The 57,671-nt window shown below is 36.9% G+C and carries 47 protein-coding genes and 1 other RNA gene (2 of these 48 cut by a window edge); 25 read left to right on the top strand and 23 right to left on the bottom strand.

Annotated elements, in window-relative coordinates:
• Positions 1–265 carry the 5' end (the start) of a helix-turn-helix domain-containing protein gene (locus O0955_RS13745; RefSeq protein ID WP_269428125.1) on the bottom strand. 593 nt of this gene lie to the left of the window's left edge, so 265 of the gene's 858 nt are visible here — the first part of the coding sequence; its start codon is at positions 263–265; its stop codon lies beyond the left edge, outside the window.
• A gap of 197 nt (positions 266–462) precedes the next feature.
• Between O0955_RS13745 and hxlB the strand changes: the two genes are divergently transcribed.
• The 5 genes from hxlB (at position 463) to O0955_RS13770 (ending at position 5,186) form a co-directional block, all read left to right on the top strand.
• On the top strand, positions 463–1,053 hold the full coding sequence (hxlB, locus tag O0955_RS13750; RefSeq protein ID WP_269428126.1) for a 6-phospho-3-hexuloisomerase: 591 nt from the start codon (positions 463–465) through the stop codon (positions 1,051–1,053).
• A gap of 27 nt (positions 1,054–1,080) precedes the next feature.
• Positions 1,081–1,713 carry a 3-hexulose-6-phosphate synthase gene (gene hxlA, locus O0955_RS13755; RefSeq protein ID WP_269428127.1) on the top strand — a complete coding sequence of 211 codons (633 nt, stop codon included), beginning with the start codon at positions 1,081–1,083 and terminating at the stop codon, positions 1,711–1,713.
• A 433-nt stretch (positions 1,714–2,146) separates the two neighbouring features.
• Positions 2,147–3,646 carry a hypothetical protein gene (locus O0955_RS13760; RefSeq protein WP_269428128.1) on the top strand — a complete coding sequence of 500 codons (1,500 nt, stop codon included), beginning with the start codon at positions 2,147–2,149 and terminating at the stop codon, positions 3,644–3,646.
• Entirely contained in the window at positions 3,636–4,088 is a 453-nt protein-coding gene (locus tag O0955_RS13765) for a hypothetical protein (RefSeq protein WP_269428129.1), read from the top strand. The genes O0955_RS13760 and O0955_RS13765 overlap by 11 nt, the downstream gene beginning before the upstream one ends.
• Before the next feature lie 540 nt (positions 4,089–4,628).
• Complete coding sequence (locus O0955_RS13770) at positions 4,629–5,186, top strand: hypothetical protein (protein ID WP_269428130.1); 558 nt, start codon at positions 4,629–4,631, stop codon at positions 5,184–5,186.
• A gap of 100 nt (positions 5,187–5,286) precedes the next feature.
• Here O0955_RS13770 and ssrA read toward each other — a convergent pair.
• The 3 genes from ssrA to O0955_RS13785 all read right to left on the bottom strand — a co-directional run bounded on the left by ssrA (position 5,287) and on the right by O0955_RS13785 (position 7,477).
• Positions 5,287–5,653: a transfer-messenger RNA gene (gene ssrA, locus O0955_RS13775) on the bottom strand.
• A 170-nt stretch (positions 5,654–5,823) separates the two neighbouring features.
• Entirely contained in the window at positions 5,824–7,023 is a 1,200-nt protein-coding gene (locus tag O0955_RS13780; RefSeq protein ID WP_269428131.1) for a pyridoxal phosphate-dependent aminotransferase, read from the bottom strand.
• A 61-nt stretch (positions 7,024–7,084) separates the two neighbouring features.
• Positions 7,085–7,477: a DUF1573 domain-containing protein gene (locus tag O0955_RS13785; protein WP_269428132.1), complete on the bottom strand. Its 393-nt coding sequence runs from the start codon at positions 7,475–7,477 to the stop codon at positions 7,085–7,087.
• A 170-nt stretch (positions 7,478–7,647) separates the two neighbouring features.
• Here O0955_RS13785 and O0955_RS13790 point away from each other — a divergent pair, with 170 nt between their 5' ends.
• Positions 7,648–10,074 carry an alpha-ketoacid dehydrogenase subunit alpha/beta gene (locus O0955_RS13790; RefSeq protein WP_269428133.1) on the top strand — a complete coding sequence of 809 codons (2,427 nt, stop codon included), beginning with the start codon at positions 7,648–7,650 and terminating at the stop codon, positions 10,072–10,074.
• A gap of 64 nt (positions 10,075–10,138) precedes the next feature.
• Here O0955_RS13790 and O0955_RS13795 read toward each other — a convergent pair whose 3' ends face one another.
• From O0955_RS13795 to O0955_RS13830, 8 genes are all read right to left on the bottom strand, one after another.
• Positions 10,139–10,747 (bottom strand): DUF1684 domain-containing protein, encoded by a 609-nt coding sequence (locus tag O0955_RS13795; protein WP_269428134.1) that lies wholly within the window; start codon positions 10,745–10,747, stop codon positions 10,139–10,141.
• A gap of 334 nt (positions 10,748–11,081) precedes the next feature.
• Positions 11,082–12,179 (bottom strand): chorismate synthase, encoded by a 1,098-nt coding sequence (aroC, locus tag O0955_RS13800; RefSeq protein ID WP_269428135.1) that lies wholly within the window; start codon positions 12,177–12,179, stop codon positions 11,082–11,084.
• Between the two features lie 77 nt (positions 12,180–12,256).
• Positions 12,257–13,525: a 3-phosphoshikimate 1-carboxyvinyltransferase gene (aroA, locus tag O0955_RS13805; protein ID WP_269428136.1), complete on the bottom strand. Its 1,269-nt coding sequence runs from the start codon at positions 13,523–13,525 to the stop codon at positions 12,257–12,259.
• Positions 13,526–13,764: 239 nt separating this feature from the next.
• Positions 13,765–14,904 (bottom strand): chorismate mutase, encoded by a 1,140-nt coding sequence (locus tag O0955_RS13810; RefSeq protein ID WP_269428137.1) that lies wholly within the window; start codon positions 14,902–14,904, stop codon positions 13,765–13,767.
• A 119-nt stretch (positions 14,905–15,023) separates the two neighbouring features.
• On the bottom strand, positions 15,024–15,857 hold the full coding sequence (locus O0955_RS13815; RefSeq protein WP_269428138.1) for a prephenate dehydratase: 834 nt from the start codon (positions 15,855–15,857) through the stop codon (positions 15,024–15,026).
• 339 nt (positions 15,858–16,196) lie between these two features.
• Complete coding sequence (locus tag O0955_RS13820; RefSeq protein WP_269428139.1) at positions 16,197–17,147, bottom strand: sterol desaturase family protein; 951 nt, start codon at positions 17,145–17,147, stop codon at positions 16,197–16,199.
• A gap of 1 nt (position 17,148) precedes the next feature.
• The gene (gene aroB / locus O0955_RS13825) at positions 17,149–18,207 is read right to left on the bottom strand and encodes a 3-dehydroquinate synthase (protein ID WP_269428140.1); all 1,059 of its coding nucleotides are present in this window, start codon (positions 18,205–18,207) and stop codon (positions 17,149–17,151) included.
• Positions 18,207–18,413, bottom strand: a complete 207-nt coding sequence (locus tag O0955_RS13830; RefSeq protein ID WP_269428141.1) for an RNA-binding S4 domain-containing protein — start codon at positions 18,411–18,413, stop codon at positions 18,207–18,209. The genes aroB and O0955_RS13830 overlap by 1 nt, the downstream gene beginning before the upstream one ends.
• 93 nt (positions 18,414–18,506) lie before the next feature.
• On the opposite strand from O0955_RS13830, the gene O0955_RS13835 reads away from it, so the two are divergent.
• The 10 genes from O0955_RS13835 to O0955_RS13880 all read left to right on the top strand — a co-directional run bounded on the left by O0955_RS13835 (position 18,507) and on the right by O0955_RS13880 (position 36,545).
• A complete protein-coding gene (locus tag O0955_RS13835) occupies positions 18,507–19,691 on the top strand; it encodes a proline dehydrogenase family protein (RefSeq protein WP_269428142.1) in 1,185 nt (394 codons plus the stop codon).
• Between the two features lie 580 nt (positions 19,692–20,271).
• Complete coding sequence (locus O0955_RS13840) at positions 20,272–21,159, top strand: AraC family transcriptional regulator (RefSeq protein ID WP_269428143.1); 888 nt, start codon at positions 20,272–20,274, stop codon at positions 21,157–21,159.
• Between the two features lie 328 nt (positions 21,160–21,487).
• Entirely contained in the window at positions 21,488–24,616 is a 3,129-nt protein-coding gene (locus tag O0955_RS13845) for a SusC/RagA family TonB-linked outer membrane protein (protein ID WP_269428144.1), read from the top strand.
• Positions 24,617–24,649: 33 nt separating this feature from the next.
• Positions 24,650–26,173, top strand: coding sequence for a SusD/RagB family nutrient-binding outer membrane lipoprotein (locus O0955_RS13850; RefSeq protein ID WP_269428145.1), 1,524 nt, complete (start codon positions 24,650–24,652; stop codon positions 26,171–26,173).
• Positions 26,174–26,205: 32 nt separating this feature from the next.
• Positions 26,206–27,732 carry a S10 family peptidase gene (locus O0955_RS13855; protein ID WP_269428146.1) on the top strand — a complete coding sequence of 509 codons (1,527 nt, stop codon included), beginning with the start codon at positions 26,206–26,208 and terminating at the stop codon, positions 27,730–27,732.
• An 8-nt stretch (positions 27,733–27,740) separates the two neighbouring features.
• A complete protein-coding gene (locus tag O0955_RS13860) occupies positions 27,741–29,381 on the top strand; it encodes a S10 family peptidase (protein WP_269428147.1) in 1,641 nt (546 codons plus the stop codon).
• Between the two features lie 3 nt (positions 29,382–29,384).
• Positions 29,385–32,285 carry a tetratricopeptide repeat protein gene (locus tag O0955_RS13865; RefSeq protein ID WP_269428148.1) on the top strand — a complete coding sequence of 967 codons (2,901 nt, stop codon included), beginning with the start codon at positions 29,385–29,387 and terminating at the stop codon, positions 32,283–32,285.
• A 20-nt stretch (positions 32,286–32,305) separates the two neighbouring features.
• Positions 32,306–33,736 (top strand): APC family permease, encoded by a 1,431-nt coding sequence (locus O0955_RS13870; RefSeq protein WP_269428149.1) that lies wholly within the window; start codon positions 32,306–32,308, stop codon positions 33,734–33,736.
• Positions 33,736–35,337: an amidohydrolase family protein gene (locus O0955_RS13875; RefSeq protein WP_269428150.1), complete on the top strand. Its 1,602-nt coding sequence runs from the start codon at positions 33,736–33,738 to the stop codon at positions 35,335–35,337. Before O0955_RS13870 ends, O0955_RS13875 begins: the two co-directional genes overlap by 1 nt.
• 20 nt (positions 35,338–35,357) lie before the next feature.
• Positions 35,358–36,545: a proline dehydrogenase family protein gene (locus tag O0955_RS13880; protein ID WP_269428151.1), complete on the top strand. Its 1,188-nt coding sequence runs from the start codon at positions 35,358–35,360 to the stop codon at positions 36,543–36,545.
• A 43-nt stretch (positions 36,546–36,588) separates the two neighbouring features.
• Here O0955_RS13880 and O0955_RS13885 read toward each other — a convergent pair whose 3' ends face one another.
• The 3 genes from O0955_RS13885 to O0955_RS13895 all read right to left on the bottom strand — a co-directional run bounded on the left by O0955_RS13885 (position 36,589) and on the right by O0955_RS13895 (position 38,813).
• Positions 36,589–36,909, bottom strand: a complete 321-nt coding sequence (locus O0955_RS13885; RefSeq protein ID WP_269428152.1) for an Mpo1-like protein — start codon at positions 36,907–36,909, stop codon at positions 36,589–36,591.
• Between the two features lie 9 nt (positions 36,910–36,918).
• A complete protein-coding gene (locus tag O0955_RS13890) occupies positions 36,919–37,554 on the bottom strand; it encodes an HAD family hydrolase (RefSeq protein WP_269428153.1) in 636 nt (211 codons plus the stop codon).
• A gap of 509 nt (positions 37,555–38,063) precedes the next feature.
• The gene (locus tag O0955_RS13895; RefSeq protein WP_269428154.1) at positions 38,064–38,813 is read right to left on the bottom strand and encodes a DeoR/GlpR family DNA-binding transcription regulator; all 750 of its coding nucleotides are present in this window, start codon (positions 38,811–38,813) and stop codon (positions 38,064–38,066) included.
• 81 nt (positions 38,814–38,894) lie between these two features.
• On the opposite strand from O0955_RS13895, the gene O0955_RS13900 reads away from it, so the two are divergent.
• From O0955_RS13900 to O0955_RS13910, 3 genes are all read left to right on the top strand, one after another.
• Complete coding sequence (locus O0955_RS13900) at positions 38,895–39,455, top strand: 5' nucleotidase, NT5C type (RefSeq protein WP_269428155.1); 561 nt, start codon at positions 38,895–38,897, stop codon at positions 39,453–39,455.
• A 116-nt stretch (positions 39,456–39,571) separates the two neighbouring features.
• The gene (locus tag O0955_RS13905) at positions 39,572–40,468 is read left to right on the top strand and encodes a LysR family transcriptional regulator (protein WP_269428156.1); all 897 of its coding nucleotides are present in this window, start codon (positions 39,572–39,574) and stop codon (positions 40,466–40,468) included.
• A 70-nt stretch (positions 40,469–40,538) separates the two neighbouring features.
• Positions 40,539–41,507 carry a YeiH family protein gene (locus O0955_RS13910; protein ID WP_269428157.1) on the top strand — a complete coding sequence of 323 codons (969 nt, stop codon included), beginning with the start codon at positions 40,539–40,541 and terminating at the stop codon, positions 41,505–41,507.
• Between the two features lie 108 nt (positions 41,508–41,615).
• Here the strand turns inward: O0955_RS13910 and O0955_RS13915 are convergent, their stop codons facing one another.
• Positions 41,616–43,094 (bottom strand): hypothetical protein, encoded by a 1,479-nt coding sequence (locus O0955_RS13915; protein ID WP_269428158.1) that lies wholly within the window; start codon positions 43,092–43,094, stop codon positions 41,616–41,618.
• A gap of 299 nt (positions 43,095–43,393) precedes the next feature.
• On the opposite strand from O0955_RS13915, the gene O0955_RS13920 reads away from it, so the two are divergent.
• The 4 genes from O0955_RS13920 (at position 43,394) to O0955_RS13935 (ending at position 45,913) form a co-directional block, all read left to right on the top strand.
• Positions 43,394–43,879, top strand: coding sequence for a hypothetical protein (locus tag O0955_RS13920; RefSeq protein ID WP_269428159.1), 486 nt, complete (start codon positions 43,394–43,396; stop codon positions 43,877–43,879).
• A 104-nt stretch (positions 43,880–43,983) separates the two neighbouring features.
• The gene (locus O0955_RS13925; protein ID WP_269428160.1) at positions 43,984–44,526 is read left to right on the top strand and encodes a hypothetical protein; all 543 of its coding nucleotides are present in this window, start codon (positions 43,984–43,986) and stop codon (positions 44,524–44,526) included.
• Positions 44,526–45,299, top strand: a complete 774-nt coding sequence (locus O0955_RS13930; RefSeq protein WP_269428161.1) for a sensor histidine kinase — start codon at positions 44,526–44,528, stop codon at positions 45,297–45,299. Before O0955_RS13925 ends, O0955_RS13930 begins: the two co-directional genes overlap by 1 nt.
• Positions 45,296–45,913 (top strand): response regulator transcription factor, encoded by a 618-nt coding sequence (locus tag O0955_RS13935; RefSeq protein WP_269428162.1) that lies wholly within the window; start codon positions 45,296–45,298, stop codon positions 45,911–45,913. Before O0955_RS13930 ends, O0955_RS13935 begins: the two co-directional genes overlap by 4 nt.
• 42 nt (positions 45,914–45,955) lie before the next feature.
• Here the strand turns inward: O0955_RS13935 and O0955_RS13940 are convergent, their stop codons facing one another.
• The 4 genes from O0955_RS13940 to O0955_RS13955 all read right to left on the bottom strand — a co-directional run bounded on the left by O0955_RS13940 (position 45,956) and on the right by O0955_RS13955 (position 48,824).
• Complete coding sequence (locus O0955_RS13940; protein ID WP_269428163.1) at positions 45,956–47,440, bottom strand: amino acid permease; 1,485 nt, start codon at positions 47,438–47,440, stop codon at positions 45,956–45,958.
• Between the two features lie 87 nt (positions 47,441–47,527).
• A complete protein-coding gene (locus O0955_RS13945; RefSeq protein WP_269428164.1) occupies positions 47,528–47,947 on the bottom strand; it encodes an arsenate reductase ArsC in 420 nt (139 codons plus the stop codon).
• Positions 47,948–47,962: 15 nt separating this feature from the next.
• Entirely contained in the window at positions 47,963–48,430 is a 468-nt protein-coding gene (locus O0955_RS13950) for a DUF6428 family protein (RefSeq protein ID WP_269428165.1), read from the bottom strand.
• A gap of 64 nt (positions 48,431–48,494) precedes the next feature.
• Positions 48,495–48,824: an ArsR/SmtB family transcription factor gene (locus tag O0955_RS13955; RefSeq protein WP_269428166.1), complete on the bottom strand. Its 330-nt coding sequence runs from the start codon at positions 48,822–48,824 to the stop codon at positions 48,495–48,497.
• 163 nt (positions 48,825–48,987) lie between these two features.
• Between O0955_RS13955 and O0955_RS13960 the strand changes: the two genes are divergently transcribed.
• Entirely contained in the window at positions 48,988–49,935 is a 948-nt protein-coding gene (locus O0955_RS13960; protein ID WP_269428167.1) for a ketopantoate reductase family protein, read from the top strand.
• 60 nt (positions 49,936–49,995) lie between these two features.
• On the top strand, positions 49,996–50,187 hold the full coding sequence (locus tag O0955_RS13965) for a KOW motif-containing protein (protein ID WP_269428168.1): 192 nt from the start codon (positions 49,996–49,998) through the stop codon (positions 50,185–50,187).
• A gap of 82 nt (positions 50,188–50,269) precedes the next feature.
• Here O0955_RS13965 and O0955_RS13970 read toward each other — a convergent pair whose 3' ends face one another.
• The 3 genes in view from O0955_RS13970 to O0955_RS13980 are tightly spaced (at most 54 nt apart) and all read right to left on the bottom strand, a layout consistent with a single transcriptional unit that may run on beyond the window.
• A complete protein-coding gene (locus tag O0955_RS13970; RefSeq protein WP_269428169.1) occupies positions 50,270–52,234 on the bottom strand; it encodes an OmpA family protein in 1,965 nt (654 codons plus the stop codon).
• A 36-nt stretch (positions 52,235–52,270) separates the two neighbouring features.
• Positions 52,271–53,245, bottom strand: a complete 975-nt coding sequence (locus O0955_RS13975) for a PorP/SprF family type IX secretion system membrane protein (RefSeq protein WP_269428170.1) — start codon at positions 53,243–53,245, stop codon at positions 52,271–52,273.
• Positions 53,246–53,299: 54 nt separating this feature from the next.
• Positions 53,300–57,671, bottom strand: partial view of a T9SS type B sorting domain-containing protein gene (locus tag O0955_RS13980; protein ID WP_269428171.1) — the final stretch only. The gene runs 16,670 nt beyond the window's last position; the window shows 4,372 of its 21,042 coding nt (coding positions 16,671–21,042); the start codon falls outside the window, past its right edge; its stop codon occupies positions 53,300–53,302.

Here is a 57,671-nt window from a genome sequence, read left to right on the forward strand (position 1 = left end):
CCCGTTTGAAAGAAATTAACTCTCCATTTTTACCTGCTTTATTTAGTTGATGTACCCGGTAAGGCGGAATTAAATAAATCCAGTCTCCTTTTACTTCCTCCCGGCTGTCTTTTAGTCCATGTAATGGATTTTCGTTTTTTAGCCATACAATTTCAAAAAAATCTTTGCGGTTTGGATCATTAAGATAACTAGGTGGACAATCGCCCAGATTACGGATGTAAATTAAAGATTTTTCAAGCTGAGGAAGTGCATTTATATTCATCATTGTAAAGATAAAAACTCTAAAACAGATGTTGTGGATAATCTGGAAATTATGGTGGACTATTCGGAAATCAGGCTTTTTGAGTATTGTTTTATGACTTTTCAAGAACAAAATTTCCAGATTATCCCATATTATGCGCCAATCGTATAACCTTCTGGTCACTGGTACAAGTTACATTTGATTGCAATAAAAAATTATACATGCAAGTCGTAAATAATTATTCAGCAACATCTAACAGGGAGATTCAATCCAATCTGGAATTGATTTTAAAAGAGCATAATTGGTTAATTAAACAAATTGACTTTGAACAGCTGGATACCCTGGTTAAGGAAGTTATAAAAGCAAACCACATTTTTTTCTGTGCTGCAGGCAGATCAGGATTTGCCATGCGTGCTGCGGCCATGCGCTTTATGCACCTGGGCTTAAAGGTGTATTTTGTAGGCGAAACCACTACTCCAGCCATTCGGAAAGGCGATTTATTAATTGCAGCTTCCGGCTCAGGCACAACAGGATCAATTGTTAAAGCGGCAGAGAAATCTGCCTCAGTAGGTGCAACAGTAATTGCAATTTCTACACAAACAGAATCACCATTGACCAGATTTTCTACTCATTTGGTCGTATTGCCGGCAGCAGAGAAACAAGATTTTGAAAGCAGCCGTTCCGCTCAATATGCAGGAAGCTTATTTGAACAATTTCTCTTATTAATTTTTGATGCAGTTTTTCAAGGGCTTTGGAAATCCTCCGGACAAGCGGCAGAAGAATTATGGAGAAGACATGCAAACCTGGAATAAAATATAAATTATTAACAAATAAATATCATGGCAAAATTACAAGTAGCAATAGATTTATTAACAACAGAAGAGGCTTTGGCTTTAGCAGCAAAAGTAGCACCTTATGTAGACATTATTGAGCTGGGCACGCCCTTAATTAAAAATATGGGATCGACAGTAATTACGGCAATGAAACAGGCGCATCCTGATAAATTAATCTTTGCAGATTTAAAAACAGCTGATGCAGGAGAATTAGAAGCTGATATCGCTTTTAAAGCAGGTGCAGATTTAGTAACAGTTTTGGGGGCAGCAGGTAATGCAACAATTATTGGTGCTGTTAAAGCGGCAAAAGCACATGGAAAAGGAGTAGTGGTGGATACCATTGGATATCCTGATCGTGTAAAACGTGCTCAGGAAGTAATCGGCTTAGGTGTGGAGTTTGTTGAACTTCATGCAGGTTTAGATGAGCAATGGACTGCAGGTTATTCTATCCAGGTATTGATTGATGAAGCCGCAAGAGCAGGTGTTCCGGTATCTGTTGCAGGCGGTGTTAATTTGGATAATGTAACCAGTGTAATTAGAGCAGGAGCGAAGGTGGCGGTTGCAGGTGCAGCAATTTATGGGGCAGAAGACCCTGCAAAAGCAGCAAAAGCACTTCGTGAAGCAATTGATGCAACTTAATAGGAAGAGTTTTAAACGGGGATAATCTTGAATCGTTTATTATTAGGGAAAGAAGGGGCCGATTATGGCCCCTTTTTGTATTAGGATGTTTTTAAATGAGCGCAAAGCCTTTTTACTGGACGTGGGAATCGAATGACAAAGAGAAAATTCAGTCAATTCTTGACAAAATTATTTCTATCCATAAAATGACTAGCAAGAATTCATAGCACAAAAGCTATTGGTTCAGGGTGTTGAAGAATATTTTTGATTATTTCTAAAGAAAACACAGATTGTTCTGAAAAATAGGACAAAACCAATTTTCAATGAAGGCTGATAAAGTACAACTTCACTTATTGTGATAATATCATACATTAATATATATTATATTTTACATTCCGTATATTAGCAGCTCATCACCCCTAAATTTTTTTTAATAAACTAAAATTTACAATTGATGAAAAAACTTAATGCTCTTTTAAAACTACGCTGGATTATCCTATTGTTCAGTGTCTTCCTGGGTGTTCAATCTTGTAAAAAAAACGAGAAAATTGGCATACCTGATCTGACCACGGAACAATTAAAAAGTTGGTTCGACAAACAATCCGCTCTAAATTCTGTATCAAAAAATGTTTTTACCGGCTACACGCCTAACTGGGAAAATATTCATACCACTTTAGTAGATGGCTACCGGGTAACAGAGGTTAATTTCACAAACCCCAATAAGGTTGTCATGCTTCAGGGACAAACATCCGATACGGAACGCGAAAAAGCGCAAAATAATACCACGATTAAACTTTTGCTCTTTAACCAAGCGGGAAGCAGTAATATAACCGCTGCGTATATGATGCTTCAGGGTAGTTTACCTCAGGATGGTAAAGAAGTACATTATAAGGACTTCGGTTCCTTTACCGGAACGCTTTCTTATTATAATATCACGGGTAAATTTGAAAATGGTTATCTCTTAAATTCCGGTAAAATTACCAGGAGCCTTGAAAAATCAGTCCTCTCACCTATTCAGATACTGGAATTAAGAGAGAAGCAAAAAACCATTGGTGCTAAACCAGGAGATAAATTATCACTGTATAATGTAAATGATAATTGTTCCGTTGAGGTTTATGATCTTTACTACGAAAGTTGTACCAGTATACAGGGAATGCCGGAACTTGGTAATGTATGTTCCTGGGTATATGTCGGTTCCACAACCATAATTAACTGTATTCCAGGCAGTGGAGGCGGAGGTGGTACTTCCCCAGATGGGGGTTATCCAAACATTGGTGGCGGCGGTGCTCAACCGACCATACCCCCAGTGTCGGTAGACACGATAATGCAATCTAAATTTTATAAAAATCCAAAAGCAATGTGTGCATTAAATAAATTAATGCAAAACAACTATTACAGGGCAGCTTTAAACAAATTCATAGGAGAAAATAAGCCAATTGACCTGACGTTCAAGCTAGAAAATATAGAACAGCAGCCCGGTTTTCAAACATTAGGTACTACTATACCAAACCCTGTTACCTGGAATGCCAACAATATTGATTTAACTCTGGCAGAAAATTTGATTGACAATTTGTCGAGTATAGAAGTAGCCCTAACATTATTGCATGAAGGGGTTCATGCAGAGGTATTCAGAAAATTAATTACCATACATGGTCCAAGCCAATTAAACAATGCTAATTTCCCCACTTTATTTAACTTATATACACAATACAGGGCAAATGCGGCTTATGACCATGAATATATTGCTAGATTTTATGTAGAAACAATCGCAAGTGCTTTAAAAGAGTACGATAATAACAAATTTGGCATTGATTACTATCAGGCACTTGCCTGGCATGGACTTAAAGGTACAGACGCATATCAGGCCTTGACCGATATACAAAAAAGTGAAATTGAAACCAAAAAAGCAACACTATTATCAAATAGAAGTAAAACTAACTGTAATGATCAATAAACTGAATATATTATTAATTTTTGTTGTATCAAGCTGCATTGCTCAACAAAAACAAAAGTCTGATTTATATTTATATTTTAAGCCTGATTCTTTGACTTATAAGACAACTCAAAAAGAAAATACGGATATTGTCCGTAAAGGAAAAGTCTTTTCGGCTAAGTATGATTATGACATATATACCTGGCAATATTTCACTGAAGGAAACATTAGACATCGGTATAGATTAATGACAATCAACAAACCTGAATTCAGTTTTAAGGATAGCACCTTTGTCAAAAACAAAGCTATGACATTTGCACAAATAAAATCTAATAAGAGTATTTACTTTGATTCGACAGATTCAAAGAGATTCCCTTTTAGAAAAGTGTTTGTAGTAGAATATATTTCATCAAATAAATATAAGCTGGTTGAGGTTAAAACATATATCGGCTCAGACGATTAATTATATTGATATCCTTGGCGGCCCATAGTGAATATTTGCAGTTCATTAAAACGGAAGATATTAAAATGCTAAACAACATCTAAAATTCAAAAGGGATGCCAGTATGAAAAATTGCATTAAGTGTAATCGTTTTATCTGGTGCCCTTTTAAAAGGATATATTCAAACCACCGATAGCTCTTATTAATTAAAAACAAATCGGAATTTATGAAAATATTTCTCATCCTTTTTATTGGACTGTTTCTTATTTCTAATGCATTCGGTTTTCCAAAACCATTTTTTACCCGAGTAATAACAAAGGTGCCAACAGGAGTCGCAGAGAGCTATCAGTTTATAATTGATTCTATTTTAATTAATTTGATGTTTTGCTTATTGCTTTCACTTATTCTAACAGCTATATGGTTTTATAACAAAAAGTCTTTACAGATTAAACATTAACAATCGCAGGATTTAAAGCCAGCCTAAATATAAAGGAACAGAAGCCAATGGCAATAGGGGATATAACAATACCTCAAATTCAACAAACAAAAAGGGATGTTAAAATGAAAAAAATTGCTTTTGTTGTAATACTTCTAGTAGGTACTCAGTTAAAGGGACGTGCTCAAACAGATAGCACCAGAAAGGAAAAAGAACGATTGTTGTACATCGAAATTTTTAAGGAAATGGCTAAGTTTCCACTTGAAAAAATAGATAACAAGTTGGCAATTTTGTCTATGCCGCAGATCTCTACAGATAAGCTAAATTACTACAAGGTTTTTTTTAATGAAAATGGATTAAAAAGTTTTGATAAAGAAAATGAATGGGAATTTATAAATAATATAGATTCCTTAGGCCTTTCTAGACAGAAACCATTTAATTTTCAATGTATAAAGACAGAACTGGCATTAAACAAAATTCACCTTAAGAAAGGAATGACGCTACAATCAATTTTTACACCTTTTGTTTATTCTAAAGATGGGTTAAAAGCATCCTATATGAGTGATGGCTATTTTAAAACGGGTAAGTTTACAAGCGAGCGAACCGGCCTAACCATTTACTTTTATCAATATTTAGACAACGAATGGAAATTAATATATTCAGAACCATTAACTTTATATTGATAAACCCACAATAAGGAAACTTCTCTTTTGTCGGATTCAAACTTATTGTAAATCAGCGACAATCAAATAAAAAGCGGTATAATCTTTACATTATACCGCTTTGTGGAGCCGAAGGGAGTCGAACCCTTGTCCAGTTGTGAGATAAATTATACCTTCTACATGCTTATTTTTCAATTAATTGTCGGGAAGTAAACCGGCTGAAAACCGACCTTGTTTAAATCCTTAGATACTTTATCTCACCTCACGTCGTACCTCCGTTAAGGCCAGCTTTGTTATTTCGATGCCCCAGATTCTAACCTAACAATGCAGCAGTTAGAGGGACAAAAGCTATTTAGTTCTAAACTAAGCAGCTAAGGCGTAAGTATTTTCGCCAACTAAAATGTGAACGTTCACTTTAAGTGCTCTCCGTACAACGCACTGCATGCTAACATAACCTTCGCCACCCTGTCAAATCCAAGAACGGCCCCGGTTTCGGTCTGCAATTCATAAATAATCAATTTGCAAACTCGTTTACAAATATACAATTATTAAGCCAGTTTGACCGGTCAATAATCAAAAAGTATCGATATTCTGCTCAAAATGAAGTTTAGCGTCTGGATTTAAATAGACTTCCAAACGCCAAACATTTAAATGCCAGTTAGTTTGTCCTGCCTGGATATTGCTGTAAAGCAATCTCTAAACAATCCATGGCCGTATTTAAATCATCTGTATTTAAAACGTAAGCCATTCTAACCTCATTTTTACCAGAACCCGGTGTAGAATAGAAACCTGTTGCAGGTGCCATCATAACCGTTTGATTGTTGTGGTTAAATTCTTCTAAAATCCACTGACAAAACTTATCCGCATCATCAATTGGAAATTTAGCAACCACATAAAAAGCACCACCCGGGTTAGGACAAAAAACGCCATCAATCTTGTTTAATCTTCCAACCAAAGTATCTCTGCGTAAAGTATATTCTGTATTTACTTTTTCAAAATAGCTGTCAGGAGTATCAACAGCGGCACTACCTGCAATTTGCTCTACCATACCCGGACTTAACCTTGCTTGTGCAAATTTTAAGCCCGAAGCAATTACCTCCCTGTTTTTAGTAATCATGCAACCCAAACGGGCACCACAGGCACTGTAACGTTTAGATACCGTATCCATAATCACTACGTTTTCATCTAATCCATCCAAATGCATTGGCGAAATAAATTCACGGCCATCATAGCAAAACTCCCGGTAAGCCTCATCAGAGAATAAGAACAAATCGTATTTTAAGCAAAGCGATTTTAAAGCCTCCAATTCTTCCCTCGAATATAAATAGCCTGTAGGATTATTTGGGTTGCAAATAATAATCGCTTTGGTTTTATCGGTTATTAGCTTTTCAAACTCCGCAATAGGAGGCAGGGCAAAACCATTTTCGATATAGGATAAAATTGGTTTAACCACTACATTACTCATGCAGGCAAAACCATTATAGTTTGCATAAAAAGGCTCAGGGATAATAATTTCATCACCCTCATTTACGCAGGTTTGCATGGCAATGGTAATGGCTTCAGAGCCACCAACCGTTACCAGTATATTTTCAGGCTTAATGTTATAGCCTAATTTATTGTAATATTCGGTTAACTTGATGCGATAGCTTAATGTTCCTTCAGATGGTGTATAAGCCCAAACATTAAAATCAATGTTTTTAATGGCGTTCAACATTCCTTCTGGGGTTTCAATATCCGGCTGACCAATATTTAAGTGGAAAACCTTTTTACCATTTTGTTTAGCTTTATCGGCAAATGGTGTTAACTTTCTGATGGGCGATGCAGGCATCTGCAAGCCTTTTTGTGAAATCTTTGGCATGGCACAAAAATAAAAAAGTCCCGATGAAAATCGGGACTTTTTAAATATAATTGGTTAAAAATTATTTTGAAGCAGCTGCAACAGTTTCTCCTTTGATGTAAAGCACTTTAACAGGTGTTTTTGCATTAGAAGTAATGGTAACAGTTTTTGTAAATGGCATTGGGCTACCTGCAGGATTAAAAGTAACTGAAATGGTTCCACTTTCACCTTTTTTCAAAGGCGTAGTAGTATATTTAGGTACTGTACAACCACAGCTGCCTTCAGCTTTAGTAATAATTAAAGGCTCTTCGCCAGTGTTGGTGTATTTAAAATCAAAAGAAACCGGTTTGTTTAAAACTACTTTACCAAAATCGTGTGTTTCTGATTCAAATTTAAATTCAGCAGGTTTAGTTTGAGCTTGAGAAGCTAAACCGAAACCCATTACAAAAGCGAATAATACTAAGATCTTTTTCATGTTATGTTTTTGAATGTTTTTTAACTTTTTGTTAAAACAAATTTAATTGTTTTCAATATAAAACAAAAACTATTCCAATAATATTTTAATAACCAATATATAATTTTACTGTTTAGTGTAAAGGCAAACTTTTAATTTTGTTTATATTTGCCCGCAACCAATATTAGATCATGATGCAGAATGAAAAACTTATTACCAATTCTATTGATGCTTCTGAATTAAGTTTTAACGATTTTAAATCTATCGTTACAAACGATTATAAAATTGCTTTTGAGAGTAGACAAGCCAGTGTTTTAGGGCGCAGAGAAGTATTAACAGGTAAGGCTAAGTTTGGGATTTTTGGTGACGGTAAAGAAGTGCCTCAAATTGCTATGGCTAAGGCATTTAAAAAAGGCGACTGGCGTTCTGGCTATTACCGCGATCAAACCTTTGCATTCGCAGCAGGCATATCAACCCTAAAAGAATTCTTTGCCCAGTTATATGCAAATCCAGCCACTGATGCCGATCCGTTTTCTGGCGGAAGACAGATGAACTGCCATTTTGCAACCAAATCTATTAATGAAGATGGAAGCTGGAATGATTTAACTCAAATTAAAAACAGTTCTTCCGATATCTCACCTACAGGTGGGCAAATGGCTCGTTTAGTGGGGCTTGCGTATGCTTCTAAACTCTTCAGAAATAATAAAGAACTCGATTACCTGAAACATTTTTCTGTTGGCGGTAACGAAGTTGCCTTTGGTACCATCGGCAATGCATCGACCTCAGAAGGTGTATTTTTCGAGGCCATTAATGCTGCAGGCGTTTTACAGGTTCCTATGGCCATTTCTATTTGGGATGATGCCTATGGTATTTCTGTTCCGGCTAAATATCAAACCACAAAAGAAGATATTTCAGAGGTTTTAAAAGGTTTTCAGCGTGATGCCAATAACCCCGGCTATGAAATTTACAAAGTTAAAGGCTGGGATTATCCCGCTTTATGCGAAGTTTATGAAAAAGCCATAAATGTATGCAGGGAAGAACATGTCCCGGTTTTGATACATGTTACCGAGCTTACCCAACCACAGGGCCACTCTACTTCAGGCTCGCATGAGCGCTATAAATCAAAAGACAGGTTAGGCTGGGAAACCGAGCACGATTGTATTTTGAAAATGAGAGAATGGATGCTCGAATCGGCAATTGTTACCGAAGAGGAAATTGCTGAAATTGAGAAAAATGCAAAAATATTGGTTCGCAATGCACAAAAAGAGGCCTGGAATGAGTTTCTGGAAAGCATTAAACCTGAACAAAAACAAGTTGTAGATTTTATTGGCGGATTGGCTAAGCATCAACCTGAACTGGCCAGAATTGTAGCTCAACTGGCTTCAACAGCTGATGCCCAACGCAGAGAAGTGTTTACTGCTGCCCGCAAAGCCATTCGTTTATCCGCCCAGTTTGATACCCCCGAACGTCGGGCATTTTTAGCATGGTACGAAAGTCAGGATGTTTTAAACTATGATAGATATAATTCAAAATTACATACAAACGGAAAAGACTGCCCGGATAATATTCCCGTTGTAGCTCCTCAATACGATGACTTATCTAAAATGGTGGATGGCAGGGAAGTGTTAAACGCTTGTTTTAACGAAAACTTTGCCCGTGATCAAAGATTAGTTGCCTTTGGGGAAGATTTAGGAAATATTGGTGATGTAAATCAGGGTTTTGCCGGTTTACAGGCTAAATATGGCGAATTAAGAGTCACCGATACCGGGATTCGCGAAATGACCATTATGGGGCAGGGCATAGGTTTGGCCATGCGTGGACTAAAACCCATCGCCGAAATTCAATACCTGGATTACCTGATTTTTGCACTCAATGTGCTAAGTGATGATCTGGCTTCGTTATCCTATCGTACAAAAGGCATTCAGAAAGCACCAATGATTGTACGGACCAGAGGACACCGTTTAGAAGGCATCTGGCATTCAGGTTCGCCCATTTCGATGTTACTGGGCTCATTAAGAGGTTTGCATTTATGTGTGCCCCGCAATATGACTCAGGCTGCAGGGATGTACAATACTTTATTCAGGGCAGATGAACCCGCTGTAGTAATAGAATGTTTAAATGGTTACCGTTTAAAAGAAAAATTACCCAATAACGTTGGTGAATTTACTGTACCATTTGGTTTAGCCGAAGTTTTAGAAGAAGGAACTGACATTACCGTTGTATCTTATGGCTCTACCTTAAGAATTGTACAGGAAGCCGCAGAAGAATTGGCTTTAATGGGCATTTCAGTAGAAATTGTCGATCCACAAACCTTATTGCCATTTGATACCACACATGTGTGTGCTACATCTTTACAAAAAACAAATAAACTTTTAGTGGTTGATGAAGATGTGCCAGGAGGAGGGTCAGCTTATATTTTACAGAAAATATTAGAGGAACAAAAAGGGTATTTTTACCTGGATGCACAACCTAAAACACTAACAGCTAAAGCCCACCGTCCACCATTTGGTTCAGATGGAGATTATTTTAGCAAACCATCCGTGGACGATGTAGTGGAAACCATTTATCAAATGATGCATGAAAGCAGACCCGATAAATACCCGGCTATTTTTAAGTAAAATAATTTATAATGTAAAAGAGCCCTGATTGTTCACAATCAGGGCTCTTTTATGAGCTTGAAATTTATTTTTTATGCTTTTTTTCACCCGAATAAAGCTTTTCCCCAGCCTTTATTGCTAAAGAAAGATCGTTTTCTTCAGGTGGCACCGGACAACGATAACCATCACTATAAGCACAGTAAGGATTATAAGCCTTATTAAAATCGATTTCAATTTTTCCATCCTTTATATCAGTCGAACTTAAATCGATGTATCGGCCACCACCATAGGTTTCTTTATGATTGGTTTCATCCGTAAAAGGCAAAAAAAGTAAGTTTTTATATGCAGGATTTGCAGCCAGTGCAATGCTTTTATACAAAGTCATTTTAACAGGATTGCCGTTGATAATCAGGTTAATGTGCGCATAACGGTAAAATTCTTTACTCGTTCCATCATAAGTAGGCATTTTAAAAACTTTTTCATTTTCCAGTACCTCTACCGCTGCTGTAACCCTGTAACTGCTGTCAGCATCATAAAAATGCAGGTCTTTTAAATCTGCTTCTTTTAAAGGAGAATGACTTTCTTTAACAAAATCCTGCTTGTAATTTTCACGGTGCAAGGCAATTTGATCGTTATGCGATTGCCCAAAAGCAGTAGTACTGATGATCAGAAGAAAAGGAATCAGATATTTCATAATTCAAAATTACACCAAATATGTATAAATTATAAACACCAGTGTCACCCAAAAATGATCTTTTCAATTTTGTATAACCTCATTTCAGGAAAGAAAAACTTAATTCTAATGGTAAACCAGTATTGAGATTGTTTCGTGCCTCGCAAAGACGCCCCATTTCGGTCATCCTACTTCCGTCATTGCGAGGTACGAAGCAATCTCCCTTTTTAGTATTCCTGTTACTGTGGGTAGAATTCTGTTCTTTTACTATTAATTATCTTTGTCAATCTTTAAGCATAAAGCGATAAAAGTTCACAAAGATTTTAGAGCAATTGTGCAATATGCTCCAGGTGTATTAAACAATACTTGCTTTATTTCTTAAAAATTGATCAGCCAGTACCAATGCAGCCATGGCCTCTACAATAACCACAGCTCTGGGTACTACACATGGGTCGTGGCGGCCTTTACCTTTAATTTCTGCAGCTTCGCCAGCCGCATTTATAGTTTGCTGATTGTGCATAATCGTTGCTACAGGTTTAAAAGCAACTTTAAAAGTAATGTCCATTCCGTTTGAAATGCCACCTAAAATGCCACCCGCATGGTTTGTAATGGTTTTAAATACCTTAGCATCAGCAGCTTTGGGCTGAGGAATATCGTTATGTTCCGATCCTCTTAACTCACTTCCCGCAAAGCCCGATCCGTATTCAAAGCCATGTACCGCATTAATGCTCAACATCGCTTTACCTAAATCAGCATGGAGTTTATCAAAAACAGGTTCGCCTAAACCAGCAGGGCAGCCTTTAACTATACAACTAATTTTGCCGCCAACCGTATCGCCATCTTTTCTAACAGAATCTATAAAATCAATCATTTCATGAGCCGTAGCCGGATCGGCACAGCGCACAATATTTTCTTCCCTGATGGTTAGTAATGCTTTTAAATCATTACTTTCCAAATTTGGTGCTTCAATAGTTCCAACAGCGGTTACATGCGCAAAAATTTCAATGCCCTGTTGTTTTAAAAACAATTTGGCAACAGCTCCCGCTGCTACACGTGCTGCGGTTTCGCGTGCTGATGAACGACCACCTCCACGATGGTCTCTGATGCCATATTTTGCATCGTAAACATAATCTGCATGACTTGGCCGGTAAACATCAACATTATGTCCGTAATCTTTAGACCGTTGATCTTCGTTAGGAATTAATAAAGCAATAGGTGTACCCGTACTTTTTCCTTCAAAAACACCGGATAAAATTTGAACCGTATCACTTTCTTTTCTTTGTGTGGTAATTTTAGATTGCCCTGGACGACGTTTATCCAGTTCAGACTGTATGAATTCTAAATCAATATCTAATTGTGCCGGACAGCCGTCAATAATTACCCCGATGGCAACGCCATGAGATTCGCCAAAAGTGGTAATGCGAAATAGTTGTCCGAATGAGTTTCCTGCCATATTTATTTTAGATTGATGATTTTAGAGTTACGATTTTCGTATTGTTTTAACTTTTAGTTCCTGATACTTGATTTTAGCTACCTGATATTTATATCAAATCCTGCCTTTTTCAAATCTTCCCAAAAATAAGGATAAGATTTTTCAACAACCTGCATTTCTTCAATTTCTACCTCATTAATTAATAAAGCCAAAGGTGCAAAAGCCATTGCCATGCGGTGGTCCTCGTAGGTTGCAATGCTAATTTTATCCGGGAAATGAAGATTATCGCAATTTAAGGTATAAACCAGGTTATCCTCATTTAAAGTAACCCCAATTTTAGCCAATTCGTTTTGTAAAGCAGCAATACGATCTGTTTCTTTGATTTTTAAAGTTTCTAAACCTGTAAAAGCCATGTTTTTACCTAAAGCCGCTGCAATAACAACAATGGTTTGAGCTAAATCAGGACAGGTTTTTAAATCTAATATCTCAACAGTATCCAATGAAATCCCTAAATTACTAATGGAAATTCCAGTTTGGCTTTTACTCGTTGCAATGCCAAAAATCTTCATAATCTTTTGAATCTGACTATCTCCCTGCAAACTTTTTTCTTTCAAAGCAGGTAAACTTATTTCAGCTTCTTCAGCTAAAGCCGCAATGCTGTACCAATAAGAGGCTGCACTCCAGTCGGGTTCTACAATTAAAGTTCCGGCTTTAAAAGCCTGTGGCTCAATTGTAATGGAGTTTCCGGTCCAGGAATGTTCAATTCCAACAGATTTAAGCATATCTAAAGTCATATCTACATATGGTTTAGACGTTAACTCACCCTCAATTTCTAAAGTTAAACCCTGAGAAAGGATAGGGGCAATCATTAATAAAGCAGAAATATATTGGCTGCTTACATCGCCTTTTATTTTAACTTTTGAAGCCGTTTGTTGTAACGGACCGCTAATATTTAAAGGCGGAAAACCTTCATTTTCTGCGTAGGAAATATCGGCTCCGATTTTTTTTAAGGCTTCGGTCAAAATACCAATCGGGCGTTGTTTCATACGCTCAGTTCCGGTTAAAAGGAAATTTCCGTTCTTTGCAGAAAGATAAGCAGATAAAAAACGCATAGCCGTACCCGCAGGGCCAACATCTATTAGTCTTGAGTCTTGAGATTTGAGTTCGGACTCTTCTTTCAAAGAAGTTAAAATACCATCAAGTGTAACGGTATCGGCTGCATTCGATAGATTTTCTACTTTAACCAGTCCTTTGCTTAGTGCGCTAATAATCAGCGCCCGGTTACATTCACTTTTTGAGCCTGTTAAAAGGATTTCCGTATCAATATTCTTATTTCCTTTAAAAGAAACTAAGGCATTTTTAGACATTTTTATTCTGTTTTTTTCTTAAATGGGTGGTGATTTCTATTTTTTATTGGGTTTGTCATGTTGAATAATCACAACGCCACTTTAATTTAATAAATCGTCATTGCATGATACGAGTTGTATAAACAACTATTGTTGTAAGATTGCTTCGTACCTTGCAATGACGTTATGCAAAGCGATATATGAATGATTAAACGTTTTGGTTTTACCCTCCACCTTTAACCTTTAAACCCTTTACCTTTTTACGCTTTAACTTCAGCATGTTGTTCAGCAGCAATTCCTTTTTCAGCTTTGCCGGCATTCATAATTTCTGTTTGCTTACGAATAGATTCTCCGTGTACCAGCTCCAGAAATTTCTCTGTAAAGTTTAAATCCAGTTTTAAGGCTTTAGCAAAAGCGTGTCCTTTTTTAATAATGGCATCCCAACGGTTAACCTGTAAAATAGTTACCTGATTATCACGTTTAAACTCACCAATTTTTTCAACGATAGCCATACGTTCACCTAATTTTTGCAATAAAATATCGTCAATTTTATCAATCCCTTTACGTAAATCAGCTAACTTATCTGCAAAAGCCTCATTTGGTGCTTCAGGTTCACGTACCGTTAAACGATCAACCAATTCTGCCAAAGCCGCTGGTGTTACCTGCTGTTTAGCATCGGTCCATGCCACTGAAGGATCAACATGCGATTCGATCATTAAACCTTGCATATCTAAATCCAAAGCTTTTTGAGAAATGTAAGGAATTAACTCGCGGTTACCACAAATGTGACTTGGATCGTTAATGATTGGCAAATCAGGGCAAAGTGTTTTTAACTGAATGGCAAGTTCCCACATTGGCTCATTACGGAAAGAACTTTTCTCGAAAGAAGAGAAACCGCGGTGAATGGCGCCAATTTTAGTAATACCTGCACCATTAATACGCTCAATTGCACCTATCCACAATTGCAAATCAGGGTTAACCGGGTTTTTAATTAACACAGGTATATCATGACCTTTTAAAGCATCGGCAATTTCCTGAACCGTGAATGGATTTACTGTAGAACGTGCTCCAATCCATAAAATATCTACTCCGGCTGCTAAAGCCTCTTCAACGTGTTTTGCATTTGCAACTTCAACTGCAGTTGGTAAACCAGTTTCTGCTTTTGCACGTTTTAACCACTCTAAACCAATGCTTCCGATACCTTCAAATTCTCCCGGACGGGTACGCGGTTTCCAGATACCTGCTCTTAGTACAGATACTTTTCCGGTTGCAGCTAATAAATGAGCTGTCGTTAATAATTGCTCTTCAGTTTCTGCGCTGCATGGCCCTGAGATCAATAATGGTTCGTTGTTGGTGTTTAACCAAGTGTTTAGTGGCTGAATGTTTAAATTAAGTTTCATGTTTTATGGATTGTAATATTTTATAATTCTGTTTATTGTTTAATCGGTTAACTGTTTTATGTGGTTTATTGATGCTTGTACAGTTAACCAATTTGTACAATTTCAATGTTTAATCTATTTTATACTTTATCGTTTTTTTGATACTCTCCGAGGATATTGAAGTTCGACGTATATTTTAAAGCCTTTCTAACTGCTTTATCATATTTTTCTGTGCTAGGCCATTCCAAATCAACATAAAAATAATATTCGTTTCTTTTTCCAAGTACCGGCATAGATTGTATTTTGGTTAAGCTTACCTCTTGTTCTGCGAAGATGTTTAACACTGTTGCCAACGAACCCGCTTTATGTCCTACCTGGAAACAGATTGAAGCTTTATTAATTTTCTTGCCTTCATCTGTTTTATCTTTTTTAAGAATCAGAAAACGAGTATAGTTTTTCTTGTTTGATTCTACTCGACGTTCTAAAATGTTTAAACCATATAGCTCTGCCGCAAGGCTATTTGCAATGGCCATTGTATCTGTCAACTGCTCTTCCTGAATGCGTTTTGCACAAGCCGCAGTATCATTACTTTCTACAATTTTAATGTTTGGGTAATCATAAAAGAAATCAATACACTGGCGAATGGCGATAGGGTGAGAGGTAACCACCTTAATGTCTTCAAATTTTACACCTGGTAAAGCCATCAGGTGCAATTGAATTGGAAGGTAAACTTCGCCAACAACCGAAAAACCATAATCGCGAATCAAGGTGTAATTTGGTAGTAAACTGCCTGCAATTGAATTTTCAATGGCCATTACCACAAAGTCTGCATCGTTTTTTTCAAGCTTATCACAGGTTTCTTTAAAAGAATTACATTCTATGGTTTCAATATCCTTACCAAAGAACTTGTAAGCGGCTTCTTCATGAAAAGATGCTTTAATGCCTTGAATCGCTATTCGTTTTGTCGTTTCCATTTTTGCTTAAAACAAAAAAGTCCCGGCTGTTTGCCGGGACTTTCTTATACAATTTAATATTTGTTATATATCTTTTTGCATATTAGCCCCGGCTCTCACTAAAATAGTAAAAGTAACCAAAGCTATAATATGTGTTTTTATTTTGCATTTTTTTCTTGTTGAGCCAAATGTACAAACAAAATTTAATTTGTCAATAGCAAAGTGAAATTTTTTTAAACAAAATTTAATTTTCTTTTGGATAGCCTGTTTCTAAAATGAAGTTAAGGTGAGGCTATTTTTAATGCAAAACAAAATTTTAATTGGTTTTGTGCTTAATGAATAAGACTTCGCTGATGTTAATTAACCTGCAGAGCTTAGTTCCCGTTGATGTTCGTTCATGTCCTTAACCTTTTCTTTTGCTTCAGCTTCCCTCAGTTCCTGTTGCATAATTTTAGCAATTTTGGTGCTGCCATCATGACTCCAGCCCGGGGGGTTAATAACGTATTTTATTTTATCGATAAAAGTCGGTGCTTTTTTAACATCATCTTTTAAGGCAATAAACTCATGGAAAATAATATTTACAGGTCCTGTATCTTTAGGCTGAGTAGTTAATCCGTATTTAATGGCATCTTCCGGTAACTCCTCCTGAAAAGTACCAAACCACCTGTCCCATAAAATTAAAACCATACCCATGTTTTTATCCAGATAACGAACATTGCTGGCGTGGTGTACCCGATGGTGTGATGGCGTTACAAAAATATACTCAAACCATGGATGTAATTTGCCAACCGTTTGCGTATGTACCAGGTTGCCATAAATTTGAGTAACCAGATAAGCAAAAAGAATATCCATTGCACTAAAACCCATAAAAGCTAAAGGCAGGTAAAAGAATACGCGGTATAACGGTTCAAAAACAGTAGAACGGAAACCTGTTGTCAGGTTAAAATGTTCTGATGAATGGTGCGTAACGTGCATGGCCCAAAAAAAGCGTACGTAGTGGCCAACCGTGTGCAAAAACCAGTATAAAAAATCCTGGGCAAGAATTAAAACAATCCAGTAGGCCCAAACATTCGAAATTTGAAATAACCTGAACTGATAGCAATAATCAAGCAAAAAGAAAGTCGCCGTTTTCATGCCTAAATTAATCACCACAGCAGCGGTCATTAAGTAAATATTAGTCCAGGTATCTCTTTTAGTGTATAATTTTTTATCGTGTTGATAACTAAAATACATTTCCACGATGGTAAGTACAATTACGAAACCGAATAGTGCACCAACAGAAATATCTCCACTTGAAAAACTCGCAGTCATTTTATAAGCTGTTGTAGTAATCTAAACTGCCTAAAATATCGGCGGTACTTACACGGCAGTTGAAAGTGCATTTACCAATGTTTTCTAATAAGGAGAACAAAATATTGCCATCCTCATTTTTCTTATCGCTTTGCATTAACTCCAGTAAAGCATCAAAACTTTCTTCTTTGATATTGTATTTAGGGTATAATGAAATTATATATTGACTAATGTCTGCCAGTTCAGCATCGCTAAGGTTGCTGTTTTTAACAGATAAATAAGCTTCAGTTACAAAACCAATGGCAATTGCTTCGCCATGGGTTAATGGACTTTCATCATTTGCCAGCGAATAACTTTCTACAGCATGACCAATGGTATGGCCATAGTTTAAAATTTTACGCAGGTTTTTTTCATGTGGATCAATGGTAACCACTTCGTTTTTAATTTCTACAGAACGGTAAATATCTTCTGCTGAAGGCGTTAAATGATTGCTTTTTTGTAATTTTTCGTAATAAGCTTTGTCAGCAATCAAGCCATGTTTAATCATTTCAGCAAAACCCGAAAGCAGCTGCCTGTCTGATAATGTTTTTAAAAATGCAGTTTCAATGTAAACAGATTGAGGCAGGGTAAAAGTACCCACCATGTTTTTTACGCTGTCTATATCAATTCCGGTTTTACCACCAACAGAAGCATCAACTTGCGAAAGCAGGGTAGTAGGAACATTAATAAAATCGATGCCCCGTTTATAAGTTGAAGCGATAAAGCCACCCATATCCGTTATCACGCCACCACCAAGGTTAATCATTAAACTTTTACGGTCTGCCTCAAAATCCAGTAAGGTTTTCCAGATCCCGATGCAAAAATCGATATTTTTATTTTCTTCCCCGGCGGAAGTTTCAATCAGATCAAAACTGTTGTAATCATCCAGTAAAGCCTGAAAAACAGGTAAACACTGTTCACTGGTATGTTCATCGGCAAGTACAAAAACTTTGCTGTACTTATTTTCGTCCAGTAAAGTTTTTAAAGTAGCTAAACCACTTTCAAAATATAGACTATGTCCTGCGCTGGTTAGTGGTTCCATTAAATTATTTCAATTTTATGTTCGGCAAATTCAACTATATCTCCTTTTTTTACTTTTAAACGCTTGCGATAATCTACAACACCATTGTATTTAACCAGGCCGTCTATCACAACCATTTGCGCATCGCCACCACTGCTTACCAAACCGGTAGCTTTTAAGAGCTGAATTAAGGGAATAAATTCGCCTTCTAATTTAAATTGTATCATTTTGTGCAAAAATACAATTATTTACAGGTTTTTGGTTTTAACAAGCCAATGCTTTTTATAATTTTGCATCCGTTTGACTAAAAGAACCCTAAAATGGAGATATCCCCCAATAAACAACCAAATTTTGATAATACTGAAGTCGCTTTCAGACAAAAGTCTAACGGAGCGCTTAAAAAAGCATATTGGTTATTTAAACTGATCAGCAGTAATTTCTTAACAAAAATAGGCCCGCCGATTACAAATTTTTTCCTCAATATTGGTTTGCCGATTCAAGGGGCTATTAAATCGACCATTTTCCAGCAATTTTGCGGTGGCGAAACCATTGCCGAATGTGATAAAGCCATTGAGCAGTTGAATAAAGGTGGTGTAGGCACTATTTTAGATTATTCGGTAGAAGGCGAAGAAGAAGAGCAAGTTTTTGATGAAACTTGTGAAGAGATTATCCGCACCATTTTAAGAGCAGATGGCGATAAAAGAATCCCGATTACCGTATTTAAAGTGACGGGAATTGGCCGTTTTGCTTTATTACAAAAATTAGATGCCAAAGAAACCTTAACGATAGAAGAAACAGCAGAATTTGAAAAGGTAAAAATACGTTGCGAAAGAATTTGCCGTACGGCTTACGAGCGTAAAGTGCCAATTATGGTTGATGCAGAAGAAACCTGGATTCAGGATACAATTGATGAACTGGCTTTGGATATGATGCGCAAATTTAACCGTGAAGGCATTATTGTTTACAATACTTACCAAATGTACCGCCACGATAAACTGACAGATATGAAGGCTGACCATTTAATAGCTAAAGCTGCAGGTTTTATTTTAGGAGTAAAAATGGTTCGTGGTGCTTATATGGAAAAAGAAAGAAAGAGAGCTGCAGAAATGGGCTATCCTTCACCCATTCAACCTGATAAAGCAGCCTCAGATCGTGATTACAATGAATCATTAAGGTATTGTGTAGACCATATCGAAGATATTGCAATTGTTGCAGGTACACACAATGAGGAAAGCAGCCGCTTATTAACCTATTTACTGGAAGAAAAACAAGTTGCTCACAACCATCCTCATATTTATTTTGCTCAACTTTTAGGAATGAGCGATAATTTGAGCTTTAATTTGGCAGATTCGAACTACAATGTTGCTAAATACGTGCCTTATGGGCCAATTAAAGCCGTAATGCCTTATTTGTTTAGAAGGGCACAGGAAAATACATCTGTTGCCGGACAAACCGGAAGAGAGCTGGGGTTGATTGAAAGAGAGCTGAAAAGAAGAAAAATATAAAACTATTTATCTTAATAAACAGGAAAGGAATTACCATTTGGTAGTTCCTTTTTTGTTAGGTACTAATCCCAATGGCTTTGAATTTGGTTTATAAAATTCTTGTTATAATAGAGATAGCTATATATAAATTAATAAATTGGAGCTATAGATTAAAACCGGAACCAACAACTATTATTTAAATAGACGAGTAACAGACTTGATTTTATTAAAAAAAAGCTCAATAAAAATTAACTAACCAATAATTTTTATCCGGCTGACAGTTCTTTTTTAATATGATCGGTAATTAAATTGGAAATCATTGATTTTTAACTTAATTATTATATAAATGTTATTATTTATTTTATTTCAGTAGAACCAACTAAACTAAAAAGAATGAATGTAATTATTGCCTCAGCTAACACATCATTTAATGCTAATCCTCCCTCAAGTATTTTAAAAATTAAAATTTTACAATATAACCTGCATAGGCTTTTGTTTCGGAAAATGAACAATTAAATTTTGTTAAACGCTAGTGTTTAATGCATTAGTAACAAAATAATTTCGAGTGTAATTGTGATTTTTTTTAACAAAATCTATTGCCATGAAAGCTATAAACTTTGTATTACAGTCAGCATCAGACAATTCAATAATTGTTCAGGAAGATTTATTGCCTAAATTTTATAATTATTTACATTACCACAAAGAATATCAAATCACCCTCATTATAAAAGGTGAGGGAAATGTTATTGTCGGAAATTATAATCAATCATTTAAAGCAGGCGACATTTATTTTATCGGCCCTAATCAACCCCATATTTTTAATTCAGTTAATGCAGAATCGGATGGCATCCATGCCGTTCACCTGTTCTTTGACCTTGACAAACTAACAAACCTTTTAAATCTTCCGGAAATGGAAGGCGTAAAAAAAATAATTGAAAGTAGTTTGAAAGGATTGCAAGTGCCTGCAAAACAGCGTTTTTTAATTTCTGAGTATATCTTAAATATTAAAAAAAGTGATGGGTTAGACCGGTTGATTAACCTGATCAAAATATTTCAGTATTGCGAAAAAAATATTAAAGATTTTAAATCTCTATCAACGGGGTTTGTGAAGCATAATATACCTGAAACAGAAAATTTCAGACTAAATGAGGTGCATCAATATACTTTAGAACATTATTGTGAAGATATTTCTTTAGAAAAGGTAGCCTCAATTGCTTGTATAACTTTGCATGCATTTTGTAAATTCTATAAAAAACATACCCGAAAGACTTATTATACTTTTTTAAACGAAGTTCGGATTAACGAAGCCTGTAAAAAGATTATAAATTCTGATTTTGAGCACTTATCAGATATTGCCTACGCAACCGGTTTTAATAGTATAATTACATTTAACAGGGTGTTTAAGAAAATCACCGCGATGTCTCCCAGAGATTATTTGAGATTATACAGATTTAAACAATCACCTTACCATTTACCAAAAGTAGGTTAGTGTAATTTAAAGCATAAAATCTTTTTATAAGGATACTTATGCCTTTTTATTCCAAATTTCATTAAAATTTAAATAAACGCCTGTTTTAAATTAAACAGGATGGGGTTTATTGTGCACTAAGTTTTGAGTTTATGGCTAAAATCTCCATTTAAAGGCGAATTGTAACATTAATTTTAATGTTTTAAACGATAATGGATAATTTTTGATAAGTAAGCGACAATAATACTCATATTATCATTTTTCCCAAATATAAATTTGTTTACTCGATGAGTTGAAGCGTTAAAAAGCTTCATTATTTATCAATTCAACTTAATAAATCAAACAAATTATGAAAAAAATCTTACTTCTGTTTTTCTTTCTGATTTCTATTTATGCTGTCTCCAATGCGCAGGATAAAAAAATTAGCGGGACGGTAATTGGAAAGAGTGACAAATTACCTTTACCTGGAGTTTCAGTAAAGGTAGAGGGTACATCCATTGGAATGACAACTGACTCCAAGGGGCAATTTTTACTTTCAGTTCCAAATGGTGCAGTATTAGTTTTTAGTTCTATAGGCTATGTAACGCAAAAGATTAGTGTCGGAGATAAAACATCCTTCCAAATTGCACTGGAAGATGAAGCCAATAAGTTAGAGGATGTAGTGATTACTTCATTCGGTATTCAGAGAGATAAAAAAACGATCGGGTATGGAGTAAGTACGGTAACATCAGAAAAACTAACAAAGGCACCTACGCCTGATGTATCCAACGCATTGGCTGGAAAAGTTGCCGGGGTTCAGGTATCCGGATCTGGTGGTGCCTTTAATAGTTCGAACATAACCATTCGTGGATTTTCGTCTATCACAAGAAGTAATCAGCCGTTATATGTGATAGACGGTGTTCCGGTTGATAACAGCGGTGGTGGTAATTCGGTAAATGCAGGTTCATCAACATCAAGCAGAGGATCTGACATTAACCCGGAAGATATTGAAAGCATGAGTGTTTTAAAAGGCGCTGCAGCGACTGTATTATATGGTTCGAGAGCGGCATCTGGAGTAATTTTAATTACAACGAAAAAAGGAAAATCAGGTACCAGGGCACAAGTTTCTTTTACGTCGAGCGCTAATATTGGTACGATCAACATATTTCCTGAATTTCAAAATGAGTATGCTCAGGGCACCAATGGAATCTATGGAACCGTAGCAGATCCATTTGGTTGGTCGGCCAGGTCTACTTCCTGGGGCCCACGCATTGCAGGACAACAAGTTACCAATATAATCGGACAAAAAGTGGCTTTACAAGCCTATCCGGATAATGTGAGAGACATTCTGCAAAATTCGTTCGGAATGGATAACACCATTAATTTTTCTGGTGCTTCTGATAAATTTAATTATCGTGTTTCTTATGGTAACAGTACAACTGATGCATTGGTACCTGGAAATAAGCTAGACAGAAATAATTTAACCGTAAACGCGGGAACCAACATTACTGATAAATTTAAAATCAGCACCTCGTTTTCGTATGTAAATAATATATCTGATCGTACTCAGGCCGGTAATCAGGGTGCAAACCCTTTGTGGAGAGCAATTTATACCCCAAGATCGTATGACATTCAGGGTTTACCGGTTACAGATTTAGTAGGGAATCAAATCTGGCATTCAACTTCTGAAGAAAACCCATATTGGTCAATTGATCACATTACCCGTAGCGAAGAGTTAAACCGCTTTTATGGTAACATTAACTTAAAATATGATTTTACCAATTGGTTGCAAGCCGATTTAAAAGTTGGCGCTGATGTTTTTAGTATTAGTAATACAGGTTTTGATGATAAAGGGGTGCGTAGTAATGCCAATACGAGCTCAATAGGCGCAGGAGGTTTAATCCAAACGCGTAATATGAGAAGGAATTTAAATAGTTACCTTACTTTAACCGGTAACAAAACTTATGGCGATTTCAATTTATCGATGACAGTTGGTAATGAGATTATTTCTAATTATGCTAACAACCTTTCTACTACCGGTAAATCTATCATTATTCCGGGTTTTGTTAACTTAAGTAACTTTACCAATTTTAGCTCTACTGATTCGTATAGTAAAAACCGTTTGATGGGTTTCTTTGGTGATTTATCTGTTCAGTACAAAACATGGTTAAACGTAAATGTTAAAGCCCGTAATGATTACTCATCAACTTTAATTGCCGAAAACAGATCTATTTTTTATCCAGCTGTTGCGGTAAGTTTTGTGCCAACTGAAGCCTGGCCGGAATTAAAAAGCAAAGCGTTAAACTCCTTAAAAATCAGGGTAAATGGTGGAGAAGTTGGTAAGGGCGGATCTCCGTATGAAACAGGAACTTATTATGTAACGGCCAGTTCTGCAGATGGGTTTAGCTCTACAACCGTAAATTTCCCTTTTAACGGATTGGCTGGTTTTACTTACGCAAATGGTTCAGGAAATCCACTTCTAATGCCTGAATTTACCAGAGAGTTTGAGTTGGGTACTGATATTGCAATGTTTGATAACCGCTTAAATTTAGATTTCTCTGTTTATCAACGTGATTCCAGGAATTTGATTTTTGATGTACCAGTTGCCCGATCTTCAGGTTTTACAAGCCGGGTAGCTAATGCAGGTAAATTATCAACCAAAGGATTAGAATTTTTACTAAGTGGTGTACCTGTTAAAACCGAGAATTTTACCTGGGAGGCTTCATTAAACTTTACCAAATTCAAATCAATAGTTAAAGAATTGGCACCAGGGGTTGATTTGATTTCTTTAGGCGGTTTTACTTCACCTAATATTCAGGCTGTAGCCGGACAGGAGTATGGCTTAATTTATTCTAACCGATATCTTCGCGATGCACAGGGTCGTATGATTATTAAAGCAAACGGTTTACCGCAGGCAACCAGCGATGTTGGCGTGGTGGGTAATCCAAATCCGAAATTTACGGCTGGTTTAACCAACTCATTTAAATATAAAGCATTTAGTTTCTCATTCTTGTTAGACTTTAAATACAAAGGTGATGTAATGTCGCGTACCATTGGCGATTTACGAATTAATGGTGTTGCTGCTGAAACCGCTGAATTTGATCGCTTTAATGCTGATGGTACCGTTTCTAAACCTTATTTATTCGAAGGTGTTTATGCAGACGGAACTCCAAATAAAACTTATGTAAGCGCACAAGAATATTGGGGTTTAGCAGGTAAATATGTATCGTGGGAAGGTTATGTACTGGATGCCACATTCTTAAAATTAAGGGAAGCAACGTTTAGTTACGACTTTCCAAAGGAGTTAATTGCAAAAACTAAATTTATAAGCAAATTGCAATTATCAATATATGGGCGGAATTTATGGACTTATGCTCCAAATTTTCCACACCTGGATCCTGAGCAAAACTTATTGGGTATTTCAAATGCCAGAGGATTGGAATTTGGTATAACACCGGTATCCAAAGTATACGGTGCAACCTTAAGAGCAACCTTTTAATTAACCGATTAAGAAATTTCAAGATATATTATTATGAAAATCAATAAAATAATAGCGTGTGCAGGGATTGTGATGCTGGTTTCTACGTTTCAATCATGCAAAAAGTTTTATGATGTAAACGAAAGTCCAAATAACATTAAAGTAGCACCTATAGATCAGTTATTGCCGTCTATTACAGTTGGTGTAGGTTATACCGGTGCAAGTGATTTATATCGCTACAGCGGATTAATCATGCAACAGTTTACAGGTAATACCACCAATTTATCTGAAACATTTAAGTTGTATGAAAGATATAATATCAATAATTCTGATGTTAACAATCAATGGACAAATATCTACTCGGGTGTTTTAGCAGATATAGAAAAGTTAATCCCCTTAGCGCAGGATGGAGGAAGCCCGCATTACGCTGGTGTTGCCAAGTTATTAAAAGCTTATATGTTTCAGCTTACGGTAGATGCCTGGGGCGATGTTCCATATTCAGAATCCGGAAAGTTTTTAGATAATTTAACGCCTAAATTTGATAAGGCAGAAGATATTTATACAGATTTAATCCGCTTAATTGATGAAGGTATTGCCGATGTAAATAAAACAACTTCGCTATTAAGCCCAACCAAAAATACAACCATTTATCAGGGCGATGACTGGAATGTTGTAAAACAGCAATGGACTAAATTTGGAAATACACTAAAACTGCGTATCTATCTGCATTATACAGCTAAAGACCCTGCATTTGCCAGCTCAAAAATCAATGCTTTAATCAACAGCGGTGCCCAGTTTATGGGGGCTAACACCGATAACTTTATGATGAAGTTTTCAACAGAAACGGGTCGTGCAAACCCCAATGTAAGTATTGAAGGCGGACAGTTCAGAAATGCGTTTTTTCCTAATAAAACGATTGTGGATATGATGAATGGCAAATCAGATCCGAGAAGAGTTTCCTACTTTGTGCCGTTTCCTTATAATTCATCACCTGCAACTTATAAAGGCGGTAATGCCACTGAGGCGGCAACTGTTGCTTATTCCAGATTAAATACTTTTTTAAAGGGGGCTGCCAAAATTAATACAGTTATTGTAAATGCTGATGGCACCATTACCGATAACTCGATCACCTGGAGTGGTGATGGTCCTGCCAGATTATTAACCTTTGCCGAATATAACTTTATCCGGGCTGAAGCGGCATTAAATTTAAGTGCTCCGGGCGATGCACAGGCATTTTATCAGGCAGGTATCCGGGCTTCTATGGAAGATGCAGGTGTTCCTTCGGCCAATATCACAAACTACATTGCTGCAAATGGAACACTAGCCGGAACAAATACCCAGAAACTGGAGCAAATTATTAACGAAAAATACATCGCGAATTTTGGAGTAGTTATGGAGCCCTGGAGCGATTGGAGAAGAACAGGTTTCCCTAACATTACACCTCTTCCGATTTCAGTAGCGGTTTATGATAAAATCCCCAGAACTTTAGTGTACCCTCAATTTGAGAAAAGTAGTAATCCTAATGTTCCAGCCAGATCGGACATGCTGGGTAGGGTATTTTGGGATACCCGTCAATAATTTGATTTATAGAAAGTTATAATCGTTATAAAATGAAGAAACTAATAATTTTTCTCCTGTCTTTGAGTATGCAATTTGCATATGCTCAAAAAAAAGATCCTGATGCGGCTGCTCCAGCCGCACAGGAAAATATTAAAACTGTGGAAGGTGTTGTAAAAACTAAAGGTTCTGTTACCATTAATGGAAAAGTAGTTAATTACACGGCAACAACAGGTTACATGCCGATGAAATCAGAAGATGGTAAACTAAGGGCAAATATTTTTTTTACGGCTTATACCAAAGATGGAGTAAGCGATTTAGATAAAAGGCCCATTACCTATACATTTAATGGAGGGCCCGGTTCAGCTTCAATTTGGTTACACATGGGCGTAATCGGCCCTAAACGCATTGTAATGTCAGAAAAAGGCGATGCATTAGCCGCACCATATTCTTATACAAATAATGAATATTCATGGTTAGATCAAACCGATTTAGTTTTTATTGACCCTGTTGGAACAGGTTTTTCAAGAGCCGCTCCCGGTGTAGATAAGGCAGAATTTCAAGGTTATGTAGAGGACATCCAATCGGTAGGAGAGTTTATAAAATTGTATACCTCAAAAAATAAAAGATGGGGTTCGCCTAAATTTTTAGCCGGAGAAAGTTATGGCACAACCCGTGCCGCTGGTTTGTCAGAATATTTACAAAGCGCTTTTAAAATGTACGTAAATGGTGTTGTGTTAATTTCTGCAGTTTTAAATTTTCAAACCATTCAGTTCGTTGTCGGTAACGATTTACCATATCCTTTATATTTGCCAAGTTATGCCTCCACATCCTGGTATTATAAAAAGTTAAGTCCTGAATATCAGTCAAAAGACCTTAAATCACTTACCGGAGAAGTTGAAAAATTTGCAATGACCGAATATGCTACTGCGCTAATGAAAGGAGATCAACTTCCAAAAGCCCAATACGATGCAGTAGTAAATAAATTGGTAAAATACACGGGTTTATCTGAAGCATTTATCCGACAAACAAACCTTCGCATAAATTTAGCCCAGTACAACAAAGAATTATTGCGTGATGAAGGTAAAACAGTGGGGCGCTTAGATTCCAGGTTTACCGGAATTGATTATAATGACACAGGTTCATCTACAGAATATGATCCGAGTAATACCGGAACAATTTCCGGTCCTTATACACACGGATTATTAAATTATTTAGGTAAGGAATTAAATTATACAAATGATTTAACCTATTATACTTTAGGTGGCGGAATAGGCAGATGGAATTATAGTAATGTTCAAAATAAGTATTTAAATGTTGCCGAATCGTTAAGAAAAGCAATGTCGGTAAGTCCAACACTTAAGGTTTGGGTTTTAGGTGGGTACTATGATTTTGCATGTCCGTATTATGCTTCAAAATATGTAATTAACCATATGGGCCTAAGACCAGAACAGCAAAAAAACATCGATTTTACTTACTACGAGGCTGGGCACATGATTTACATTCATATGCCATCACTTAAGCAAATGAAGATTGATGCCGATTCTTTTTACGATAAAACTTTAAAAGAAATTAAATAGTTATGGATATGACATTTATAAAAAATAAACGATGTGTAGCTATCGCAGGCGTATTATCATTTTTAGCTTTAAATGGTATGGCTCAACCCGGCGGTAACCGCCAGCAACAAGGACAAGCTGCAGCCGTAATACCTCCAACCGATTCAAAAGGATCGGTAGTTGCTTTACCTGTAGATCCTACCGGGTATATTGTTTCCAATTCGCCTAATATTCCACCTCCGGTTGTAACTAAGCATAGCGTAACCATAAAAGGGCAGGTAATCAATTATACGGCTACTACAGGCTACCTTCAACTAAAAAATGAAGACGGTAAACCAAAAGCGAATATATTTTTTACAGCCTATACTAAGGATGGCGTAAGTGATAAAAGCAAAAGACCGATTACCTATACTTTTAACGGAGGGCCGGGTTCGTCGTCTGTATGGTTACACATGGGTTTATTGGGGCCTAAACGGGTTGTGATGACGGATAAAGGAGATGTTTTGCCTCCGCCATACAGTTATGTAAACAATGAATATTCGTGGTTGGATAAAACCGATTTAGTATTCTTAGATCCGGTTACAACAGGCTACAGCAGAGCTGTAACAGGAGAGAACGATAAACAATTTCATGGTTATGTAGAAGATCTTCAGAGCATGGGTGATGCGATTCAACTCTTTAGTACCAAATACGATAGATGGAATTCGCCTAAGTTTTTAGCCGGAGAAAGTTACGGAACAACCCGTGCAGCCGGTTTATCGGATTATTTACAAAGCAGGCATAAGTTTTATTTGAACGGAATTGTATTAATCAGTTCTATTTTAAATATGCAAACGGCCAGATTTGATGTCGGTAATGATTATCCATTTCCTCTATTTCTTCCAACTTACACTGCTACGGCCTGGTACCATAAAAAACTACCAGCTGATTTACAGCAGAAAGATTTGAAATCGGTATTAAAAGAAGTTGAAGATTTCGCCACCGAAGAGTATAACATTGCTTTGCTAAAAGGATCAGAGTTAACGGGACAGGAGTACGAAAATATAGTTAATAAATTAAGCAGATATACCGGTTTAACTAAAGAATATATTCGTCAAACCAATCTTAGGATTGATATTCATAAGTTTGATAAAGAGCTGCGAAGAACAGAAGGTTTAACTGTTGGCAGACTGGACAGCCGGTTTACCGGCCGGGATTATAATGATGTAGGAGTTACCCCTGAATTTGATCCCAGTAACACAGGCACTATTTCGGGCCCGTATGCCGCTGCGATAAATCACTATGTAAAGGCCGAATTAAAATACAATAATGATTTGCCTTATGAAATTTTAGGAGGAAGAGTAAACCCCTGGAATTATAATAATGTTCAAAACCGTTATTTAAATGTTGCAGAAGATTTGAGATCAGCTATGGCGAATAACCCTCATTTAAAAGTTTGGGTTCTTTGTGGATATTACGATTTGGCAACTCCTTATTTTGCTGCAGAATATACTTTTAATACCATGGGATTAAGACCAGAGCAGCGTAAAAATGTGAACTTTACTTATTACGAGGCCGGTCATATGATTTACATTCATAAACCTTCATTAATTCAAACTAAAATTGATGCAGATAAACTTTATGATGAAGTGACTAAGGAAATAAACTCGGCAATAGTAAAAAGCAGATAACAAATGAAAAAGATAATATTTTCTTTCGGATTTTTAGTCCTGATAAGTTCAATGCAGCTTTCAGCTCAAACCATTGAAGCTGATAACACTACGCTGGCTTTAACCAAGCTGGCGCAAACCCAAAAACAATTATTGGTAGAAGTAGCAAAGGCTGAAGGCAACAAGTTTTCAACTATCGAGAAAATGTTTAATCTGGGCATGTGGGATAAAGCATTGCTTGAAATGAAGAAGTTAAAGCCAGGTTCTTTTGATTATAAAGTGTTGCAAACGGATTATTTAATCTTGAATAATGATTTTAAAGCAGCAGATAACATGGTTAAAGAATTAAATAAACTTCAGCCTAAAAATCCGAAAGTAATATTATTCAATGCTTATTTAGATATGATGGCCTGGAAATTACCACAAGCCGCCAATATTTGCGAACAAGCATTAAAAATCAATCCGTCAAGCGCAATTAAAATGATGCTTGGTAAAATTAAATTACTTCAAAAAGATTATGCCAGAGCTTTAGCTTTAGCAAAAGAGGTACAAAAAAGTGATTCGAAGAATGCATTGGCCTATCAGTTAGAAGCCGATGTATATTTTTGGGATCAGCACCCTGAACTCGCTGAAGCACCTTTAAAAAAATCTTTAGAAATTGATCCTTTTAATGCTGATGCCAGATTTAGCTACGGTTATGCAATTTGGAGAAGAATTGATGCTACTCAATTAAATGCAATGGCCGCTCAATGGGAAATTGCTTTAGCTGTTAATCCTTTACATTTTCAAACACACTGGCATTGGGGCAATGGGCACACCAATTTAACATATGCCGATTATGCACAAAAAGACGACGATGAAGTTAGAAAAGAATTAATAAAGGCCGACGACTTATTTAAAGCGAATAAAATTCAGGAAGCCATTGATTTTACCCGTACTGTCGAGAAAAAATACCCCGCGTCTGTGATTCCTAAATTACACCGCGGATCTCTCTATCACGCCGCATTTGATATGGACAGAAAGTCAAGGTTAGATTCAGCCGAAAATATTTTTAAACAGATTTTAGCTGTAAAAAAACATTACGGTCCAGCTCATAATGGCCTGTCGGCAGTAATTAAATCTAAAAGAATTCCTTATTTGTCACAGTACGATTCCATTACCAATCGCTTATTAGCCACAAAGATTACCGATATGGAGAATTTTATTCGGGTGTTTCCTGATGCAACTTATTATCCCGGTGATATTGCTAAAGGAATGATCTGGAATCAGTTAAATACCGCTGTGGTGTATTTTCCATTCTTATCCAAAGGAGATAATGTTTTTAGAGTTCAGCCTTTACACCTGGATTTAGCCACAGTAATGAATTCGCCCAGTTTTAGGTTTAATACCACTTTCGATAACAGGCAGTGGATGGATATCAGAGGTGTAGGCAGTGGCGCGGCATCAATTGAGTATACCGAGCGTGGCGCTTATATGGAGCGTAATGTTTTACTACACGAATATGTTCACCTTTTCCATGGCAGAGTACTTACTGATGATGAAAACCGGCAGGTTAGAAAGCGTTATTATACCGCGATGAAAGAGGGTAGAACCTTAGATTACTACTCTCAGAACAATGAGAGCGAATATTTAGCACAAACTTATCCGGCTTATTTCGAACCAGAGAAAGTTCATCCGCTTGATTTTAAATCGATGAATACAACAGCTGATTTGAAAACCAAAGATCCGGAAATGTATGCATTTTTAGATAAACTGGTTAAAAAAGAAAGGGCTTATTTAAACGGAGATAAAAGTGTAATGGCCAGTAACTGGGCCAACGTTTATTTAAATTTAAGCAACAGGGTCCGTATGAATAATGCAGATCTGGCCACAAAATATTTAGATACTGCTTTAACCTACGATGATAAATATTTGCCGGCAATTTTAGCTTATGCGAAAATAAATACAGGTAAAAGGGATTTTGAAGCTGCTGAAAAATGGATAAAAAAGGCCGAAAATATTAATGCCAATTATGCACCAGTTTATGTAGCCTATGCTGATTTAGCAGGCGCAAAACAAATTAATAAACTCCTTGATGATGAAACGGCAATAAAGCAACAAGCCGAACAATTAACAAAATCTTATAAACTGGAAGACGATTATCAAGAGTTGGCGAGAGTGAATATACTGTTGAGAGAGATGTATAAGAAAAATGCTTTAATTCCGGAGGCTATTGCGGCGGCTGATGATTATAGCAAGAATGGCGCTACAGTTTCTACCTATTTAAGAGATAGAATAGATGATGCAAAAGCATTTTCTGCTTCGTTAAAAGCAGCCAATGGATATGTAGATGCTATTGAAGTTTTAAGAGATTTAGTTGCTCAAAAACCACAAAATTTTGAATACCGGAATTTATATGCCGATGCCCTGGCTACTCATGGTAACTATAAAACGGCTATTGAAACGATTAAACAGGCACAAAGAATTTTGGCAGCATCCGGAAATGCCAGATCAGATTACAATTTGCGTTTAGCAGAGTTTTATTCTGCTGGTAATCAGGCAGATAGTGTTAATTACTATGTTAATTTAATCAAATCCAAAAGTGCACAATTAAAAGATAATGATAAATTAAGATTGGCCCGTTTACTATCCTCTCAAAAAAATAGTGAAGAAGCATTAAAATTAATCAATTCCGTAATTGTTAATTCAGATCCGTTATTACAAGCCGACCTGGATTATACAAAGGCTAAGGTTTTCGAAAATGATGGAAATCAGGACCAGGCCTTATTAATGTATGAGCAGGTTCTTAAAAGTAATCCTTATCAGTTTAGCGTATATAAATACTTGATAAATCGCTATCAATCAGTAAACAATACGGATAAAGTAACCGAATTGCTCAATAAGAGAGCTGCTTTAAAAATTCAACCCGGAAAACTATTTAATTAATCAGTTAAAAAATAAAATCAATGCCTTTAAAAGAAGAAGAAACACAACAGGAGATGAAGCGTGAATTAGGTTTGCTTGATGCAACCATGCTTGTTGTGGGCTCAATGATTGGTTCAGGAATATTTATTGTTAGTGCCGATATTACCAGGAATGTTGGAAGTGCAGGCTGGTTAATCATAATCTGGATTTTAACAGGTGTTATAACTTTGATGGCTGCATTAAGTTATGGAGAACTTTCGGCCATGTTTCCAAAAGCTGGTGGGCAATATGTTTATCTTAAAGAAGCCTATAATAAATTAATTGCCTTTTTATATGGATGGTCGTTTTTTATGGTTATCCAAACGGGTACTATCGCAGCGGTTGGAGTAGCTTTTGCAAAATTTGCAGCTTATTTATATGAACCATTTAGTGATCAAAATATTTTATTCAATCTGGGTAGTTTTAAAATAAATGCTTCGCAAATTTTGGCTATTGTTACTATTTTTCTATTAACATGGATTAACAGCAGAGGAGTAAAAAACGGTAAAATTATTCAAACCATATTAACCATTGTTAAAATCTTATCGCTGTTTGGATTAATAATAGCAGGCCTGGTTTTCGCTTTCAGAGAGAATGTTTGGACGACCAACTGGACAAACGCTTTTACACCCGGGCAATGGACAATGAATGGTTCAAACATGCTTCAAATAGGAGGAACCACGCTTTTTGCCGGGGTAATTTCGGCAATGGTTGGTTCCCTGTTTTCCAGCGACGCCTGGAATAATGTTACTTTCATTGCTGGTGAAATTAAAAATCCTCAAAAAAACATTGGGCTCAGTTTATTACTCGGAACCATCATCGTAACCGTCATTTATGTTTTGGCAAACATTATGTACACCGCCATACTCCCTATGCAGGAAATCGCACATGCTCCTGCAGACAGGGTGGCGGTAGCCGCTTCACAATATATTTTTGGAAGCAGTGGTACAATATTAATTGCCTTAATGATCATGATATCAACTTTTGGCTGTAATAATGGATTAATTTTATCCGGCGCAAGAGTTTATTACACAATGGCTAAGGATGGTTTGTTTTTAAAACAAGCAGCTCAGTTAAATAAGTTTGAAGTTCCATCATGGGGGCTATGGACTCAATGTATATGGGCATCCGCTTTATGTTTGACAGGCAAATACGGTGATTTATTAGATTATGTAATTTTTGTAGTCTTAATTTTCTACATCCTTACCATAGCCGGAATTTTTATCCTGAGAAAAACTAAACCAGATGCTATTCGACCATATAAAGCTTTCGGTTATCCATTTATACCCGCCCTGTATATCATTTTAGCAGCCATACTAAGCCTGGCTTTATTGTACTATAAAACAAGTACCTGCGGTTGGGGCTTATTATTAGTGCTTACCGATATCCCTGTTTACTATTTGTCAGAACGTTATCAAAAAAATAAAAATTGATGAAGAGATTTAGTAGAAAAATAAACCTGATTGTAGTTATGATTTGCTTCGTAAGCCAGGTTTTTGCCCAACAAAACGGGGTAAAAAAAGCGGAGCCCAGAAAAGAAGGAGAAGGTCCATATTCGCAATTAATTATTAGAGGAGTAACCTTAATCAACAGTACGGGTTCTCCACCTTTGGGGCCGGTTGATATTGTGGTAGAAAACAACAGAATTGTTCAAATATCAGTTGTTGGTGCACCTAATTTACCCATAAACCCCGAAAGAAGGCCAAAACTAATTGCTGGTGGTAAAGAACTAAATGCTGAAGGTATGTTTTTAATGCCCGGATTTATCGATATGCACGCACATATTGGTGGAGCAAACAAGGGTACTGATGCTGATTACGTTTTTAAATTATGGATGGCTCATGGAATTACCACCATTCGTGAACCCGGAAGTATGAATGGAATTGACTGGACGCTTGAACATAAAGCAAAAAGTTTGAAAAATGAAATCACAGCGCCCAGAATTTTTGCTTATACCGTATTTGGCCAGGGAAGCAAAACACCTATATCTACACCCGAACAAGCCAGGGTTTGGGTTAGAGAAAATGCCAAAAAGGGTGCTGATGGTATAAAGTTTTTTGGCGTAGCACCTGATATTATCGCTGCTGCAATTGATGAAAATAAAAAACTTGGTTTAAGGGCTATGGCGCATCATGCGCAAACTGATGTGGGCAGATGGAATGCTATGAATAGCGCTAAAGCAGGTTTAACTTCTTTAGAGCATTGGTATGGGCTGCCAGAATCTATGTTTACCGATCGTACTGTGCAACACTATTCTAACGATTATAATTATCAAAATGAACAAGATCGTTTTGGTGAAGCCGGAACATTATGGAAGCAGGCTGCAGCGCCATATTCGGAAAAATGGAATAAAGTAATGAATGATTTAATTGCTTTAAACTTCACCCTAACGCCTACAATGGATATTTACGAAGCAAACAGGGATTTGATGAAGGCAAGAACAGCAGAATGGCATGCCGATTATACCATGCCAAAGCTATGGGATTTTTACAGCCCGAGCTGGAATTCGCATGGCTCTTACTGGCATTCCTGGGGGACCGAACAAGAGGTAGACTGGAAAGAAAATTATCAATTGTGGATGAAATTTATAAATGAATATAAAAACAGGGGAGGAAGGGTAGTTATTGGCACAGATGCCGGTTTTATTTATCAATTATTTGGATTTTCTTATGTAAGGGAGATGGAACTTTTAAGAGAAGCTGGTTTTCATCCTTTAGAGGTAATTAAAGCCGCTACTTTAAATGGTGCCGAAGCATTAGGTATGGATAAGGACTTAGGAAGCGTAGAAGTAGGTAAGCTGGCAGATTTTGTAATTGTTGAAGAGAATCCACTGGCTAATTTACAAGTGTTATATGGTACAGGTGCGATTAAGTTAACGGCTAAAAATGAGGTTGTGCGTGTGGGAGGTGTAAAGTTTACCATAAAAGATGGTATTGTTTACGATGCTAAGCAACTTTTACAAGAAGTTAAAGAAATGGTTAAAAATGAAAAGGCTAAAACAGGTTATTTGTTTAAGCAGCCCGGTGTTAAATAATATTAAATGATAAGATTTTAATGGCAGAGCCTATACTGATAAACAAGATAAATTTTGATAATACGGAAATCGCATTTCGTCAAAAATCAAATTCAGCGCTTAAAAAAGCCTTTTGGCTTTTTAAAATGATAGGGAGTAATTTTTTAACAAAAGTTGGACCGCCAATAACCAATTTCTTCTTAAAAATAGGTTTACCCATTAAAGGCATTATTAAAACGACCATATTTCAACAGTTTTGTGGAGGTGAGAGTATAACCGAATGTGAATATACTATTGAACAATTACATCAGGGCGGTGTTGGAACTATTCTAGATTACTCAGTTGAAGGGGAAGAAGAAGACCCTGTTTTTAACGAAACCTGTGAAGAGATTATCCGCACCATTTTAAGAGCAGATGGCGATAAAAGAATTCCAATTACCGTATTTAAAGTGACCGGAATTGGTCGTTTTGCTTTATTAGAAAAATTAGATGCCAAAGCAGAATTAACACAAGAAGAGCTTGCTGAATTTGAAAGGGTAAAGCAACGTTGTGAACGAATTTGTCAGACTGCATTTGCTAAAAAAGTGCCGGTCATGATTGATGCTGAAGAAACCTGGATTCAGAATACGATCGATGAATTAGCCATAAATATGATGCGCAAATTTAATCGGGCAGGTATTGTTGTGTACAATACTTATCAAATGTATCGCCATGATAAACTAGCAGATTTAAAAAACGATCATATGACCGCTAAAAATGAAGGTTTTATTTTGGGGGTAAAAATGGTTCGTGGGGCCTACATGGAGAAAGAACGAAAAAGAGCCGCTGAAATGGGCTATCCATCACCAATACAACCTGATAAAGCAAGTTCGGATAGAGATTATGATGATTCATTACGTTACTGCGTGGAGCATATTAATGAAATAGCTTTTGTTGCAGGCACACACAGTGAAAGTAGCTGCAGATTGTTAACCTATATTTTACAAGAGAAACAGATTGAACAAAATCACCCGCATATTTATTTTGCTCAGCTTTTAGGAATGAGCGATAATTTGAGTTTCAATTTGGCTGATTTAAACTATAATGTGGCCAAATACGTGCCTTACGGGCCAGTTAAAGCCGTAATGCCTTATTTGTTTAGAAGGGCACAGGAAAATACTTCAGTTGCCGGACAAACAGGAAGAGAACTTGGACTAATTGAAAGAGAACTAAAAAGAAGGAAATTGTAAATAGTTTTCAGTTCAAATGATAACAAGTATGAACTGAAAACGACTATTTGGTTACTTTAAAAGGCTGCTTGCCTGTTAAAAGATCATAAAATAGAATAAAGTCACTGGCCAGGCTATAGCCCGGATACTGAAAAGTGGCTGGCTTATTTTTTTCAAAAAAGAAATGACCCACCCAGGCAAAGCCATAACCTAAAACCGGCATAGCCAAAAAGAAACGCCAATCGTGAAAAAGGAATCCCGTAAAAAAAGCAAGGGCAACCAAACCTGTTCCAATAAAATGTAAAACCCTTGAAGTTGTATTGGCGTGCTCCGTTAAATAAAATGGATAAAACTCCTTTAACGATTTAAATTTTTTCTCCTGCATTTTTTAAATTTACAAAATTCCGTTCTTTTTTAAGAAGTCCTTCAGTTGGGCTGGCTTCTCCGTCATTAACAGGGTTTGTAAACCTACTTTCTTAGCACCTTCAATATGTTGTGGACTATCATCTATAAAAAGGGTTTCTGCCGGGTTTAAATTATTTTCTTTAATAACCTGTTCAAAAATATTGGTATTTGGTTTGCGCAATTTCATGTGTTGTGAGAAATAAGCTTTCTCAAAATAATCATCATAATTGTTGATCTTAAAAGTAGTTTTAAGGTAATTGATGATCCAGTTGTAATGAATTTCGTTATTATTACTTAAAAGGAAAGTGCGGTATTTTTCTTTAACCTTTAAAAGTAAATCGTGATTTTCCTGTATGGTGCCAATTAATAAACTGTTCCATGCATCATCAATCTGTTGATCCGTTAAGTCATTGTTATTGGCGGCTTTTCTAATTCCCGCTCTGAATTCGGCAGGAGAAATAGAACCGGTTTCCAGATCATCAAAGAGTTGATTATGACCTTTATGAGCGAAAAAACTTTCGATATCGGTAACACCTAATTTTTGAAAGGCATTTTGGGCAATCCTGAAATCAATATCAAATATTACATTGCCATAATCAAATATTACGTTTTTTATATTCTGCATGAGCTATCTATGAATTTGCGGCAAATATCCTGAATAAATTTAAGGCTGTATAATTATTTCGTTAATCTTTTTTAAAGAATAACAAGGTAAAAACCCTATATAACCCATCACCATATTACGGAGATCTTTTAAAAAAGCTCCGGATGGCGGAGCCAAATCTAAATAAAGAGGCTACCACGCAGATTAAATTTCTTACAACTTATAGTGATAAAAATATTTTAATAATAGGCTTAATGATGGTTAAGAAGCTGATTTGTAATAAGGGTAAATTTCAATATGCACTTAAATCAGCCGAATGTAATTTTCTTTGAATTGGTTTAGCTACCTTACAGAATGGGAGATACAGTAAATTTTATTCTTGGGGTGGTATTTATTATTGGTGGTTTTAGCGTTTTCTGCATCATATTTGGCAGCAAAAAAGGATAGAATTTCTGTTTAAATCTAAACTTCCGGCATCTTTAATATATGCGTAAATGAAATTTAACCCTTTTAAACAAGGTGAGGGTTATTTATCGGATTTCAATGCCTGCATCTACGTAAGCACTTAAATTAACAGATTTAGGATCGGCTTCGGTAATAATAATATTCAATGAATTTGCAGCACAGATGTAAAAAGAATCAGAAGTGCCTAACTTATCGGAAGTAGAAAGCGCAATGGTACATTTTGAAGTTTCAACCATTACTCTTTTAATTAAACTATCTTCATATTCGGCGCCCGTAACGCCTAAATTTAAGTCAATACTGCAAATTCCCAACAAACACAAATCCGCTCTGATGTTTCTTATGGCTTGAATGGTTTCATATCCGGTAGTTGAAAATGAAACTTTGTTTAACATTCCGCCAATAAATAAAACTTCTATTTTTTCATGATCTTCTAAGATAGAAGCAACCGGAAAACTATTGGTTACTACGGTAAGGGCAATATCTTTTGGTAGGTTTGACACTACTGCAAGGGCAGAAGTTCCTGAATCAACCAGTAAAACCATCCCGGGTTTGATGTATTCCAATACCTTCTCCGCAATTATTTTTTTATATGGAACATCAATATGCTGCCGGTCTTTAAAATGAACAGGTATCGAAGATCGCTGAATTGCACCACCACGTACAGCTTTAAGTAAACCCTTATCCGATAATTCTTTAATATCCCTTCGCACCGTATCTTCAGATACTTTAAGTACTTTACTGATCTGATCAAGTAATACTTTTTTATCTTTTAACAAGTGTTCGAGGATTAAATCCTGTCTTTCGGCCTTTATCATTAAGCAAATATAAAAAATAATTTTTGCGATATAATGCAATATTTTGCGATAATTAATATATTTGTTGCAAATAATTGCAAAATGAAAAACAAAAAACCAACAATTGCTATAGACATGGATGGTGTTTTAGCAGATATAGAAACACAGTTTATTGATTGGTACCACAGAGATTATGGCATTTTAATTAGCCGGGAAGACATGCTTGGCAAACCTGAACCCGAAGCTTTCCCGGACAAAGATGCTGTATGGAGATTTGTAAATACTCCAGGCTTTTTTCGCACACTACCAGTAATGCCCAATGCAGTAGCTGTAGTAAAAGAATTAATGAATGATTTTGATATTTACATTGTAACGGCAGCAATGGAATTCCCTTTGTCTCTTTTTGAAAAATATGAGTGGCTGCAAGAGCATTTTCCTTTCATTTCGTGGAAAAATATTGTGATGTGTGGCGATAAAAGTGTTATTAACACAGACTATTTAATTGATGACCATTGTAAAAACCTCGATTTTTGTAAAGGAAGGGCCATAATGTTTAGTGCCGCACACAATAGTAATATCGACAGGCATGAAAGAGTAAATACCTGGGATGAGGTGAGGGCTTTATTTAATGAGGTTCGGAATTTAACAGAACATGTTGTTTAGGCAGTAACTTAACATGCTGTTGCCCCCGAATTTTAGATGATTCTTTTGCTGGGATTAAGCTTTAATCACCTGCAAAAAGAATCTTATCTTTACCGCTTGCAAATATCTTTGTTTAAATGGCAGATTTTCGATTAGAGGTTTTTTACATGGTTGCTAAAGAGCTGAGTTTTACCAAAGCTGCAAATCAGTTATTTATTACCCAGCCTGCAGTAACCAAACATATAAAAGAACTGGAAGACCGGTATAAAAATAAGCTGTTTGACAGAAATGGAAATAAAATAAAATTAACTCCGGCAGGCGAACTTTTACTTAAACATGCAGAAAATCTGCAGGCAATTTATCGCAATGTCGAATTTGAAATGCTTGCCTTGGTGCAGGATCAAAAGGGATTATTGCGGTTGGGCGCCAGCTCTACCATTGCTCAATATGTTATTGTTCCATTCATCGCCGATTTTAAAAACCGTTTTGAACAAACTAAAGTATTGCTGATTAATGGCAACACACAACAAATAGAAAAAGCAATCCTGGATAAAGATATTGACATTGCAATTGTTGAAGGCCATATCAAAAACCAGCAGATTAGTTATACAACATTTATAAAAGATGAAATTGTTTTAGTTTGCAGCAAAACGCATCCTCTGGCTAAAAAAAATGAAATTGAACCTCAGCAAATTCTGGATCAGCGGTTTGTATTGAGAGAGCAGGGATCGGGTACGCTGGAAGTTATTGATCATGCTTTAAAAAGCGTAAACCTGAAACTGGCTGATCTTAATGTCGACATTCATTTGGGGAGTACAGAAGGAATTAAAGCTTATTTGTCATTTGCACCTTGCTTAGCTTTTATTTCTATTCATGCAGTAGCAAAAGAGTTACAGGATGGTGAGTTAACCGTTGTTGATGTAAAAGGGTTGAGCATAGAACGTTATTTTTATTTTATCCATTTACACGGAATGCAGGATGGTTTAAGTCAGGCTTTTTTAAATTTTGCAGTAAATTCTCATAACTTAAAGTAATGGTAGATTAATATTAACCATTTGATTGGTTATAGAACATTCATGTCCTTTGTACCACAAAACAAAGCATATGAAAACGATCAAATCCATTATTGCTGGCTGCTACCTGCGGTTACCCCACAATGCAAATAAAATTATATTTTTAACCGGAGCCGGATTTTGTTTATTTCCTGTAATAACAGCCCCAATTGCACTGATAATGGGTCTGGTTTATGCGCAAATTCTGAAACACCCATTTCCGGTATATAACCATAAAGCAACCAATTTTTTATTAAAAATATCTGTTGTGGGCCTGGGTTTTGGAATGAACATCACAACGGCTTTACATGCCGGTAAAACAGGTTTTTTCCTGACCATAGGTTCAATTCTGCTGGTACTCGTAGTAGGCTATTTATCAGGCAAATTATTAAAAACCGATTCGAAAACTTCTTTTTTAATATCAGCCGGAACTGCAATTTGTGGTGGAAGTGCTATTGCTGCTTTATCACCGGCAATTAATGCAAAAGAAAAACAAATTTCCGTTGCTTTGGGTATTGTATTCGTTTTAAATTCTGTGGCCTTATTTGCTTTTCCTGTAATCGGTCATGCCTTTAATTTATCACAAACTCAATTTGGAATGTGGTGTGCAATTGCCATTCATGATACCAGCTCGGTAGTAGGGGCAGCATCCAGGTATGGTGCACAGGCTTTAGAAATTGCTACAACTGTAAAACTTGCCCGTGCCTTATGGATTGTTCCTTTAACTTTTTTATCAGTGCTTTTGTTTAAAGGCAACCGCTCCAAAATACAAATGCCTTACTTTATTGGTCTTTTTATTTTGGCGTTACTAGCTAATACTTATATTTCATCTGTTCACTTTTTAGCACCTTATGTAGTTTATTTATCTAAAATTGGCTTAACACTAACCTTATTTTTAATTGGAAGTGATTTGTCATTCAGCGTTTTGAAAAATGTTGGCTTCAAACCACTGGTTCAGGGGTTAATATTATGGATCATGATTTCAATAGTGTCCCTTTGGGTAGTGATATGTTTGGTTTAATTCTATGTAATAAATGGTCAAAAAGACTGTCATTTGAAAATTTATAAATTTTCAAATGACAGTCTTTAATTTGTTGATTATCAAATAATCAATTATATTTTAATTCCATTAAAACTTGTACTGCAATGCAATATATGGTTTTGGTGGCCAGGTAAATTGATATTTAAGGTCTTTTTCAATATCATCTGTTCCTGCTACCTTATCTCCAACTTTTAGTTTATCCAGCTCTTTAACCCAGGTCATGGCAATACCGCCAGATATGGCAATTCTTTTAAGCCCGTTAGAGTTTATTCGAACGCCAGCCCCGGTTAATAAGGCCGGAATTCCGGTATTAATTCCGGCACCGATTTGAAAGAATGGATGTAGATCAGATTTTTCAATGAAATAATTGAAATTGATCATGGTTACTACATTGAAATTGCGGAGTCTGTTTTCGGTGGGTGTTCCAATAAATTGTTGACCAGCCGCATCTGTAGTTGTACCGTAGGTATTATACTTGATAAAGGTAAATGCAGTTCCTGCATAAACTTCCGGTATAAAGCGGTTAAATTCTCTGAATCTTAAGGTCTTTTTTATTTTATCTTTAGTTTCGCTGGCAATAATTTCCTGACCATCAGATAATTTAAAGCCTGATTCTTTTAAGCTAAGTGTGTAAACTGAAATTTTATTATCTGGAACAGCATTTTCTAAAGCAAAACACCATTCTAAACCCGGTGTATCACCACCTTTACTAGCCGTTTGTTGTGCCGTTTTAACCAGTTTATATACATTTTTTAAATTGTCTAGACGTTTTTTTTGTTCATTATGCGCTAAAGTGAGTTTATCCAAAATATCATTAAAAATGTATTTTGTTGTAAACGGTTCAGGGTAGAGGCACTCGTAATTTTTAACCTTGGTCCTTGTATTTACAATTTGTTTCATAATATCGGAAAAATGTACTTCGATATCATGAATCTTGTACTCAGCGCTTTTGATGCTGTCTTTTGTTTCCTGCTCACTTATAAAGTCAAGTGCTTTTAAATCTTTGAAAATGTCCGTTATCTCCGCTTTTTTATCAGTTTCCAGTGCGCCCTTAATGTTTTTTATTTCGGCTTCTAACTTGGCAAAAGCATCACAGATCTTAAAGGTTTGTTCTTCTTTTTTTTGACTTGGAACCGCTAATGACCAACCGATTTTTTTTATTTTATCGTCAGTTATTGCTGTTGGTGGTTTCATTACAGAGCCAAGAATATCTGCAATAGCGCCCAGAGCGCTTGTTGCATCGTTTCTAACCTGATCTAAAATAAGTGTACTTACACTATTGTAGCTGTAGTTTAGTGGATTAACAGGTTTCATATATAAATTAACTCCATTATCTTGAATCATATAAACAGTAGAATCCTTTACAGGAATAAATGAAGGAGGATTGGATCGGTCTGATAGACTTTTGCCTATATAAACCTTAAACTGATTCTGATTGTAATAAAAAAAGACTTTCTTATCAGAGTTGATCTTAATGCCACGTTCAAGAAGATCTCCGGCAGTTTGAGCCATTGAAATTTTACACCAGCATACCACCAGTATAAAGATTGAGAGTGATGTTTTCATTTTATAAATAGTTTGAGTTTATTTTTAATCAAAATTACCCCCATAAAGCAGGCTAAAACAATACCCCTCAAGTGGTATAACTTTAAACATGAGTGGTATTATTGATAGAAATGTATATTTTTATAAGTCAGAAGGTTAGTTTGGGTTTTGATTGGTGTGAATTTGAAATATACCCCCAGAGAGGTATTGCAGAAATCTTTTTTAAGAAAGAATTTTGATTAACAAAGATTTCGGGATGTGAGATAAATTGTGTTCATCAGATTTGATATTAAACAATAATCATCATAAAATAAATTAACATGGAAAACTCAACCACAACAACCATTGTTCCTTGTACAGACATGGGGAATGACCTTGAAAATGCAGGGAAATTTATCAAAGCTTCAGAAGCTAAAGCATCACTTTTAAGCTATTTTAGTGAACCAGGTACGCTTAGCCCGGATGATCCAAATCATATCTATGGATATACCTATGGAATTAATAAGTTAAGAACATTATTGTCAAACATTGATCAGTATAATAAGGGACAAGCAGGAACTGATTCTGAAATTAAGGCGATAAGAATTTATCATGGCATGTCTGTTCGTCACGATGCTAATTTTCCTTTAAATCCTCCGGATGGTTGTTTTAAGGATCTGTTTATCATTGCTGTAAGGGCCAAAGGAGATGATTTTTATGATGTTAACCGTTTAGATGAGGAAGAAGTTATTTTAAGCGAATCAAGACCTTGCCCTAATCAATGTGGATTAACCATATATGAAATCGATAAAAAAGAGAATGCATAATGCTTATGGGGAGCCTCAAAGACATCATTTTTTCAATTTCGACACTATCTGATGTTTCTGAATGTTTGCCTCTGATCAGCTGGATTTTATTCGCTCGAAAAAAGATGCCCTACACCTTAATGGGCATCTTTTTTATGATTTCTGCACCACTTAAATTATTTACATTAATTACGGCAGAACTTTATATAAACAATATGCCTGTTTTTCACCTTCTGGCATTTGTAGAGATTTCAATGGTGTATTGCTTTTATTGTTACCTCATTCAACAACGGATTAACTACTGGGGTATACTGGTTTTACTTGTTTTTAATGGTTTAAATACGCTCTTTATACAAAGTATTTATGGCTTTAATTCGCTTGCATGGACATTAAATATGATTTTGTTAATTGTAATGGGGTTGATGTATTTTTTTAGATTGTATAAAGATGATGAGGATTATACGCCTTTAGAGCAAAGGCCCACTTTTATAATCGCCGCCGCCTGGTTAATTTATGCGTCAGGCTCTTTATTTACTTATTTAATGGGTACAGAAATATTATCAGGAAAACCGGAAGGTTTTTTTAATAATGCCTGGGTTTTTCAGAGCATCTCTAATATTTCTAAAAATTTAATTATTAGTTATGGTTTATGGTTAACTAAAAAATAATGTCAGATTTAATTTATCTTATACTGGGTACGGGCTCTATGGTGTTAATGATGACAGCAATTATTTTGTTTGTTTACGTCTATCAGCGTAAACTGGCCGTAAAAGCAAAGGCATATCAGGAGATTGAAAAATTAATGCAAAAGCAGGAAGTTCAATCCGTTTATTCTTTAATAGAAGGGCAGGAACAGGAAAGGAAACGTATTGCTGCAGAATTGCATGATAATGTAGGCGGATTACTGGCTACGCTAAAAATGTATAGCGACCTTACCATGGCTAAGGATGATTTTAATGAAGTTAAAAGATTGAATCGCAAAATCAACCTGCTGACTGAGAATTTAGGCGAAGAAGTCAGGAAACTATCGCATAAACTTGATTTAAGGACTTTATCCAGCTTTGGATTAAAAGTTGCCGTACAACAATTGTGTGAAGCCATTGTAGAATCAGGGAAAATAAATGTGGTAACGGTTATTGATCTTGCCAGCCCGATTGCTGAAAATATTTCGCTTCAGTTGTATAGAATCATTCAGGAGTTATTTACCAATACTTTAAAGCATGCTATGGCTACTGAAGTCAGACTGGAAATTACACTTATTGATAAAGAAATTACCTTAATTTACGAAGATAACGGTAAAGGTTTTGAAATTAATAGTGAGGGAAGTACTGGAATGGGTATCAGCAATATTCACTCCCGGGTAAGTTATATTCACGGTAAGCTTACATTTGATTCAAACAGTAAAGGAACTACCTACATACTAGAACTCTGCAACTCATGAAAGAAATCTCTATTTATATTGCCGATGACCATGCCATAGTTGTAGATGGATTGACTGAGATTTTAAAAACGCAGCCATGGCTAAAAATTATGGGAACAGCCGGAGATGGGGAGAGCCTGATTGATTTAATGATTAACAGGAGGGTTGATGTGGTGGTTATGGACATCAATATGCCACGAATGAACGGCATTCAATGTACAGAATGGATTAAAAAGAACTATCCGGCAACTAAAGTGATTATTTTAACCATGTTTCCGGAAAAAACGTATGTAGATCAATTAATTAAAGCCGGGGCTGATGGTTGCTTATTAAAAAGCAGGGGAAGCAAAGATCTTTTGGATGCGATAGAAAGGGTAATGAGCAGTAAATCGTATTTCGATACCATAAACGATTTTATGGAACCTAACCACCATCCGGTTTACAACCTTAGTGAGCGGGAAGTAGAGATTATTAAGCTAATTGTTAACGGCCTAACAAGCGGTGAAATAGCAGATAAATTATTTATTTCTGAACACACGGTAAAAACCCACCGCAAAAATATTTTTAAAAAAATGGGGATCAATAGCATAAGTCAGCTAACCACATTTGCAATTAATAATAAACTTTTACCTTAAATAAAAAGGCCTGTACCCTTTATAATAGATACAGACCTATTATTATTGAACCGGGCTATTTTCCATTTTTTGTTTCCGCTTATTCACCACCAGGTAACACAGATATAATAGAACTAACCAGCCCGGAATTAATTCTACAGAGATTTTTAAGCCGGTTATCCACATCATCACTAAAATACCCACCAAAAATATAAGACAGATGTAATTCGATAATGGATAAATAAAAGAAGGAAATTTAGTTTTGATTCCAGCTTTCTGTTTCGCCTTTTTAAACTTTAAATGTGTAATACTGATCATTAACCAATTGATAATCAATGAGGAAACAACCAAGGACATTAGAATTTCTAATGCTTCTTTTGGAATTAACTTATTAACAATAATGCATATTGCAGCAAAAAGACCCGATACTAAAATGGCTTTTACGGGTACATGGCTCTTATTTAATTTTGATAAAAACGCAGGTGCATTCCCTTGTTCGGCAAGCCCATAAAGCATGCGGCTGTTGCTGTATACGCAGCTGTTGTAAACAGATAATGCTGCCGTTAAAACAATAAGATTAAGCACATTAGCAATAATACTGGTAAAATAAATTGTTTTACCGCCAATGGTAAACTGAAAGCCTTTTAAACTTTCAAAAACCATTACAAACGGGCTGCTGTCTGTAGTAATATTTTTCCACGGAGAGAGCGAGAAAAGAATAACTAAGGCTCCTACATAGAAAATTAAAATCCGGTAAATAACCTGATTGGTGGCCTTTGGAATTGTTTTTTCAGGTTGTTCTGCCTCTGCTGCGGTAATTCCAATAAGCTCAAGGCCTCCAAAAGAAAACATAATTAAAGCAATAGCTGCAAGTAAACCTTGATAATGCCCTTTTCCATCTCCTTTTAATAAACCTTTTGCAAAAAATCCGCCATCATTCCAAAGATTGCTAACAGTGGCTTGTTCCCCGCCTGATCCACTAAACAACAAATAAATACCAAAAATAATCATGGCAATAATAGCCACCACTTTAATAATGGAAAACCAGAATTCTGCTTCCCCATAAACCTTTACCGAAGTTAAATTCAATGCGTTTATGGCCACAAAGAAAAAGAGGCTTGAAGTCCATAAAGGAACCTCTGGCCACCAGAAATGTACATAAATGCCTATTGCTGTTAGTTCAGACATGCTTACTAAAATGTAAAGTACCCAATAATTCCAGCCAGAAGCAAAACCTGCAAATGAACCCCAGTATTTATAAGCAAAATGACTGAAACTGCCCGATACAGGCTCTTCTACAACCATTTCGCCCAATTGCCGCATAATAAAGAATGCAATAATTCCGGCAATTGCATAACCTACAATTACAGACGGTCCGGCAAGTACCGCTGCAGGGCCAATGCCTAAAAATAAACCCGTGCCAATAGCGCCTCCAAGTGCAATAAGCTGGATGTGTCTGTTTTGTAAACCCCTTTGAAGTTTTTGCTTTTCAGGTTTTTCTTTCTCTTCCTTCAATGTAGTATTGTTGATCTGAATAAATTTCAGCAAAAATGTAAACTTATATTCACTCCTGCAAACCAGGAGAAGATTGCAAGGGAATGAAGCTGAGCTTTTTTCTAGCCTTTGGAGGGGGTGTTATACTTTTATAAACTCATTTATAAAATTTTCAGCATAACCTTTAATCATATCCCTTACTTTGGCAAATTGTAGCCTTATTTCTTCTTCAGTTCCGGTGGCTTTTGCGGGATCCGGGAAATTATGATGAAACTTGATGGCTTTGGTAGGGAAGTAAGGACAACTTTCTTTTGCGTGATCGCAAACCGTAATTAAATAGTCAAAATCAATATCCAGATATTCATTGATGTGATTAGAGGTTTGGCCTGAAATATCTATACCATCTGCTTTCATCGTTTCAATTGCCTTGGTATTTACTCCATGAGTTTCAATTCCTGCGCTATAAACAATTGCTAAATGACCAGCAAAATGGCTTAAATAACCTTCTGCAATTTGACTGCGACAACTGTTACCTGTACAAAGGACCAATATTTTTTTCATTTTAAAGCGGTTAGATTAACAACATCCGCCTCCTGGTGTACAACTTGAACCGGAAGCCAGATTAACCAGATTAATTTTTTGTTTTTCTGTAGGTACACCACATTTATCTGCCGCCAAACAAGCCGTTTTCTTTGATAGTAAAAGGAAATTTTGACCATCGAAACCTAAATCATATTTACCAATAGTTTCAGCCTGGTATTCTACTTCGATTTCAAGATCTTCCATCCCCAAAACTTTCTCGGAAAGCGAAATAATGCTTAGTAATTTGTTAGGTTTTAAGCGATGTTCGAAATCGTTTGCATCCCACAATTGGAAATTGGCAACTTTTTCATGTCTGATTGTACCACCACAATCTATAAAATCTTTAGTAATGATACCGACCTCTGTTACATGAAAGTTTTCGGGTACCATAGCTCCGTTTTCCAGTTGGAAATTAACGCCTTCAGTGTGGGTTAAGTAATTTTTAATTTCTGATAGTTTCATATTTATTCTTAATTTAAATAATACTTCATCATCGTAATTTTACGATTGATTCGGCCAAAAAATTTTAGCAACAGTTAATTTCTCCTTTGTAAGAAGAAAAGAAATAATTCAATTGATTCTGCAACAATTTCCAGGTAACCGGATTAATGCAATAACAAATACTCACCCCCTCGATAGTGCCCTGAATAATGCCTGCATTTTTCAATTCTTTTAAATGCTGCGATATTGTGGCCTGGGCAAGGCCAAGTTCATCAACCAAATCGCCACAAATACAGGTATTAGAAGCTAAAATTCGCTGAAGAATAGCAATTCGTGCAGGATGTGCCATAGCTTTTAAAAGCTGTGCCAGTTGATTTTGTTCGTCTGTAAATATTTCCGTTTTGGTATATCCCATAGTTGTATCGTAATAATACGATTAATATTTGATTTATCAAAAAACTTTTGAAAAACAAAAGAATTATTTGCATAAGATTATACAATTTAGGGATATTAGCTAACTACATTTCCATGCAAATCCATTATTATTTATACATTCGTTTGGATAATTACATACCATAATGAAGACAAAAGAACTTGCTGTAATAGGCCTTGGAGGCGTTGGAGGGTATTTCGGTTTTAAGCTTGCTCAAAAATATTTCAACAATGGTCAGGTTAACATTTCTTTTGTGGCCAGAACGGAAACCTTTGAGACCGTTAAACAAAATGGATTGACTTTACTTTCTGCCGAGCATGAAAATGCAGTAGCCAAACCTGATCATTTATATCAGCATATTAATGAAATAGGGCATGCAGATGTTTTTCTGATTGGGGTAAAAGAATATGACCTCGAAGCGATTTGCCAGCAACTAAAAAGCAAGGTTACTGAAGATACCATTTTGTTGCCTTTAATGAATGGGGTGGATATTTATGAGCGGATCCGTAAAATAATTCCAAATGGCATTATACTTCCTTCCTGTGTATACGTGGCCTCGCACATTAAAGAAAAAGGCATTGTTGAGCATAAAGGCATTCCTGGTAAAATTATTACAGGCAATGATCCGCTCCATACCGAATATTCTGCAGTGGAACTGATCAATATTTTAAAAGATGCGGGGATTGATATTACTTATAAAACCAATGCATTGTCGGATATCTGGACCAAATTTTTCTTTATAGCAGCCTTTGGCTTGGTTACGGCAAGATACAATCAATCAATAGGGCAGGTTAATGAAAATGCTTTATTGCAGGAGCGGGCAAGGTTAATTATGCGGGAGATTGAAACCATATCAAAAGCGAAAGGAATTATAATTTCGGATACTATTATCGAAGATACTTTTAAGAAAGCGGCTTCTTTTCCTTATCAAACGCCCACTTCGTTACAGTTAGATATCCAATCTGGAAAGAAAAATACCGAACTTGAATTATTTGCCGGGGCAATTATTGATTATGGAAGGCAACTGGCTATTCCGGTAACCGAAACTGAAAAAATTTATAACGAAATAAAAAAAGGTTTCATAAGTGTGTAATTTTTCTTGGTACGGCAGATTTAAACACACTTTAAATTTATTAATTATAAAACGAAACACATGGAGAACAAAACAACACAAAACTTAAAGGATGGCGATCAGTGTATGGTCATTGCAGGAACCCATGCCGGTAAATCGGGTACGGTTAGAGATATTAATACCAGTAAAACGGGTCACATTACCATTACAGTTGAGCAAAAAAACGGAGTTCGGTTTAAAACACTTGGAAAGAATGTTGTAGTCACCAATTGAGCTAAATAAAATCTGCTTTATAAACGAAAAGCGGTTAGTGATTTACTCATTAACCGCTTTTTATTATTCAATTTGTTGGTAATTAATACTTTACAATTTTAAATTCTGTTCTTCTGTTTGCCTGATGATCAGCCTCAGAACATTTAACCCCATTTGCGCAACGGTTTACAAGCTGACTTTCGCCATAACCTTTAGCGGTAATTCTGTTCTTACCAATGCCTCTGTCTATAATGTACTGAACGGCTGAATTTGCACGGCTTTGGGATAACCATTGATTATACTGATCCTTACCTCTGCTATCTGTATGCGATCCTAATTCAATCCATATAGTCGGGTTATCCTGCATAATTTTAACCAGCTTATCCAGTTCTTTAGCGGCATCCGGTCTGATATTAGATTTGTCAAAATCATAATAGATATTTTCAATTTTAATAGGCTTGTTAATTACAATGGGTTCTAAAAAAAGATCCTGTTTCAACGTTGTCGAAACCAGCAGATTTTGTGTCGTTACTTTTGCAACATCGCTGCGGTAATCTGTTTTCTCGCCCGTTAGTTCATAATCAGCCGCTTTATCCAGGTTAAATTTATAATTGCCATCCGCCTCGGTTTCAGCTTTTAATATTCCACCACCTATTTTAGCCAGACTGATAATAGCATGCGACAAAGGTTCGCCGGTTTTTTTATTATAGGCAATACCGTTTAATTTAAATGCAATTGGCTCTTGCGCTTTAAAGCTGTAAATATCGTCATCGCCCGAGCCCTCCATCCGGTTTGATGATAAATATCCCTGCAACGGGCTGCTTAAATTATAGGCAAAATCGTCCTGTGGTGAGTTAACAGGGTAGCCCATGTTTACAGCTTTACCCATTTTGCCCCCAACAGCGGTTGATTTAAATATATCAAGTCCGCCCATTCCAATCCATCCATCACTGCTAAAATAAAAAGCCATATCGCCATCCACAAACGGGCAGCGTTCATTACTGGCGGTATTAAATTCTTTCAGGTTAACCGGTATTCCCCAGCTTCCATTATCGGTTTGCGGGCAGTAATACAAATCAGTACCGCCTTGTCCGCCCGGAAGATTAGAGGCAAAGTACAGGGTTTTACCATCTTTACTGATGTAGGGATCGCCTACAGAATATTCGTTTACTCTGTTGTAAGGGAAGGGAACAGGTACTGACCATTTTCCATCATCACCTTTTTTACTGCCATATATTTCTACATTTACGGTAGCCAGTTTTCCATTAACATATTTTGGTTTTTCAGGTATTCGGGTCAATGTAAAATACATTTGTTTGCCATCTCCGGTAAAACTTGCAGGCCCAACATGGTAATTGGTTTCAGCATTTAGCGGAAATTCTGCTATGGCATTTCCCGGTTCAGTTTGGGTGTACAAACGCAGATAATGGTTTCCGGTCCAGCCATAAATTTTCGGATCTGGTTTTTTCGAACCATCAAATTTCAAAAAAGGTCTCGATGCAGATTGATGGGCACTATCGGTTTTAAAACCACGATCTGATGCGAATACCACAGCGTTACCGGTTTGTACGGCACCCCAATCAGATTGAGGTGTGTTTAATAATTTTTGATTCTGAATGAGGGTACTTTTCGGATTCTTCATCCAATACATGGCCGAATCACAGGATAAAAGCCACATGCTTTTTTGAGTAGCGGTAACATTTTTGTCCAAACCGGTATATTTTTCATATTGTATTCTGGCTTCGCTGTATTTAGAGTTGTTTTGCAAAGCCTTTGCATAAAGCAATACATTTTCGGGTTTACTGCCTGCCATGTTAGCTGCTATAGCCGCCCAGCTTTCTGTTTCTTTATAGTTCCGGGTTAATTCGTAACAATTGGCTAAACGTTCGGCCGCATGCAAGCTGGGCTTTTTCTGGTAAGCCTGTTCGTATAAATCAATGGCTTTTATATAATTGTATAATTCATACTGGGCATCGGCTTCCTTCAAAACATATTGGGCCTTTGCAGTTTGAACCATGATTAACCATAGTGCAAAACATATAAATAAACTGGAGAGAGACTTTTTCATATTGAATATTTTGAATGGAAATTTTTGATCTGCTGACTAAAAATATCGTGGTGTAAGCATGCGTAAATTTTTGCGGTTGAAAAAATAACCAATGGAAATTTCGTGGGTGCCGCTGCTATAACCCTGCAGGGGCCCAATTGAAAAATCATATGCATAACCAATCCGCAGGTTTTGGCTTGGAAATAGTTGTACCGCCGCAACTGCAGAATTGAGCTGGCTAAGGTCTTTCTGAAGATAAGATTTATCATACAGTTTTATACCAGTCCGGTACGAACCACCTACCCAGATTTTATCGCTGATGATGAAGAAAGCATTCAGGTCTAAACTTGTCGGGCCACCCCGGTCATCCTTTAATAAAAATGAAGGTTTAAGCAGCACATCTGCTGATAAAGGCAATAACATACCTGCAGTTAAATAGTAATGCGGTTTGGGTTTGGGTATAAAGGCATATTGATTAATATCTATATACTGTGAGATCAGGTTATCGGCTGAAAACCCGGCATAAAACCTGTTATTTGAATAAAATACACCAGCTCTTGCATCGGGTACAATAGTACTTTGCAGGCCAGTTGGCTGTTCTCTTTCAAAATCATTTGGATCAAGTAACGAACCATCAATGCCCAATTGTACAGCACCGGCGCCAATTCCGAAGGCCAAACGCGAAGTTCCGTCATTGTTCAGCCTGATGCGGTAAGCATAGTTGGCATAAATGGCCGTGTTACGTTGCGCCCCAAGCCGGTCGCTCGATGCCTGCAAAGCCAAACCTACATTTCCATCATTGGCAATGGCATCTATAGCGAAAGAAAGCGTTTTAGGTGCACCATCTATACCCGTCCACTGGTTGCGATAAAAAGCATGTACATTCAGTTGTTCGCGATAGCCTGCATACGCCGGGTTAATATAAATGCCATTAAACATATACTGACTGAACTGAGCATCTTGCTGGGCTTTTGTTGGCCTGGCCAATAACAGAAGGACGCCTGCAATTAATAATATTGATCTTTTCTTCATGTGCTAATGTCTTAAAGTACAGCCGGAATTACCCGGCCATACTTGATTTTGCCTCTATTTCTTAAATGTTCTGATTAAGGTTAACCATCCTTTATATACTACCCAGTCAGAACCATCATTTCTTCTCACTTTAAGTAAATAGTAGTAGGTGCCCTCATTCAATCCTTCGCCTGTCCAGTTATTTTGATAATTGTCAGAACGGTAAACCTCATTTCCCCAACGGTTAACAATAAGCAGATTGTTCTGTGCAAATTGATTTAACCCTCTTATTTCGAAGGTATCATTGGTTCCATCTCCATTTGGTGTAAACAGGTTTGGTACTTTGATGTCCACAAAATCCGATTTAATGGTTACGCTGGCTACATTGGTGTAATTACCATACTGATCTTTTACTCTGTAGGTAAAGCTGTCTTCGCCCGTGTAGCCAGGGTTTGGTGTATAGGTAACTGTTCCGTCACCATTTACTTTTACCGTACCATGTTTAGGCTGATCTACAATTTCTATTGTTGTAGGGTCTAACGTAGAATTACCGGCATGATCATTCGTAATAACCGGAATCACAATCGGTTTATTCGCATTGGTTGTTGCCACATCGTTTTCAGCAACCGGTTTATTCACCACTGGTACCGGAGTTGAGGTTGATGTATTGTCACCCGAAGCAGGGTCAGCGGTTGTTGCTGTAATTGCTGCTGTATTGGCATAGTTACCGTTGGTGTTAACTTTGGCGGTAATGCTTAACGTTAGCTCAGCACCATTTGCCAGGTTGCCAATAGTCCATAATCCTGTAATGGCATTATAACTGGTTCCGGTAGGGGCATTAGCAGATACAAAAGTATAACCGTTAGGCAATTGATCAATAACCGTTACTCCGGTAGCATTACTAGGTCCTGCATTAGCAGCACGGATGCTGAACACCACGTTATTGCCTACAGTAGGGGCCGTATTATCAACCGTTTTGCTCACCGATAAATTAGCCGATGCCATTGGTACCGGTGTTGATGTTGAAGTGTTATTGGTCAAATCCGGATCATTAGTGGTGGAGGCAACACTGGCGGTGTTAGCATAGTTACCTGTTGCATTTACCCTGGCCGTAATGCCAAGTTTTACTGTTACACCATTTGCCAGATTACCGATGTTCCAAATTCCCGTTGTATTGCTATAAGTTGTTCCTGCAGGTACTGAAGCCGATACGAAAGTATAACCGCTTGGCAGTAGATCAGTTGCAGTTACAGCAGTTGCATCGCTTGGACCTTCGTTAACTACGTTAATATTAAATACCACGTTGTTACCCACACTAGGACTAACCGTATTCACCGTTTTGTTAATAAAGATGTTAGCTATGGCACCTGGTACCGGAGTTACTGTAGAACTGTTATTTGCAGGATCCGGATCAGTAACTGCACTGTTAACCGTTGCAGTGTTTGCATAGTTGCCTTTTGCATTAACCTTAGCCGTAATGGTAAGACCGGCACTTGCACCGTTCGCCAAATTTCCTATAGTCCAAATGCCCGTGGCCACACTATAACTTGTTCCTGCCGGAGCTGTTGCAGATACAAAAGTATAGCCGTTTTGCAGAATATCTGTAACTGCAACACCTGTTGCTGTACTTGGGCCTGCATTTGAAGTAACAATCGTAAATACAACATTGCTACCCACATTAGGATTGGCTTTATCAACAGTTTTAATGACTGATAGATTTGATAACGGTATTGGAACCGGGGTTACCGTAGCACTGTTATTTGCAGGATCCGGATCAGTAACCGGACTCGTGATTGAAGCAGTGTTGGCATAGCTACCAGACGCATTTACCTTAGCCGTAACGGTAAGGGTTGCAGTAGCGCCATTTGCCAGTGATCCAATGGTCCACACACCGGTTGCATTATTGTAAGCAGTACCGGTTGGAGCGGAGGCAGATACGAAAGTATAGCCACCTGGAAGGATATCCGTAGCGGTTACCGTATTTGCATCACTAGGACCTGCATTTTTAACGGTTATGCTAAACACAACATTACTACCCACTGTAGGATTGGTTACGTTTACAGTTTTGCTTATCGATAAATTAGATACTGCCGTAGGTACAGGTGTTACCGTAGCGCTGTTGTTGGCAGTAACAGGATCTGTTTCTGTAGCGGTTACTGTTGCTGTATTTGCATAAGTTCCGCTTTCATTCACCCTGGCCGTAACGGTTAAAATAATAACAGTGCCGGTTTCCATAGTTCCTATATTCCAAATGCCAGTTGCGTTGTTGAAGCTGGTACCAGCTGGTACATTGGCGCTTACAAAAGTATAACCGCTTGGTAATACATCTGTAGTTATAACATTGGTAGCTGTGCTTGGTCCGTTATTGTTAACAGTAATGCTAAAGGTTACATTATTTCCTTTTGCCGGGGTTGCATTGTTAACAGTTTTAGTAACAGTTACATCAGCAACCGGAACAGGTACAGGTGTAACGGTAGAACTATTATCACCTTGAACAGGATCGCCTTCAATTGCGGTTATTAAAGCCGTATTGGCATACATTCCTGTTGCGTTTACCCGTGCGGTAATGGCCAAACTAACAGTTGTTCCATTAGTCAGGTTGCCAATGGTCCATAATCCAGTTGCATTATTATAGCTGGTACCTGCAGGTGCAGCAGCCGAAACGAAGGTATAACCATTTGGCAATACATCGTTTACAATTACTCCGCTTGCAGTACTAGGGCCGGTATTGGTTGCTTTAATGGTAAATACCACATTGTTGCCAACATTTGGTGCTGTGTTATCTATTGTTTTAATCACACTCACATTAGCCATTGGAACCGGTACAGGTGTAACACTTGAACTGTTGTTGCCAGGCGTTGGATCTGTTTCGGTTGCAGTTATTGACGCCGTATTGGTATAGTTACCTGTTGCATTTACAGTTGCAGTAATGGTTAGCACTGTATTTACTCCATGGTCAAGGCTGCCAATATTCCAAACACCCGTTGTGCTGTTATAAGTAGTGCCAGCAGGCGCTGAAGCAGAAACAAAGGTATAACCACTTGATAATAGATCGGTTACAGTAATTGCTGTTGCGGTACTTGGCCCTGTATTGCTTGCTGTTAAGGTAAAGTTTACCGTACTGCCTACTGCAGGTGTAGCGGTGCTTACCGTTTTGGTTATAGCTACATCGGCAACAGCTACTGGTACTGGTGTAACAGTTGAACTATTGTTACCCGGAGTAGGATCACCTTCGGTTGCAGTAACGTTCGCCGTGTTTGCGTACGATCCGGAAGCATTCACTTTAGCCGTAATGGTTAGAGTAGCATTAGCTCCATTGGCTAGGCTGCCAATATTCCAAATGCCATTAGTATTGTCATAACTTGTGCCGGCAGGAGCAGAGGCCGAAACAAATGTATATCCGGATGGAATTACATCGCTTAGCATGATTCCTGTTGCAGCACTAGGGCCAGCGTTGGTTGCTTTAAGGGTAAATACCACATTGCTGCCCACATTTGGTGCCGCAATATCTACTGTTTTAACTACACTCACATCAGACATCGGCACTGGTACAGGTGTAACACTTGAATTATTATTACCTGGTGCAGGGTCTGTTTCAGTAGCATTTATTGATGCAGTATTAGTATAGTTACCAGTGGCATTTACAGTAGCGGTGATGGTAAGAATTGTGTTTACTCCATTACCCAGACTACCAATGTTCCAAACGCCGGTTGTGTTATTATAAGTAGTGCCTGCCGGAGCTGATGCCGAAACAAAAGTATACCCGCCTGGCAATAGGTCAGTTACAATAACTCCGGTTGCCTGGCTAGGCCCGGTATTGCGGGCTGTTAAGGTAAAGTTAACTGTGCTGCCCACCGCTGGTGTAGCTGTGCTCACCGTTTTAGTTACAGCTACATCTGCAATCGGAACCGGTACAGGTGTAATGGTAGAAACATTGTCACCTGGGTTAGGATCGTTTTCTGTTGCTGTAATGGTTGCTGTATTGACATATGTCCCTGTAGGGTTTACTTTAGCCGTAATGGTTAAACTAGCGCTTGTTCCGTTAGCCAGGCTGCCAAGAATCCATAATCCTGTTGCATTGTCATAAATCGTACCTGCAGGCACATTTGCTGAAACAAAGGTATAACCGTTTTGAAGTACATCATTTACCATGACACCTGTTGCAGCACTAGGACCCGCATTTGTAGCTTTAATTGTAAATACTACATTGCTTCCGGCATTCGGTGTTGGATTGTCTACTGTTTTAACCACACTTACATTTGATACCGGAACCGGTACTGGCGTAACGCTTGAAGTGTTATTTCCGGTTACAGGATCAGTTTCAGTAGCGGTTGCTACGGCCGTATTGGTATAATTGCCCGTTGCATTTACGGTAGCTACCACATTTAATGTAGTGTTAGCTCCATTGGTCAGATTCCCAATGCTCCAAACACCGGTTGTATTGTTA

This window comes from Pedobacter punctiformis (genome assembly GCF_027213715.1).
GTDB classification, from domain to species: domain Bacteria; phylum Bacteroidota; class Bacteroidia; order Sphingobacteriales; family Sphingobacteriaceae; genus Pedobacter; species Pedobacter punctiformis.

What these genes read in the sequence shown, in the direction of transcription:
- O0955_RS13790 (WP_269428133.1), top strand. Translation starts at nt 7,648, where the DNA reads ATGATGCAGAATGAAAAACTTATTACCAATTCTATTGATGCTTCTGAA.
- O0955_RS13785 (WP_269428132.1), bottom strand. Translation starts at nt 7,477, where the DNA reads ATGAAAAAGATCTTAGTATTATTCGCTTTTGTAATGGGTTTCGGTTTA.
- O0955_RS13855 (WP_269428146.1), top strand. Translation starts at nt 26,206, where the DNA reads ATGAAGAAACTAATAATTTTTCTCCTGTCTTTGAGTATGCAATTTGCA.
- aroB (WP_269428140.1), bottom strand. Translation starts at nt 18,207, where the DNA reads ATGGAACCACTAACCAGCGCAGGACATAGTCTATATTTTGAAAGTGGT.
- O0955_RS13925 (WP_269428160.1), top strand. Translation starts at nt 43,984, where the DNA reads ATGCCCTACACCTTAATGGGCATCTTTTTTATGATTTCTGCACCACTT.
- O0955_RS13765 (WP_269428129.1), top strand. Translation starts at nt 3,636, where the DNA reads ATGATCAATAAACTGAATATATTATTAATTTTTGTTGTATCAAGCTGC.
- hxlB (WP_269428126.1), top strand. Translation starts at nt 463, where the DNA reads ATGCAAGTCGTAAATAATTATTCAGCAACATCTAACAGGGAGATTCAA.
- O0955_RS13885 (WP_269428152.1), bottom strand. Translation starts at nt 36,909, where the DNA reads ATGCAGGAGAAAAAATTTAAATCGTTAAAGGAGTTTTATCCATTTTAT.
- O0955_RS13900 (WP_269428155.1), top strand. Translation starts at nt 38,895, where the DNA reads ATGAAAAACAAAAAACCAACAATTGCTATAGACATGGATGGTGTTTTA.
- O0955_RS13915 (WP_269428158.1), bottom strand. Translation starts at nt 43,094, where the DNA reads ATGAAAACATCACTCTCAATCTTTATACTGGTGGTATGCTGGTGTAAA.
- aroC (WP_269428135.1), bottom strand. Translation starts at nt 12,179, where the DNA reads ATGGCAGGAAACTCATTCGGACAACTATTTCGCATTACCACTTTTGGC.
- O0955_RS13850 (WP_269428145.1), top strand. Translation starts at nt 24,650, where the DNA reads ATGAAAATCAATAAAATAATAGCGTGTGCAGGGATTGTGATGCTGGTT.
- O0955_RS13795 (WP_269428134.1), bottom strand. Translation starts at nt 10,747, where the DNA reads ATGAAATATCTGATTCCTTTTCTTCTGATCATCAGTACTACTGCTTTT.
- O0955_RS13910 (WP_269428157.1), top strand. Translation starts at nt 40,539, where the DNA reads ATGAAAACGATCAAATCCATTATTGCTGGCTGCTACCTGCGGTTACCC.
- O0955_RS13835 (WP_269428142.1), top strand. Translation starts at nt 18,507, where the DNA reads ATGGAGATATCCCCCAATAAACAACCAAATTTTGATAATACTGAAGTC.
- O0955_RS13965 (WP_269428168.1), top strand. Translation starts at nt 49,996, where the DNA reads ATGGAGAACAAAACAACACAAAACTTAAAGGATGGCGATCAGTGTATG.
- O0955_RS13920 (WP_269428159.1), top strand. Translation starts at nt 43,394, where the DNA reads ATGGAAAACTCAACCACAACAACCATTGTTCCTTGTACAGACATGGGG.
- O0955_RS13820 (WP_269428139.1), bottom strand. Translation starts at nt 17,147, where the DNA reads ATGACTGCGAGTTTTTCAAGTGGAGATATTTCTGTTGGTGCACTATTC.
- O0955_RS13760 (WP_269428128.1), top strand. Translation starts at nt 2,147, where the DNA reads ATGAAAAAACTTAATGCTCTTTTAAAACTACGCTGGATTATCCTATTG.
- O0955_RS13840 (WP_269428143.1), top strand. Translation starts at nt 20,272, where the DNA reads ATGAAAGCTATAAACTTTGTATTACAGTCAGCATCAGACAATTCAATA.
- O0955_RS13860 (WP_269428147.1), top strand. Translation starts at nt 27,741, where the DNA reads ATGACATTTATAAAAAATAAACGATGTGTAGCTATCGCAGGCGTATTA.
- O0955_RS13970 (WP_269428169.1), bottom strand. Translation starts at nt 52,234, where the DNA reads ATGAAAAAGTCTCTCTCCAGTTTATTTATATGTTTTGCACTATGGTTA.
- O0955_RS13810 (WP_269428137.1), bottom strand. Translation starts at nt 14,904, where the DNA reads ATGAAACTTAATTTAAACATTCAGCCACTAAACACTTGGTTAAACACC.
- O0955_RS13890 (WP_269428153.1), bottom strand. Translation starts at nt 37,554, where the DNA reads ATGCAGAATATAAAAAACGTAATATTTGATTATGGCAATGTAATATTT.
- O0955_RS13830 (WP_269428141.1), bottom strand. Translation starts at nt 18,413, where the DNA reads ATGATACAATTTAAATTAGAAGGCGAATTTATTCCCTTAATTCAGCTC.
- O0955_RS13815 (WP_269428138.1), bottom strand. Translation starts at nt 15,857, where the DNA reads ATGGAAACGACAAAACGAATAGCGATTCAAGGCATTAAAGCATCTTTT.
- O0955_RS13955 (WP_269428166.1), bottom strand. Translation starts at nt 48,824, where the DNA reads ATGGGATATACCAAAACGGAAATATTTACAGACGAACAAAATCAACTG.
- O0955_RS13935 (WP_269428162.1), top strand. Translation starts at nt 45,296, where the DNA reads ATGAAAGAAATCTCTATTTATATTGCCGATGACCATGCCATAGTTGTA.
- O0955_RS13950 (WP_269428165.1), bottom strand. Translation starts at nt 48,430, where the DNA reads ATGAAACTATCAGAAATTAAAAATTACTTAACCCACACTGAAGGCGTT.
- aroA (WP_269428136.1), bottom strand. Translation starts at nt 13,525, where the DNA reads ATGTCTAAAAATGCCTTAGTTTCTTTTAAAGGAAATAAGAATATTGAT.
- O0955_RS13895 (WP_269428154.1), bottom strand. Translation starts at nt 38,813, where the DNA reads ATGATAAAGGCCGAAAGACAGGATTTAATCCTCGAACACTTGTTAAAA.
- O0955_RS13905 (WP_269428156.1), top strand. Translation starts at nt 39,572, where the DNA reads ATGGCAGATTTTCGATTAGAGGTTTTTTACATGGTTGCTAAAGAGCTG.
- O0955_RS13930 (WP_269428161.1), top strand. Translation starts at nt 44,526, where the DNA reads ATGTCAGATTTAATTTATCTTATACTGGGTACGGGCTCTATGGTGTTA.
- O0955_RS13865 (WP_269428148.1), top strand. Translation starts at nt 29,385, where the DNA reads ATGAAAAAGATAATATTTTCTTTCGGATTTTTAGTCCTGATAAGTTCA.
- O0955_RS13845 (WP_269428144.1), top strand. Translation starts at nt 21,488, where the DNA reads ATGAAAAAAATCTTACTTCTGTTTTTCTTTCTGATTTCTATTTATGCT.
- O0955_RS13975 (WP_269428170.1), bottom strand. Translation starts at nt 53,245, where the DNA reads ATGAAGAAAAGATCAATATTATTAATTGCAGGCGTCCTTCTGTTATTG.
- O0955_RS13960 (WP_269428167.1), top strand. Translation starts at nt 48,988, where the DNA reads ATGAAGACAAAAGAACTTGCTGTAATAGGCCTTGGAGGCGTTGGAGGG.
- O0955_RS13875 (WP_269428150.1), top strand. Translation starts at nt 33,736, where the DNA reads ATGAAGAGATTTAGTAGAAAAATAAACCTGATTGTAGTTATGATTTGC.
- O0955_RS13870 (WP_269428149.1), top strand. Translation starts at nt 32,306, where the DNA reads ATGCCTTTAAAAGAAGAAGAAACACAACAGGAGATGAAGCGTGAATTA.
- O0955_RS13770 (WP_269428130.1), top strand. Translation starts at nt 4,629, where the DNA reads ATGAAAAAAATTGCTTTTGTTGTAATACTTCTAGTAGGTACTCAGTTA.
- hxlA (WP_269428127.1), top strand. Translation starts at nt 1,081, where the DNA reads ATGGCAAAATTACAAGTAGCAATAGATTTATTAACAACAGAAGAGGCT.
- O0955_RS13880 (WP_269428151.1), top strand. Translation starts at nt 35,358, where the DNA reads ATGGCAGAGCCTATACTGATAAACAAGATAAATTTTGATAATACGGAA.
- O0955_RS13945 (WP_269428164.1), bottom strand. Translation starts at nt 47,947, where the DNA reads ATGAAAAAAATATTGGTCCTTTGTACAGGTAACAGTTGTCGCAGTCAA.
- O0955_RS13780 (WP_269428131.1), bottom strand. Translation starts at nt 7,023, where the DNA reads ATGCCAAAGATTTCACAAAAAGGCTTGCAGATGCCTGCATCGCCCATC.